47 protein-coding genes (1 of these 47 running past the window's edge) are annotated in these 57,671 nt (G+C 65.0%); 21 read left to right on the forward strand and 26 right to left on the reverse strand.

Features of this window, described 5'->3' with window-relative positions; genetic code table 11:
• Positions 1-348 precede the first annotated feature (348 nt).
• Complete coding sequence (locus tag GGD65_RS08590) at positions 349-1,038, reverse strand: aspartate/glutamate racemase family protein (protein ID WP_183235003.1); 690 nt, start codon at positions 1,036-1,038, stop codon at positions 349-351.
• Positions 1,039-2,181: 1,143 nt separating this feature from the next.
• Between GGD65_RS08590 and GGD65_RS08595 the strand changes: the two genes are divergently transcribed.
• Genes GGD65_RS08595 through GGD65_RS08610 form a run of 4 tightly spaced genes read left to right on the forward strand, consistent with a single transcriptional unit; the run spans position 2,182 to position 6,684 of the window.
• Positions 2,182-3,843 (forward strand): thiamine pyrophosphate-binding protein, encoded by a 1,662-nt coding sequence (locus GGD65_RS08595; RefSeq protein ID WP_183235004.1) that lies wholly within the window; start codon positions 2,182-2,184, stop codon positions 3,841-3,843.
• Positions 3,844-3,846: 3 nt separating this feature from the next.
• Positions 3,847-5,112 (forward strand): FAD-binding oxidoreductase, encoded by a 1,266-nt coding sequence (locus GGD65_RS08600; protein WP_183235005.1) that lies wholly within the window; start codon positions 3,847-3,849, stop codon positions 5,110-5,112.
• Positions 5,113-5,121: 9 nt separating this feature from the next.
• Complete coding sequence (locus GGD65_RS08605) at positions 5,122-5,865, forward strand: aspartate/glutamate racemase family protein (RefSeq protein WP_183235006.1); 744 nt, start codon at positions 5,122-5,124, stop codon at positions 5,863-5,865.
• A 39-nt stretch (positions 5,866-5,904) separates the two neighbouring features.
• Positions 5,905-6,684 (forward strand): SDR family NAD(P)-dependent oxidoreductase, encoded by a 780-nt coding sequence (locus GGD65_RS08610; protein ID WP_183235007.1) that lies wholly within the window; start codon positions 5,905-5,907, stop codon positions 6,682-6,684.
• Between the two features lie 4 nt (positions 6,685-6,688).
• Here GGD65_RS08610 and GGD65_RS08615 read toward each other — a convergent pair whose 3' ends face one another.
• From GGD65_RS08615 to GGD65_RS08625, 3 genes are read right to left on the reverse strand one after another with little or no spacing between them, the layout of a single operon-like run.
• Positions 6,689-7,483 (reverse strand): IclR family transcriptional regulator, encoded by a 795-nt coding sequence (locus GGD65_RS08615; RefSeq protein WP_018318488.1) that lies wholly within the window; start codon positions 7,481-7,483, stop codon positions 6,689-6,691.
• 20 nt (positions 7,484-7,503) lie between these two features.
• Positions 7,504-9,237 (reverse strand): FAD-dependent oxidoreductase, encoded by a 1,734-nt coding sequence (locus tag GGD65_RS08620; protein WP_183235008.1) that lies wholly within the window; start codon positions 9,235-9,237, stop codon positions 7,504-7,506.
• Between the two features lie 7 nt (positions 9,238-9,244).
• Positions 9,245-10,459, reverse strand: a complete 1,215-nt coding sequence (locus tag GGD65_RS08625; protein ID WP_018318490.1) for an ABC transporter substrate-binding protein — start codon at positions 10,457-10,459, stop codon at positions 9,245-9,247.
• A 393-nt stretch (positions 10,460-10,852) separates the two neighbouring features.
• Here GGD65_RS08625 and GGD65_RS08630 point away from each other — a divergent pair, with 393 nt between their 5' ends.
• From GGD65_RS08630 to GGD65_RS08640, 3 genes are all read left to right on the forward strand, one after another.
• Positions 10,853-12,154 carry an MFS transporter gene (locus GGD65_RS08630; RefSeq protein ID WP_092253712.1) on the forward strand — a complete coding sequence of 434 codons (1,302 nt, stop codon included), beginning with the start codon at positions 10,853-10,855 and terminating at the stop codon, positions 12,152-12,154.
• A 109-nt stretch (positions 12,155-12,263) separates the two neighbouring features.
• On the forward strand, positions 12,264-13,055 hold the full coding sequence (locus GGD65_RS08635; protein WP_179739166.1) for a fumarylacetoacetate hydrolase family protein: 792 nt from the start codon (positions 12,264-12,266) through the stop codon (positions 13,053-13,055).
• A gap of 147 nt (positions 13,056-13,202) precedes the next feature.
• The gene (locus GGD65_RS08640; protein WP_049814890.1) at positions 13,203-13,586 is read left to right on the forward strand and encodes a hypothetical protein; all 384 of its coding nucleotides are present in this window, start codon (positions 13,203-13,205) and stop codon (positions 13,584-13,586) included.
• 47 nt (positions 13,587-13,633) lie between these two features.
• Here the strand turns inward: GGD65_RS08640 and GGD65_RS08645 are convergent, their stop codons facing one another.
• Both GGD65_RS08645 and GGD65_RS08650 read right to left on the reverse strand, forming a co-directional pair.
• Entirely contained in the window at positions 13,634-14,485 is an 852-nt protein-coding gene (locus GGD65_RS08645; protein WP_183235009.1) for a CoA ester lyase, read from the reverse strand.
• Positions 14,485-14,988, reverse strand: a complete 504-nt coding sequence (locus GGD65_RS08650; protein ID WP_338313716.1) for a MaoC family dehydratase — start codon at positions 14,986-14,988, stop codon at positions 14,485-14,487. Before GGD65_RS08650 ends, GGD65_RS08645 begins: the two co-directional genes overlap by 1 nt.
• 181 nt (positions 14,989-15,169) lie before the next feature.
• Here GGD65_RS08650 and GGD65_RS08655 point away from each other — a divergent pair, with 181 nt between their 5' ends.
• Positions 15,170-16,336, forward strand: coding sequence for an acyl-CoA dehydrogenase family protein (locus tag GGD65_RS08655; protein WP_183235010.1), 1,167 nt, complete (start codon positions 15,170-15,172; stop codon positions 16,334-16,336).
• Between the two features lie 33 nt (positions 16,337-16,369).
• Here GGD65_RS08655 and GGD65_RS08660 read toward each other — a convergent pair whose 3' ends face one another.
• The 3 genes from GGD65_RS08660 to GGD65_RS08670 form a co-directional block, all read right to left on the reverse strand.
• The gene (locus GGD65_RS08660; protein WP_183235011.1) at positions 16,370-17,944 is read right to left on the reverse strand and encodes an AMP-binding protein; all 1,575 of its coding nucleotides are present in this window, start codon (positions 17,942-17,944) and stop codon (positions 16,370-16,372) included.
• Positions 17,945-17,977: 33 nt separating this feature from the next.
• Positions 17,978-18,613: a uracil phosphoribosyltransferase gene (gene upp / locus GGD65_RS08665; RefSeq protein WP_018318498.1), complete on the reverse strand. Its 636-nt coding sequence runs from the start codon at positions 18,611-18,613 to the stop codon at positions 17,978-17,980.
• 69 nt (positions 18,614-18,682) lie between these two features.
• The gene (locus GGD65_RS08670) at positions 18,683-19,417 is read right to left on the reverse strand and encodes a crotonase/enoyl-CoA hydratase family protein (protein WP_246783237.1); all 735 of its coding nucleotides are present in this window, start codon (positions 19,415-19,417) and stop codon (positions 18,683-18,685) included.
• Positions 19,418-19,508: 91 nt separating this feature from the next.
• Between GGD65_RS08670 and GGD65_RS40135 the strand changes: the two genes are divergently transcribed.
• Positions 19,509-19,640 carry a TetR/AcrR family transcriptional regulator gene (locus GGD65_RS40135; RefSeq protein WP_246783238.1) on the forward strand — a complete coding sequence of 44 codons (132 nt, stop codon included), beginning with the start codon at positions 19,509-19,511 and terminating at the stop codon, positions 19,638-19,640.
• 33 nt (positions 19,641-19,673) lie between these two features.
• The gene (locus tag GGD65_RS08675; protein ID WP_246783239.1) at positions 19,674-20,090 is read left to right on the forward strand and encodes a TetR/AcrR family transcriptional regulator; all 417 of its coding nucleotides are present in this window, start codon (positions 19,674-19,676) and stop codon (positions 20,088-20,090) included.
• Here GGD65_RS08675 and GGD65_RS40725 read toward each other — a convergent pair.
• From GGD65_RS40725 to GGD65_RS08685, 3 genes are read right to left on the reverse strand one after another with little or no spacing between them, the layout of a single operon-like run.
• The gene (locus tag GGD65_RS40725; protein ID WP_256375091.1) at positions 20,087-20,215 is read right to left on the reverse strand and encodes a hypothetical protein; all 129 of its coding nucleotides are present in this window, start codon (positions 20,213-20,215) and stop codon (positions 20,087-20,089) included. The two genes, GGD65_RS08675 and GGD65_RS40725, sit on opposite strands and share 4 nt — an antisense overlap.
• Before the next feature lie 5 nt (positions 20,216-20,220).
• A complete protein-coding gene (locus tag GGD65_RS08680; protein WP_018318502.1) occupies positions 20,221-20,412 on the reverse strand; it encodes a hypothetical protein in 192 nt (63 codons plus the stop codon).
• 27 nt (positions 20,413-20,439) lie between these two features.
• Positions 20,440-20,907 (reverse strand): hypothetical protein, encoded by a 468-nt coding sequence (locus GGD65_RS08685; RefSeq protein WP_183235013.1) that lies wholly within the window; start codon positions 20,905-20,907, stop codon positions 20,440-20,442.
• A gap of 327 nt (positions 20,908-21,234) precedes the next feature.
• Here GGD65_RS08685 and GGD65_RS08690 point away from each other — a divergent pair, with 327 nt between their 5' ends.
• From GGD65_RS08690 to GGD65_RS08720, 7 genes are all read left to right on the forward strand, one after another.
• Entirely contained in the window at positions 21,235-21,393 is a 159-nt protein-coding gene (locus tag GGD65_RS08690; protein WP_179739113.1) for a hypothetical protein, read from the forward strand.
• Positions 21,394-21,404: 11 nt separating this feature from the next.
• Positions 21,405-21,494 (forward strand): K(+)-transporting ATPase subunit F, encoded by a 90-nt coding sequence (locus GGD65_RS08695; RefSeq protein ID WP_049814895.1) that lies wholly within the window; start codon positions 21,405-21,407, stop codon positions 21,492-21,494.
• A gap of 112 nt (positions 21,495-21,606) precedes the next feature.
• A complete protein-coding gene (kdpA, locus tag GGD65_RS08700; protein ID WP_183235014.1) occupies positions 21,607-23,310 on the forward strand; it encodes a potassium-transporting ATPase subunit KdpA in 1,704 nt (567 codons plus the stop codon).
• 18 nt (positions 23,311-23,328) lie between these two features.
• Positions 23,329-25,443 (forward strand): potassium-transporting ATPase subunit KdpB, encoded by a 2,115-nt coding sequence (gene kdpB, locus GGD65_RS08705; protein WP_183235015.1) that lies wholly within the window; start codon positions 23,329-23,331, stop codon positions 25,441-25,443.
• A 56-nt stretch (positions 25,444-25,499) separates the two neighbouring features.
• A complete protein-coding gene (locus GGD65_RS08710) occupies positions 25,500-26,105 on the forward strand; it encodes a K(+)-transporting ATPase subunit C (RefSeq protein WP_183235016.1) in 606 nt (201 codons plus the stop codon).
• 40 nt (positions 26,106-26,145) lie between these two features.
• Positions 26,146-28,869 (forward strand): sensor histidine kinase KdpD, encoded by a 2,724-nt coding sequence (locus GGD65_RS08715; protein ID WP_183235017.1) that lies wholly within the window; start codon positions 26,146-26,148, stop codon positions 28,867-28,869.
• Positions 28,866-29,555 (forward strand): response regulator, encoded by a 690-nt coding sequence (locus GGD65_RS08720; protein WP_179739143.1) that lies wholly within the window; start codon positions 28,866-28,868, stop codon positions 29,553-29,555. Before GGD65_RS08715 ends, GGD65_RS08720 begins: the two co-directional genes overlap by 4 nt.
• A gap of 136 nt (positions 29,556-29,691) precedes the next feature.
• On the opposite strand, the gene GGD65_RS08725 is transcribed toward GGD65_RS08720, so the two are convergent.
• Positions 29,692-30,576, reverse strand: a complete 885-nt coding sequence (locus GGD65_RS08725; protein ID WP_179739141.1) for a Ku protein — start codon at positions 30,574-30,576, stop codon at positions 29,692-29,694.
• A 118-nt stretch (positions 30,577-30,694) separates the two neighbouring features.
• Between GGD65_RS08725 and ligD the strand changes: the two genes are divergently transcribed.
• Positions 30,695-33,382 carry a DNA ligase D gene (ligD, locus tag GGD65_RS08730; RefSeq protein ID WP_183235018.1) on the forward strand — a complete coding sequence of 896 codons (2,688 nt, stop codon included), beginning with the start codon at positions 30,695-30,697 and terminating at the stop codon, positions 33,380-33,382.
• Positions 33,383-33,520: 138 nt separating this feature from the next.
• Here ligD and GGD65_RS08735 read toward each other — a convergent pair whose 3' ends face one another.
• Positions 33,521-33,685 carry a DUF3309 family protein gene (locus tag GGD65_RS08735; RefSeq protein WP_018318514.1) on the reverse strand — a complete coding sequence of 55 codons (165 nt, stop codon included), beginning with the start codon at positions 33,683-33,685 and terminating at the stop codon, positions 33,521-33,523.
• A 180-nt stretch (positions 33,686-33,865) separates the two neighbouring features.
• Between GGD65_RS08735 and GGD65_RS08740 the strand changes: the two genes are divergently transcribed.
• Positions 33,866-34,183, forward strand: coding sequence for a polyhydroxyalkanoic acid system family protein (locus GGD65_RS08740; protein WP_018318515.1), 318 nt, complete (start codon positions 33,866-33,868; stop codon positions 34,181-34,183).
• Between the two features lie 2 nt (positions 34,184-34,185).
• Here the strand turns inward: GGD65_RS08740 and treY are convergent, their stop codons facing one another.
• Genes treY through GGD65_RS08770 form a run of 6 tightly spaced genes read right to left on the reverse strand, consistent with a single transcriptional unit; the run spans position 34,186 to position 48,195 of the window.
• Complete coding sequence (gene treY / locus GGD65_RS08745; protein ID WP_183235019.1) at positions 34,186-36,972, reverse strand: malto-oligosyltrehalose synthase; 2,787 nt, start codon at positions 36,970-36,972, stop codon at positions 34,186-34,188.
• A 1-nt stretch (position 36,973) separates the two neighbouring features.
• Positions 36,974-38,725, reverse strand: a complete 1,752-nt coding sequence (treZ, locus tag GGD65_RS08750) for a malto-oligosyltrehalose trehalohydrolase (RefSeq protein ID WP_183235020.1) — start codon at positions 38,723-38,725, stop codon at positions 36,974-36,976.
• The gene (glgX, locus tag GGD65_RS08755) at positions 38,722-40,800 is read right to left on the reverse strand and encodes a glycogen debranching protein GlgX (protein ID WP_183235021.1); all 2,079 of its coding nucleotides are present in this window, start codon (positions 40,798-40,800) and stop codon (positions 38,722-38,724) included. The genes treZ and glgX overlap by 4 nt, the downstream gene beginning before the upstream one ends.
• Positions 40,801-40,803: 3 nt before the next feature.
• Positions 40,804-42,951: a 1,4-alpha-glucan branching protein GlgB gene (gene glgB / locus GGD65_RS08760; protein ID WP_183235022.1), complete on the reverse strand. Its 2,148-nt coding sequence runs from the start codon at positions 42,949-42,951 to the stop codon at positions 40,804-40,806.
• On the reverse strand, positions 42,944-46,237 hold the full coding sequence (gene treS / locus GGD65_RS08765; protein ID WP_183235023.1) for a maltose alpha-D-glucosyltransferase: 3,294 nt from the start codon (positions 46,235-46,237) through the stop codon (positions 42,944-42,946). Before treS ends, glgB begins: the two co-directional genes overlap by 8 nt.
• 11 nt (positions 46,238-46,248) lie before the next feature.
• The gene (locus GGD65_RS08770) at positions 46,249-48,195 is read right to left on the reverse strand and encodes a maltotransferase domain-containing protein (RefSeq protein ID WP_183235024.1); all 1,947 of its coding nucleotides are present in this window, start codon (positions 48,193-48,195) and stop codon (positions 46,249-46,251) included.
• A gap of 204 nt (positions 48,196-48,399) precedes the next feature.
• On the opposite strand from GGD65_RS08770, the gene malQ reads away from it, so the two are divergent.
• Together malQ and GGD65_RS08780 are read left to right on the forward strand one after the other, a co-directional pair.
• Positions 48,400-50,361, forward strand: a complete 1,962-nt coding sequence (gene malQ, locus GGD65_RS08775; protein WP_183235025.1) for a 4-alpha-glucanotransferase — start codon at positions 48,400-48,402, stop codon at positions 50,359-50,361.
• A gap of 41 nt (positions 50,362-50,402) precedes the next feature.
• Positions 50,403-52,205, forward strand: a complete 1,803-nt coding sequence (locus tag GGD65_RS08780) for a glycoside hydrolase family 15 protein (RefSeq protein ID WP_183235026.1) — start codon at positions 50,403-50,405, stop codon at positions 52,203-52,205.
• 195 nt (positions 52,206-52,400) lie between these two features.
• Here GGD65_RS08780 and GGD65_RS08785 read toward each other — a convergent pair whose 3' ends face one another.
• The 6 genes in view from GGD65_RS08785 to GGD65_RS08810 are tightly spaced (at most 38 nt apart) and all read right to left on the reverse strand, a layout consistent with a single transcriptional unit that may run on beyond the window.
• Complete coding sequence (locus GGD65_RS08785) at positions 52,401-53,213, reverse strand: HAD family hydrolase (RefSeq protein WP_183235027.1); 813 nt, start codon at positions 53,211-53,213, stop codon at positions 52,401-52,403.
• A 22-nt stretch (positions 53,214-53,235) separates the two neighbouring features.
• The gene (locus GGD65_RS08790) at positions 53,236-53,766 is read right to left on the reverse strand and encodes a gluconokinase (RefSeq protein ID WP_092253665.1); all 531 of its coding nucleotides are present in this window, start codon (positions 53,764-53,766) and stop codon (positions 53,236-53,238) included.
• On the reverse strand, positions 53,753-54,502 hold the full coding sequence (pgl, locus tag GGD65_RS08795; protein ID WP_183235028.1) for a 6-phosphogluconolactonase: 750 nt from the start codon (positions 54,500-54,502) through the stop codon (positions 53,753-53,755). The genes GGD65_RS08790 and pgl overlap by 14 nt, the downstream gene beginning before the upstream one ends.
• Entirely contained in the window at positions 54,502-56,013 is a 1,512-nt protein-coding gene (gene zwf, locus GGD65_RS08800; protein WP_183235029.1) for a glucose-6-phosphate dehydrogenase, read from the reverse strand. The genes pgl and zwf overlap by 1 nt, the downstream gene beginning before the upstream one ends.
• Positions 56,014-56,051: 38 nt before the next feature.
• Positions 56,052-57,050 (reverse strand): phosphogluconate dehydrogenase (NAD(+)-dependent, decarboxylating), encoded by a 999-nt coding sequence (gnd, locus tag GGD65_RS08805; RefSeq protein ID WP_183235031.1) that lies wholly within the window; start codon positions 57,048-57,050, stop codon positions 56,052-56,054.
• A 13-nt stretch (positions 57,051-57,063) separates the two neighbouring features.
• A protein-coding gene (locus tag GGD65_RS08810) for a bifunctional transaldolase/phosoglucose isomerase (RefSeq protein WP_183235032.1) crosses the window boundary here: on the reverse strand, positions 57,064-57,671 show its 3' portion. Its footprint extends 2,242 nt past the window's final position; only the last 608 of its 2,850 coding nucleotides appear in the window; its start codon lies off the right edge, out of view; it ends in the stop codon at positions 57,064-57,066.

Genomic DNA, 57,671 nt, shown 5'->3' on the forward strand with positions numbered 1-57,671 from the left:
GCATTGTCCGCGCGCGGGTCCGGCAACCGCCGAAAGGCCTTTCTGAACTTCTGCATCCGACCCCCTCCGTCTTCCGGGAGTCGTCTTCAGAATCCATCTTGCCTTCCAATGCAATAGCTAGACAAAACCCATATGCGATTCCCCTGCCACGTGCGGGGAGAGGCCGCATTGCATCGCAGATGCAAATCCGGGTGAGGGGGACTCTCCGCGAGTCAGATGACTGCTATACGAAAGCCCCCTCCACACCGTCATTGCGAGCGCAGCGAAGCAATCCGGAAATCCCTCTGCGGAAAGACTCTGGATTGCTTCGCTGCGCTCGCAATGACGTGGCGAGAGGGGTGCTCAAGATCACCCAATCGCGAAATCTGCCGCCGTCTCCGCGTGAATGGCCGTGGTGTCGAACGTCTCGACCGATGTGTCGTCAGGGCCGACCAGCATCGTGATCTCGGTGCAGCCGAGGATGATGCACTCGGCGCCGGCGGCGACCAGCGCTGCCATCACCTCCTGATAGCGGCGGCGCGAGGGGTCGGCGACGATACCGAGGCACAGCTCGTCGTAGATGATGCGGTTCACGTCGGCGCGCGCCACAGGGTGAGGGACCAGCACGTCGAGATCATGCGCGCGCAGCCGGTCGATGTAGAAGTCCTCCTCCATCGTGAACTTGGTGCCGAGCAGCCCGACCCGCCGATATCCTCTCGCCCGGATCCGCTGCGCCGTCGCGTCGCCAAGGTGGATGAACGGAACGGTCACGCTGGAGATGATGTCGGGCGCCAGCTTGTGCATCGTGTTCGTGCACAGCACGATCGCCCGCGCGCCGGCGCCTTCAAGACGCCGCGCGACCTCCGCCAGGCTGGCCGCCGCCTCGCTCCAGCGACCCGCGTATTGCATCTGCTTGATCTCTTCGAAATCGTAGGAATACAGCAGGAGCGGCGCCGAATGCAGCTTGCCAATGCGGTCGCGGACCCGCTCATTGATGAGCTTGTAGTAGAGCGCCGTGCTCTCCCAGCTCATGCCCCCGATCAGACCGATGGTTTGCATTCCGGTGTCCTCGACGATTTGGTTTCGTCCGGATCGTAAACGAAGACGTCGAAGCGCGGTAGCCATCGCTTGATTGCGGCTTGATGCAGCGTCAGGCCTTATTATTTCAGCGCTCGTAGCCCGGATGGAGCGTTAGCGTAATCCGGGGCCTTCGCCCGGCATCTCACACCGTCCCGGATTACGCTGGCGCTCCATCCGGGCTACGCCATCGTCCTGTGTCGCCCTCTGTCAATTGCCGCGCACAAAAATATTCCACTTTACCGAAATTCGGTTTCGGCGTATGTGTCGGTCATCCTGATCCGGCGAAAGGGGCGGTCGTACGTCGTCACGAGCCGCGGATCGGGGAGCGGTGGACGCAGGCAGCGTCGTGCACGAGAGGCGGGAGCAGGGCGGGAGAACCCCGTGAGGTCCAGGCTTCGTGCGGACGAACGGCGCTTGAAGCGTACGGCCAAATCGCGTGGTCCTGGCTGTCGTTGCTACAGCCAAGCCTTGCGGAGGTGCGCCGAGCCCGACCGGGCGAAGCGCGCCGCCAATCCGCGGGGTGACGGAGGCAAGCAGGAACTCGTCTCCGGGGAGAGCGCGCCATAGGCCGTCAAACATCGCGCAGGGAAGGCCGGATGATCGGCTGCCCTGTGTCTCCCTCGTGCATTGCGTGTGCAATGTCTTCGCACGGGGGTCTTGCGGGTGCCAGCCGGCACCCGGCCTTCCCTGCGCCCTTTTTCTTCGGAGAGGGCGTGAAGCGGACAGCAAAACTCGGGCGGAAGCGCCGCGAGAAGGTGGAGGCATGTCTGCGAGTCACAACCGATATCGTAGGGTGGGCAAAGCGCAGCGTGCCCACGCTCTTGTTGCTGATGGAGGGAGATCGTGGGCGCGGCGCAAGTGCGCCTTTACCCACCCTACGGCACTGGATTGCTTCGTCGCACCAGCGCAAAATTGCTACGCAATTCTGTCGCGGGCTCCTCGCAATGACGTGCCAACCGCAATCCCTGCACCAAGCCCGACGAACAGGCGTCGTGCAAACGGCACCGACGGGCATGACGTCTGCGCAGGCTGCGAGAAGCCTTTCGATCTTGCGCGCCCTCTCGGCCTGTCCTACGCAGTCTCCGAATAATAGCGCATCGCCAGAGCCTTGAGGGAGCCGTCATGACCATCCGCAACACCCGTACCGGGGGCCAGATCCTGATCGACCAGCTGGTCGCGCAAGGGGTCGAGCGCGTCACCTGTGTGCCGGGCGAGAGCTATCTGGCCGCGCTCGATGCGCTGCATGACGGCCCGATCGACGTCATGATCTGCCGCGCCGAAGGCGGCGCGGCGATGATGGCGGAGGCCTACGGCAAGCTGACCGGGCGGCCCGGCATCTGCTTCGTCACGCGCGGCCCCGGCGCCACCAATGCCAGCCACGGCGTCCACATCGCGATGCAGGATTCGACGCCGATGATCCTGTTCGTCGGCCAGGTCGACACCGGCATGCGCGAGCGCGAGGCGTTCCAGGAGCTGGACTACAAGGCGGTGTTCGGCACCATGGCGAAGTGGGCGGTCGAGATCGATCGTCCCGATCGCATTCCGGAGCTGGTGGCGCGCGCCTTCCGCGTCGCCATGCAGGGCCGCCCCGGTCCCGTCGTGATCTCGCTTCCCGAGAACATGCTGACCGAGACCGCCGCCGTTGCGGATGCCATGCGCATCGAGCCGGCCGTGAGCTGGCCCGCGCCTGCGGATATCGAGAAGCTCGGCGCGATGCTGGCGAGCGCCAAGGCGCCGCTCGTCATCCTCGGCGGCTCGCGCTGGACGGATGAGGCGACCAGGAGCATCGCCCGCTTTGCCGAGCGCTTCGACCTGCCGGTCGCGACCTCGTTCCGCCGGGCCTCGCTGATCGATGCCGACCATTCGCATTACGCCGGCGATCTCGGCATCGGGCCGAGCCCGGGGCTGAAGGCGCGCATCGACAACGCCGATGTCGTGCTCCTCGTCGGCGGCCGCATGTCGGAGATGCCGTCCTCGTCCTACACGCTGCTCGATATTCCGACCCCGCAGCAGAAGCTGATCCATGTGCATCCCGGCTCCGAAGAGCTCGGCCGGGTCTATCAGCCGGCGCTCGCGATCCAGGCGACGCCCGCCGCGTTCGCCGCCGCCGTCGAGACGCTGAAGCCTTCAGGCGCGGTGGCCTGGAAGGGCGAGGCCGCCAAGGCGCATGCCGATTATCTCGCCTGGACCGAGAAGGCGCGCGAGCTGCCGGGCACGTTCCAGTACGGCCAGGTCATGACCTGGCTGCGCGACCGGCTGCCGAAGGACGCGATCGTCTGCAACGGCGCCGGCAATTATGCCGGCTGGATCCACCGCCATCACCGCTTCCACAGCTTTGCGGCGCAGCTGGCGCCGACCTCGGGCTCGATGGGCTACGGCGTCCCGGCGGCAGTTCTCGCCAAGCGGCAATATCCGGATCGCACCGTCGTCGCCTTTGCCGGCGACGGATGCTTTCTGATGAACGGTCAGGAATTCGCGACCGCCGTGCAGTATGACGCGCCGCTGGTCGTGATCGTCGTCGACAATTCGCAATACGGCACCATCCGCATGCATCAGGAACGTGACTATCCCGGCCGCGTCGTCGGCACCCAGCTCAAGAACCCTGATTTCGCGATGTACGCGAAGGCATTCGGCGGCCATGGCGAGCGCGTTGAGCGCACCGAAGAGTTCGCGCCGGCGTTCGAGCGTGCGCTGGCCTCCGGCAAGCCGTCGATCCTCCACTGCATCATCGACCCGCGCGCGATCTCGGTCGGCAAGGACTTTGCGCCCGCGGTGAAGGCGTAAGCGATGACGACGGGTCGCCACGTTGCGATCGTCGGAGCCGGCGCGGTCGGTGTCATCAGCGCCATCGAGGCCTTGCGCGAGGGCCATCGCGTCACGCTGATCGATCCGGGCGAGCCCGGCGGCGAACAGGCGGCGAGCTATGGCAATGCCGGCTGGCTGTCGTCGCATTCGGTGATCCCGCCGGCGGAGCCGGGCATCTGGAAGAAGGTGCCGGGCTATCTAATGGACCCGCTCGGGCCGCTCGCGATCCGCTGGTCGTATTTGCCGAAGGCGCTGCCCTGGCTGATCAAATATCTGCTCTCGGGCTGGACCGAGGCGCGGGTCGAGACAACGGCCTTTGCGCTGCGCGACCTGTTGAAGGACGCGCCGCTGCTGCACCGGAAGCTGGCGGAGGAGGCCGGCGTGCCCGAGCTGATCGAGCGCAATGGCGTGATGCATGTGTTTCCGTCGCGCGGCAATTTCGACAATGATCTCGGCTGGCGCCTGCGCAAGAAGGTCGGCGTCGAATGGCTGGAGCTCAACGCCGACGAGATGCGCCAGCGCGAGCCCGATCTGCATCCGCGCTACACCTTTGGCGTGGTGGTGGAGGAGGCCGGGCGCTGCCGCGATCCCGGTGCTTATGTCGCGGCGCTTGCCAATCATGCGATCGCCAGTGGCGTCACGCATATGCGGGCCAAGGCGACCGGCTTGAGGCTGAACGGCGACAAGCTCGTCGCTGTCCTCACCGAGACCGGCGAGATCGCCTGCGATGCTGCCGTCGTTGCGGCCGGCGCCCGATCAAAACAGCTCACCGCATCGGTCGGCGATCCCTTGCCGCTCGAGACCGAGCGCGGCTACCATGTCATGATAGAGAACCCGGAGTCAGGTCCGCGCAGCTCGATGATGGCATCCGACGCCAAGATGGTGGTGAACTGGACCGACAAGGGCCTGCGCGCCGCCGGCACGGTCGAGATCGCCGGCCTTCAGGCCGAGCCGAACTGGAAGCGCGCCGAAATCCTGCGCAACCACCTTGTCAGCATGTTTCCAAAACTGCCGAAAGACATTCCGGCCTCGCGCATCAAAACCTGGTTCGGCCATCGGCCGAGCATGCCGGATGGACGTCCCTGCATCGGCTATGCGCGCGCCTCGCGTGACATCGTCTATGCCTTCGGCCATGGCCATGTCGGGCTGGTCGGCTCGGCCCGTACCGGCCGGCTCGTCGCGCAGTTGCTCAGCGGCAAGCCGCCCGAGATTCCGCTGGCGCCGTTTGCGCCCGAACGTTTCCTCTGAGGTCGCGGCATGACCCTTTCAGCCAATTCGTTCTCCCGCATCGCCCGTGGCGGCAAGGCCATCTATGGCGCGCCGCTCGGCATCTTGATGCTGGAAGCGCGCTTCCCCCGCATTCCCGGCGACATGGGCAACGGCACGACCTGGCCATTCCCCGTGCTCTATCGCGTGGTGAGCGGGGCTTCGCCGGAGAAGGTGGTGCTGAAGGGCGCGGCCGGCCTGCTGCCCGACTTCATCGATGCCGCCAAGGATCTGGTGCGGCTCGGCGCCGAAGCCATCACCACCAATTGCGGCTTCCTCTCGCTGTTCCAGAAGGAGATCGCGGCCGCGGTCGGCGTTCCCGTTGCGACCTCGTCGCTGATGCAAGTGCCGTGGGTGCAGGCGACCTTGCCGCCGGGCAAGCGCGTCGGCCTCGTCACGGTGTCGGGCTCGACCTTGACGCCGGCTCATCTCGAGGGCGCCGGCGTGCCGCTCGACACGCCGCTGGTCGGCACCGAGAACGGCAAGGAATTCTTCCGCGTCCTGATCAAGGCCGAGAAGGACGATATGGACATCGCGCAGGCCGAGCGTGACGTGGTCGAGGCCGGCAAGGAGCTTGTCGCCAAAAATCCCGATGTCGGCGCGATCGTGCTCGAATGCACCAACATGCCGCCTTATGCGGCAGCGTTGCAGGCCGAGGTCGGGTTGCCGGTCTACGACATCTATTCCATGATCACCTGGTTTCACGCCGGACTGCGCCCGCGCGTCTTTGCGTGAACGCGTCCGTGAGATCGTCACAAGTCCTGGAGCGAGCCCATGAAGTTATCCGGCAAGGTCGCCGCCATCACCGGTGCGGCGCGCGGCATCGGCAAGGCCTGCGCGAAGAGATTTTTGGATGACGGCGTCAAGGTCGTGATCTCGGACGTCGATGCCGAGGGCCTCGCCGCGACGGCGGCCGAGCTCGGACGTCCGGAGGCCTTGCGCACCGTCGTCGGCAATGTCGCCAAGCGCGCCGACGTCGACCAGCTCGTCGCCACCGCCGTGAAGGAATTCGGCCGGCTCGACATCATGGTCAACAATGCCGGCGTCGCCCGCAACCGGGACATCCTGGAGATATCCGAAGAGGAATTCGACGAGATCATCGGCATCAATTTGAAGGGCGCGTTCTTCGGCGTCCAGGCGGCGGCGAAGCAGATGATCGCGCAAGGCGGCGGTGGGGTCATCATCAACATGTCCTCGGTGAACGCGCTGCTGGCGATCCCGGCGCTGGCGACCTACGCGATGTCCAAGGGCGGCATGAAGCAGCTGACCTCGGTCGCCGCCGTCGCGCTCGCCCCGCACAACATCCGCGTCGTCGCAGTCGGACCGGGCACGATTTTGACCGACATGGTGGCGTCGTCGATCTACACCTCGGAGGATGCCCGCAAAACCGTGATGTCACGCACGCCGGCCGGCCGCGGCGGCGAGCCGAGCGAGGTGGCGTCCGTCGTCGCGTTCCTGGCGAGCGACGATGCGTCCTACATTACCGGGCAGACGATCTATCCGGATGGTGGAAGGCTGATCCTGAATTACACGGTGCCGGTGAAGGAGAAGTAGGCCCTCACTCCGCCGCAACCGTCATCCCGTAGCCGAGCCGCTTCGAGATGCCGCCGGCACAATCCCGCAACGCATGCGCGATCGGGCTGTCCCAGCGCGCATCGAACGTGCCTTCCGGCCCCATCGCCGTGATGACCAGCGCGACATGGCCGGAATGATCGAACACGGGGGCCGAGAAGGCGTTGACGCCGGGCAGGGGATCGCCGAGCGCGCGGGCGAGGCCGTGCTTGCGGACCTCCGTCAGCATCTCGGCGACCTTGGCGCCCTTCACGGTGCGCTTCGGATTGTAACCGACGCCGTGACGATCGAGCCCGCTCTCCAGCGCGGCGTTGATGGTCTTCTCCGGCAGGAACGCCGCAAAGGCGCGGCCCGTGGCCGTCTCCAGCAGCGCCATCACCGAGCCCGCGCGCATCACGATGTGGACCGGCTGGGCCGGCTCTTCGAGCTGGACGACGGTCGGGCCGTACGTGCCCCAGACTGCCAGTGAGACCGCATGTCCGATCTGACTCGCGAGCGCGGCGATCTTCGGCCTTGCGATGCGCACGCCGGAGAGGCGGCGCAGGCTGATCAGGCCGAGCTCCAGCGCCAGCGCGCCGATCTCATAACGGCCGGTGGTCTCGTCCTGCTCGATCAGCCCGATGCGGGAGAAGCTGGCGAGATAAGGGTGCGCCTTGGCCGGCGACATGCCGGCCTCGCGCGCGAGATCGCGCAGCATCATCGGCTCGCCGCACCTTGCGAGCGCGCGGAGCAGCTCCCCGCCGACCTCGATGGACTGGATGCCGCGGCTTTCCCTCTTCATGCGCCTCCGATGCGCTTGGCTTACGCCGCGTCGCGCTTGGCGGCGCTGTCGGCGAGATGACGGCCGGCAATGTAGCCGAAGGTCAGCGCCGGCCCAAGCGTGATGCCGGCCCCGGGGTAATTGCCGCCCATGATGCTCGCCATGTCGTTGCCGGCGGCATAGAGCCCGGGAATGACCCGGCCCTCGGCATCGAGCGCCCGCGCGTTCGCGTCGGTGACGATGCCGGCATAGGTGCCGAGATCGCCGATCACCATCTTGATGGCGTAGAAAGGCCCGTTCTCGATCGGCGCGACGCAAGGGTTGGGGCCGTGCATCGCGTCACCCTGGTAGCGATTATAGGCCTTCGAGCCCTTGCCGAAGGCGGCGTCATGGCCTTGCGGCGCGGTGGCATTGAACTGCTTGACGGTCTCGGCGAATGCCTTGGCATCGATGCCGGCCTTCGCCGCCAGCGCCTCCAGCGTGTCGCCGCGCATGAGATAGCCGGTATTGAGGTGATGACCCAGCGGCATCGGGAACGGCGGCACGCAGCCGAGACCGTATTTGCGCAGCGTTGGGTGATCGCAGACCAGGAAGGCGGCGATCTCCTCGCCGGGCTTGGCGGCCTTGATCATGGCCTGGACGAAGTCGTGATAGGAATTGCCCTCATTGGCAAAGCGCTTGCCGTCGCGCATCACCGCGATCACGCCGGGCTTGGCGCGGTCGATGAAGTGCGGCATCACGCCCTTGGAACCGTCCTTGCGCGTGGTCAGCGACACCGGCACCCAGGCCGCCGCGTTCGGCAGCCGGTCCTCGATATGTCCGCCGGCGCGCTCCGCAAGACGCAGTCCGTCGCCGGTGTTGCCGGTCGGCCCCGGCGAGAAATGCTCGTTGCCGGTCGGGGCGTGCGGAAACATCTTCTTGCGCCGCTCCACATCATGCGGGAAGCCGCCGCAGGCCAGCACCACGCCTTGCCTTGCGCGGACGCGCACCTCGCGTCCCTCTCGCGAAACGATGGCACCCGTCACCGCGCCGTTCTCGACCGTCAGCTCGCGCACGGGCGAGGACAGCCACATCGGGATGTTCAGATCCTGGGCGGATTTCGCCAGCCGCCCTGCGAGCGCATTGCCGTTGGTCAACGTCATGCCGCGGCCGTAGCGCAGCACGTCCATCAGGTGACGCGACAAGCGCTTGGCGACGTAGACCGCGGAAGTCAGCGACTTCGTCACCCGCATGAAGTGGATGATCTCCTTGCCGCTTCCCAGCATCATGCCGAACACGGTGAGCTCGGGCAGCGGCATGCCCAGCGACTTGATGAGGTCGCCGAGCTCGCGGCCGTCGAACGGGCGCGTCACCATGGAGCGACCGCCTTGTGCGCCGCCGGGTGCTTCGGCGTGGTAGTCGGGAAACACCAGCGGCATGTCGAAGCGCAGCGCGGTCTTGGTGGTGAAGAAATCGACGGCCTCGGGACCGGCCGAGAGAAATGCATCGACGCGTGCCGCGTCGTAATTGTTGCCGGCCTCGTGCCGCAAATAGGTGCGGGCCTGCTCCGGCGTCTCGGCGATGCCGTAGGCCTTTGCCAGCGACGTGCCGGGAATCCAGAGCCAGCCGCCGGAGCGGGCGGTGGTGCCGCCAAAGCGCGGTTCCTTCTCGACGATCAGCACGTCGAGGCCGCGATGGCGCGCGGTGATCGCGGCCGACATGCCGGAGCAGCCTGATCCGGCCACGAGCACATCGCACTCGTAAGTCTCAATTGCGCTATGCTCGCTGCCGGTCATCTTGGCCTCACTTCTTCAGGAGCGGACATTTGGACTCGGAGACCGGGCGGAAGGCGTCCTCGCCCTTCACGGTCTTGACGATGTCCAGGTAATCCCACGGCTCCTTCGACTGCTCGGGCTTCTTCACCTTGGCGAGATACATGTCGCGGATGACGCGGCCGTCCTCGCGCAACTTGCCGCCATGGACGAATGTATCCTCGATCGGCAGCTCGCGCATCTTGGCCATCACCTTGGCGGAATCGTCGGTGCCGGCCGCCTTGATGGCCTTCAGATAGTGCAGCACCGAGCCGTAGACGCCGGTCTGGATCATGGTCGGCATCACCTTGGTGCGCTCGTAGAACTTCTTCGACCAGGCGCGCGTTGCTTCGTCCATGGCCCAGTACGAGGCCGTGGTCATGTAGGTGCCCTGCGCGGCCTTGAGGCCGATCGCGTGTACGTCGGTGTCGAACATCAGGAGGCCGACGAGCTTCTGGCCACCCTGGACGAGGCCGAACTCGCCGGACTGCTTGATCGCGTTGTCGGTGTCCTGGCCGGCATTGGCGAAGGCGACGACGTCGGATTTCGAGCTTTGCGCCTGGAGCGCGAAGGAGGAGAAGTCCGCGGTGTTGGTCGGATGCTTGACGCCGCCCAGGACCTTTCCGCCCATCTCGTTGACGAAGCGCGTGGCGTCCTTCTCGAGCTGCTGGCCGAAGGCGTAGTCCGCGGTGATGAAGTACCAGGACTTACCACCCTCCTTGATCACGGCGGAGGCCGTCACCTTCGACAGCGCGTAGGTATCGTAGGTGAAGTGCACGGTGTTCGGGCTGCACAGCTCGTCGGTCAGCGAGCTTGCGCCGGGGCCGGAAAGCAACGCGACCTTGCCCCGCTCGCGCACCATGTTGTGGACGGCGATCGCGATGCCGGAGTTGGGGATGTCGACGACGGCGTCGACCTTGCCGTTGTCGAACCAGCCGCGCACGATCTGCACGCCGACGTCGGTCTTCATCTGGTGATCGGCGCTGATGATCTCGATCGGCTTGCCGAGCACGGTCGGCCCGAATTCCTCCACCGCCATCTTCGCGGCCTCGACCGAGCCCGGCCCTGAGTTGTCGCGGCCCCAGCTCGACAGATCCGTCAGCACGCCGATCCGCACCGCGTCGTCGGAGACTTGCGCGGTGGCGACTGTGGTCATGGCTGCCGAAGTCATGGCCGCGAGCATGGCGCAGGCCAGAAGCCCTCTCATCGTTGTTTCCTCTCTCTTATTGACCGCATGGCGCGGCTGGCTGTCCTTGAGTGGAATTAGATATAAGCAAATAAGTTTGTCAATGGTGAATTCGGGGTCCGGAATGAGTTCCTCTCGGCGGATGAGACGACAGGGGGCACCGCTGCTTCAGCGCCCGTGATTGCGAACTCAGCGACTTGTCCGCCGAAGCCTTGGCGAAGGCGGAAACAATCCAGACTCTCTCCCGGAGCCAGCCTGGATTGCTTCGTCGCAAGAGCTCCTCGCAATGACGGATGTTGCGACACGGGCGCGCACAAAATCCCGCGTTGTTATCCTGTGAGAGCCATCACCCCTGCAGGTTGCAACCCTCGGCACGATTGGCCATGATGCTCGCGGGAATCTCTGGGGCAGGGCATGACGGCAGCAACGGGAGTCTCCGCGGCGGCGGAGAAATCGACGACGGCGCATGTGGTGTGGGCGAGCGCGCTCGGCACCGCCATCGAATGGTACGACTTCCTGATCTACGGCACGGCGGCGGCGCTGGTCTTCAACAAGCTGTTCTTCCCGAGCTTCGATCCCTTCGTCGGCACGCTGGCGGCGTTCTCGACCTATGCGGTCGGTTTCGTGGCGCGGCCGATCGGCGGCGCCATCATCGGCCACTACGGCGACCGGCTCGGCCGCAAGACCATGCTGGTCGCGACCATGATCGCGATGGGGCTCGGCACCTTCCTGATCGGCTGCCTGCCGACCTACAGCCAGATCGGCGTGTGGGCGCCGATCCTGCTCATCGTGCTGCGCTTCGTCCAGGGCATCGGCCTGGGCGGCGAATGGAGCGGCGCGGTCGTCATGGTGATCGAGCATGCCGGCAATCGCCGCGGCTTCTATGGCAGCCTGGTGCAGATCGGCTTTCCCGTCGGCGTTGCCGCATCGACCGGCATTTTCGGCCTGATGACCAAGCTGCCCGAAGCCGATTTCCTGAGCTGGGGCTGGCGCGTGCCGTTCCTGATCAGCATCCTGCTCGTCGGTGTCGGCTTCATCGTGCGGCTCAAGCTCGCGGAGACGCCGCACTTCAAGGAGGTGGTCGAGCGCAAGGAGGTGCTGGCGCAGCCGGTGCTGGAAGTGCTCCGCCGCGACTGGCGCAGCTTTCTGCTGGCGATCGGCATCACGGTGTCCGAGGTCGGGCTTGCTTATCTCCTCACCGTCTTCACCGTGGTCTATGCCACGACGAAGCTCGGGCTGCCGCGCCAGGTGATCCTGGATGCCGTGGTCTATGCCGCCCTCGTCGAGTTCGCGACGCTGCCGCTCGCCGGCTGGCTGTCCGACATCTTCGGACGCAAGGCTCTATACCTTGCCGGCGGCGTGTTCTCGGTGGCGCTGGCGTTTCCGTTGTTCTGGTTCCTCGATACGAAGGAGCCGGCGCTGATCACGCTGGCGCTCGTCGTCACGATGACGCTGACCCATGCGCTGCTATTCGGGCCGAAGGCCGCGTTCATGCCGGAGTTGTTCCGCACCCAGGTGCGCTACAGCGGAGCCTCGCTCGGGGCCAATGTCGCGGCGGCGCTGAGCGGCGGCTTCTCGCCGCTGATTGCGACTGCGCTGCTGGCGTGGGCCGGCTCGTACTGGGCCGTGTCCGTCTACATCATCGCCCTCTCCATCATCACGATCGTCGCGACGCTGATGGCGCCGGAGACGGCGCGGAGTTCGCTGAAATCCTGATGTCGATCGTCTCGCGACTCAAGATGCAGCAGCCGGGCCATTGGCCTGCGGACCGTTTGGTTCTAAGAACGCCCCTGAGGAAACCTCCCCCAAGCCAGGGAACAGAACCATGACGAAGACGTCTCGACGCGACGTGCTCACTGCCGCAGCCGCGATGACAGCGGCGGGCATCGCCGAAGCTGCGCCGGCCGCAGCGCAGGCCGGACCGAAGCCGATCTTTCCAGTGCCGATGGTGACGATCCCGATCGTCGGCGAGAGCCAGGTGTTTCAGGTCCGCCGCATCTACTGCATCGGGCGCAACTACGCAGCGCACGCGATCGAGCGCGGCTCGGACCCCAACCGCGAGCCGCCGTTCTTCTTCCAGAAGCCGACGGACGCGATCCAGAACGTCGCGGTCGGCGAGGTCGCCGATCATCCCTATCCGTCACTGACCAAGAACTATCATCACGAGGTCGAGCTTGTCGCCGCCCTGAAATCAGGCGGCACCAATATCCCGGTCGATAAGGCGCTCGACCACGTCTATGGCTACGCGCTCGGCCTCGACATGACCCGGCGCGACCTCCAGAATGGCATGGCCGCGGAGAAGAAGCCCTGGGAGATCGGCAAGAGTTTTGACCACGCCGCGGTGATCGGCCCGATTCATCCGGCCAGCAAGACCGGCCATTTCGAGAAGGGCGCCATCTCGCTGGCGATCAACGGCACGGTGAAGCAGAACTCGGATCTCAGCAAGATGATCTGGAACGTGGCCGAGCAGATCGCAAAGCTGTCGGAAGCCTTCGAATTGAAAGCCGGCGATATCATCTATTCCGGCACGCCGGAGAATGTCGGTCCCGTCGTGAAGGGCGACGTGCTGCTGTGCAAGCTCGAGGGCTTGCCTGATATGTCGATCAAGATCGTGTAGCTCCACGCCGCCGTCGCAACCGCCGGTTGGCGGCGGCAGCCCTGCGCCAAGGGAGTTCCACCCGCCGATTGCCATTTGTTGGCCGGCAAGCGAACCTCCTGTGGCCATATTTGGGAACGAGTGATTTTCCGCGAGGGAGGCGCTCCGATGACCAAGGCTCTAATTACTGCTGTCGCAATGCTGGCCTGTGTGCCCGTGAGCGCGGTTGCGCAGGAGCGCGCCGGCGATGCAGCACTCGGTGCCGTCTCCGGCGCGGTCGTGCTGGGCCCGGTCGGGGCGGTTGCCGGAGCCTTGATCGGCTACACTGCCGGACCTTCGATCGCTCGGTCCTGGGGTATGAGAGGTTCGCACTCGGCAGGACATCGGCCGCCGCCGCGCCGCGCGGCCGCGACCAGGAGCCCGACGCGCACCCGCGAGGCGATGGCAGCCAACGGTCAGATGCGAGCTGCTGGCAATCCGGCTCCGCCGGTTCAGGCCGCTCCCGCCGCTCCGGCGCAAGCCTCGGCGCCGCCGGTTCAGGGGTTCGACTAAGGCCGCAGCTTCAAGCCGACGTCTTCGGCCGCAGCCCCCGGCCTGCCCTAGGGCTGGCCGAGGATCTTCTTGGCGGCGCGAAGGTGCGGCTTGTCGATCATCTGGCCGTCGAGCCGCAGCGTTCCGGAATTGGGATTGCTGGCAAACGCCGCGATCACTTTCTCCGCCCAGGTGCGTTCGGCTTCGGTCGGCGCGAAGGCGGCGTTGACGACGTCGACATGCTTGGGATGGATCAGCGCCTTGGCGGAAAACCCGTCGCGGCGTGCCGCGCGTGTTTCGGCTTCCAGGCCCGCGAGGTTATCGATGTCGGTATAGACGGTATCGATCGGCGCGACCTCGGCCGCGGCCGCCGCCATCAGGCAGAGATCGCGCGCGAGACGATAGGGGCTGTGGAACACGCCGCCGGACGCCTTTTCGGTGGCTCCGAGCGAAGCCGAGAGATCTTCCGCGCCCCACATCAAGCCGGCGAGGCGAGGGGAGCAGCCCTTGTAGCTGCCGAGGCCAAAGATCGAACCTGCGGTTTCAGTCGCCACGCAAACGATGCGGGTTGAGCCAACCTCCGTGCCGGCCGCGGCTTCCAAGGCTTCGAGCCAGGTTGCGACCTGCCTTACGTCATCACCGCCCTGCGATTTCGGCAGCACGATGCCGTCGGGCTTGCCCGGCATCACCGCGGCGAGATCGGCGAGCGTCATGCCGGTGTCGAGCGCGTTGACGCGAACATAGAGCTGGTGCGGGCCGGGGCGGCCCTTCAGCATCGTCAGCGTCAACCCGCGCGCCTCCGCCTTCTTCTCGGTGACGACGGAATCCTCGAGGTCGATGATCAGCGCGTCGACCTTGCCTTCGCTCGCCTTCTCGAATTTGCGCGGGGAATCGCCCGGCACGAACAGCATCGAACGCATCAGACCGGCCTCTTGTGCATCATCGCCATGCGGCGGCATTTGCCGACGATCTCGTCGTTCTGGTTCAAGGCATGGTGCTCGAACTCGACGATGCCGGCCTTGGGCCGCGATTTGGATTCCCGCACCGAGAGCACCTTTGTCGTAGCCCGCAACGTGTCGCCATGGAAGACCGGTTTTGGAAAGGTCACGTCGGTCATGCCGAGATTGGCAACGGTGGTCCCCATGGTCGTATCATAGACCGTCATGCCGATCATGATGCCGAGGGTGTAAAGGCTGTTGAAAATGCGCTGGCCGAATTCGGTCTTTTCGGCGAAATGCGCATCGATATGCAGCGGCTGCGGATTGAGGGTCAGCAGGCTGAACATGGTGTTGTCCATCTCCGTGACGGTCCGGGTCAGCGGATGCCTGAACTCCTGGCCTACGGAAAAGTCTTCGAAATAAAGTCCGGCCATCGCGGTTTCCTCCCTGCGAAATAACGGCGCGCTCATAGCTTTACGTCGCATGACCCTATGCATGGTAGACACAGTTGATAGACAAATTCACGTATCTGTACGCGGTTTTTCGAGCTAAGAACCCAGGCAAGGACACGTCAGGGCGCGACGCAAGCGGCCACGGCCTTTGAGCGGGGAACGCGAAGAGAAGGGAGATGGCGCGGTCGCGGCTCCCAAGACGGAGATCAAGATCATGGATTTCGCGCTCACCGATCAGCAGGAAGCCATTCGCGATGCCATCGCCAAGATCTGCGAAGGCTTTCCGGATGCCTACTGGCTGAAGAAGGACCATGACGGCGGCTTCCCGCACGATTTTCATAAAGCACTTGCCGACGCCGGCTGGCTTGGCATCTGCGTGCCGGAGGAATATGGCGGCTCGGGGCTCGGCATCACCGAAGCTGCGATCATGATGCGCACCATCGCCGAGTGCGGCGCCGGCATGTCTGGCGCATCCGCCGTGCACATCAACGTGTTCGGCCTCAATCCGGTGGTCGTGTTCGGCACCGAGGAGCAGCGAAGGCGCATGCTGCCGCCGATGGTGGAGGGCCGCGAGAAGGCGTGCTTTGCCGTCACCGAGCCCAACACCGGCCTCAACACCACGCAGCTGAAGACCCGTGCGGTCGCCAAGAACGACCGTTACATCGTCAACGGCCAGAAGGTGTGGATCTCGACCGCGCAGGTCGCGCACAAGATCCTGTTGCTGGCCCGCACCACGCCGCTGGAAGAGGTGCGCTCGCCGACCCACGGCCTCAGCCTGTTCTACACCGATTTCGACCGCACCAGAATCAAGGTCCACGAGATCGAGAAGATGGGGCGCAAGATCGTCGATTCCAACGAGCTGTTCTTCGAAGATTTTGAGATCCCGATGGAGGATCGCATCGGCGAGGAGGGCAAGGGTTTTCAGTACATCCTCGAAGGCATGAACCCCGAGCGCATCCTGATCGCGGCGGAGGCGGTTGGCCTCGGCAAGCTGGCGCTGGCGCGCGCCACTGAATATGCCAAGACGCGCGTGGTGTTCAACCGTCCGATCGGCAAGAACCAGGGCATCCAGCATCCGCTCGCGGTGAACTGGGTCGAACTCGAGGCGGCCTGGCTGATGGTGATGTCGGCGGCCTGGCAATATGACAAGGGCATGCCCTGTGGCGCCGCGGCCAATGCCGCAAAATACCTTGCGGGCGAAGCGGGCTTCTCGGCCTGCGAGCAGGCCGTGATGACCCACGGCGGCTTCGGCTACGCCAAGGAATTCCACGTCGAGCGCTACTTGCGAGAAGTGCTGATCCCGCGCATCGCGCCGGTCAGCCCGCAGCTCGCGCTCAGCTTCATCGCGGAGAAGGTGCTGGGGCTCGCGAAGTCGTACTGAACGAGCCTTGTGGCGCAAACCAAATGGGCTCGCCTATTCGGCGGCGATCCGCTCCATCGCCATGGCGCGAAGCCTGGCGCGCTGGATCTTCACGCCATTGGCGCTGTCGGTGACGGGGAAGGCCTCCACCACATAGATCCGGGCCGGGACCTTGTAGCCGGCGAGCCGCTCGCGCAGGCGCGCGACCAGCGTCTCCTGCATTGGCGGCTCCTTCGCCGGGATCACGAAGGCGACGCAGCGCGCCTGACCCTTGAGATCGACTGCAACCACCTGGGCGTCGGCCACGCCGTTGCATGATTTGAGCTCGTCCTCGATCTCGCCGGGCGCGACGAGGAAGCCGCCGAGCCGCATGGCATCGCCCGCGCGGGTCTCGTAGACGAAGGAGCCGTCGCCCCGCAGCCGGCCGATGTCGCCGGTGCGGAAGAACCCGTCCGCGGTGAGCGCATCGCGCGTCGCATCCGGATTGTTGAAATAGCCGAGGAAACTTGACGGCGCGTTGATCTCGATCTCGCCGGAAATGCCGCTAGCCGCAAGCTCGCCGGTCTCGGTGTCGCGCACGCGCACCTTTGCGTCGGCCGACATCGGCCAGCCGCCGCCCTCGATGCGGTCGGCGAAGGCATCGACGGGGCGGGCGATCGAGAATAGGGCCTGAACCTCGCTCGACCCGTAGAGGCCGAACAGCGGCAGGCCGCGCGCCTCGGCCTCCGCGGCAAGCTCGCGCCGGCCAGGCTGGAACGCGGCGAAGCCGCAGACTTCCAGATGCGGAAATGGCCGGGGTGCATCGGTGAGGGCGAGGATGCGCCGGAACATCTCGTCCGATCCGAACGAGTGCGTGATCCTGTGCTCGCCGAGGATCTTCAGCGCCGGCGCCGCCTCGAAGGCATCGAGCACGTGGACGGTCGCACCCGCCGCGACAAAGCCGAGCAGGCTCGTCATGCCGAAGGTGCCACAGAACGGCAGCATGGCCAGCAGCGAATGACGCTGCGGATCGAGCCGAAGCGCCTTGGCCACGGAGATGGCATGGCCCGCCAGCGTCCGCTGCGAATGCGCCACGAGCTTCGGCCCCTTGGTGGTGCCTGACGTGGTGTAGAGCAGGACCGGCTGATCCACGTCGTCCTGCGCGGGTGGCGCCGGCGGATAGCGTCTGTCGAAAGCATCGAACCGCACGCAGGGCCAGTGCGCCGGGATCGCATCCGCACCGATCACCGCGAGCCGTTGCAGCGCCGGCACCTCGTCCTTGGCGATGTCGGCGAGGATCGCGGCAAAATCCACCGAGCGGAATGCGGCCTCGACCACCATCAGCCTGGCACCGGATAGCTTGAGCAAATGCGCGACCTCCGCGCTCCGGTAGCGTGTATTGACGGCCGCGACGATCGCGCCACATCTTGCGGCGGCGAACAGCAGCGCGACCCATTCGATCCGGTTGACCAGCCAGACTGCGACCACGTCGCCCTTGCCGATGCCTTGTGCCGCAAGCCAGGCCGCGGTCTGCTCGATCCTTTCGGAGAACTCAGCGCGCGAGACCCGCGTGCCGTCGCATACGAAGGCGGGATCGGCGGCGGCCTCGGTCCGGATCAGCGATTGCAGCGAAGACGCGTTGGCACTCATGGCAAGGGGAGTAACCCGATCGCGCCAACCTGTCTACTTGGTGCCGAACATCCGGTCGCCGGCATCGCCCAGGCCCGGCACGATGTAGCCGTGGTCGTTGAGCCGCTCGTCGATCGCGGCGGTCCAGATCGGCACGTCCGGGTGTTCGCTCTGGAACTGGGCGATGCCCTCGGGCGCGGCCAGAAGGCACACGAAGCGGATGTCGCGGGCGCCGCGGGCCTTGAGCAGGGAGGCACCGGCGCAGGCCGAGTTGCCGGTCGCCAGCATCGGATCCATCAGGATCACGGCCCGGTCGGACAGGTCCTGCGGCGCCTTGAAGTAATATTCCACGGCTTGCAACGTCTCGGGGTCGCGGTAGAGCCCGATATGGGCGATGCGCGCCGAGGGCATCAGCGCCAGCATGCCGTCGAGGAAGCCGACGCCGGCGCGCAGGATCGGCGCCAGCGTGAGCTTCTTGCCGGCAATCTTGGGCGCCTGCATCGGTGCGATCGGCGTTTCAATATCGACCAGCTCCAGCGGCAAATCACGCGTCACCTCGTAGCCGAGCAGCATCCCGATCTCGTTCAGGATCTCGCGAAAGCTCTTGGTCGAGCGATCCTTCTCCCGCATCAGCGAGAGCTTGTGCTGGACCAGGGGGTGGGCGACGACGTTGACGGTGCTGGTGCTCATGAAACCGCTCTACACGTTTCCCTGGAATTGCGCCAGATCGGCCGGGTCTTTTCCGTCGGACAGGCGGCGTCAACCGGGCATCGCCACCGCGCTGCGCGCCCGGCTGCTCGCCTCATAGGCAGCCTTGGTCAGTTCACGGTCGATCGCCATCCGCATCGCGTCCATCGCGGGCTGACGCAGGCGCTGCTTCGCGGTCGCATGCGACGGCTTGTGGATCGCGCGCAACGCCGTGACGGCCTCCTCAAGGGCTTTGTCGACGGCTTCGGGCGCAACCACCCGATCGAGGAAGCCGGCGGTCAACGCCTCCTCGGGCTCGTACATCTCGCCGAGCGTGACGGTGCGGCTGAGCCAGGCCGGATGCAGGCGGCTGCGCGCGAGCTCGATGGCAAAGCTCGGCGGCGCGATGCCGATCGCGACCTCGTTCAATCCCATGCGATGCGGTCCGCGCGCGCCCAGCCTGACGTCGCAGGCGAGCAGCAGGAACGTCCCCATCGGAAAGGCGTGACCTTCCATCACGCCGACGATCGGATGCGGAAACGACATCAGCCGCAGCGCAAGCTCGGCGCCGGCGCGGACCATCTCGAGGCTCTTGGCGGCATCACCCGACGCGAACACCTTGAGATCGAAGCCGGCCGAGAAGATGCCGGGCCGCGCCGAGCGCAGCACCACGATCTCAGCTTCCTTTTCGGCCCGGTCGAAGGCCGCGCCGATCTCGCCCAGCATCGTGGTCGACATCACATTGACCTTGCCGTCGTCGAGCCCGATCCGCGCGACGCCGTCGCTCACCTCAAGACTCACTCCCATTGGCATTTGCCTCTCCTGTCATGAACCAGGCTTGACTGTCGGAGGCTGATGTAGACCAATCAATATAATCTCGTGCGAGGGGGAGAGCGCCATGCCGGCCGTGCCAAAACACCGCCAGCCCATCATCAATGCCGCGGTGACACTGTTCCGCCGCCAGGGTTACGCCCGGACCGGGCTGAACGACATCGTCGACGTCAGCGGTGCGCCGAAAGGCTCGCTCTAACATTACTTTCCGGATGGAAAGTCCTCGATCGCGGTGGCGGCCGTGGAGGAGGCGGGCCGCCGCGTCGCGGCGACGGTCGCCAGGCTCGCGGAAGAGTGCGGCTCGACCGCCGACCTCTTGCGAGCGCATGCAAGACTATTAGCGGGCTGGATGCGGGGCTCCGGCTTTCGCAACGGCTGCCCGATCACGACCGTGCTGCTCGAGCTTGCGCCGCGCGAGCGCGCCGTGTCCGATGCCGGCCGCAAGGCCTATGCGGCGCGATTGTCCATCCTGCGCGACAAGCTTGTCTCCGACGGCTTCGTCAGATCTCGCGCGGAAACGCTTGCGGTGCTCTGCACGTCGGCGCTCCAGGGCGCGTTGATCCAGGCCCGGGTTGAGCGCAGCGGCCGGCCGATCGAGGTCACCGCGGCGGAATTGGCGCGGCTGATCGAGCGGGCAGCGAGGAACTAGACGCCGAGACCGCGCGCGACAAGCGTGATCACGAGCGTCAGGATCGCGCCCCAGATCAGGCTCAGCGTCATGGTCAGGATGGTGATTGTGACCACATGCTCGAGATTTCCCTTGAGGAGCGGCATGGTGGTCAATCTCCGAGATGCCAGAAATAGATGGCGGCTCTCAGCGCGATCAGGGCGGTGAGAACGCTGCCCATCGAGAGTACGGTCAGCGCATGCAGCGCGAGGCGCTCGAGCCGGGCCCTGCGCATCTTCGAGAGCCCTGACTGGCGTTGGGCCCAGTGCAGCGGTTGTTCAAAGCGATGTGTCAGCATCGGCATTTTGCGGGATCCTTCTGTCAGGCGGCTTCAGCTGAAATTGTCGCAGGCGGCTGGCTCGCACAGCGGATCCAGCAGGGGGCGAACGGAAGGAACGCTTGGCCGCGGCACGTCCGCAGCCGATGTCCGGACCTCGATGAAGGCCGACAGCAGAGCAAGCGCGAGGTCGGAATGGCGCGCCTCGACAGCGGCATCCAGCCAGTCCGGCAGCTCGCGTTCGCGCGACAGCGCACAATGCCACTCGCCCTCGTCATAGGCGAGGCGGCGGACCTGCCACATCGGCAGCTCGAGCTCGATCAGCGCCAGCGCCGCATCGGCCCAGGCCTCAACGTCGATCAGGCGCATGATGCGTGCGGCGCGTTCGCCTTGGCCGAGCGAGGGGACGCGCCGGCAGGCGTGCGCAATGATGTCGAGCATCAACGGCCGGGTCATCGCCGGTGCCGCGCGAAGCTGCTGGTCGAGGGAAGGTGGGGCGAGGCGTCGGAGAGGGGCGGTCATGTGAGGCCTCCTGGAATTGGTGTCGGTCAGTCGGCCGGCATTGCCAGGATGGGCCCCAAAGGCATTTGAAAACGAGATGGGGATCGGGCGTGAGATATAGGGATTTCATAAATGCGGGAGGGGCGGGGTGGCGCGCCATTCTCCATCATCGTCCCGGATCTGCGCTTCGCTTGTCCGGGACGACAGTGAGGTTTGCCTCGCGAGCAGCACCGCCGCTTTTATGAGATTCCTATATCTTCGCCATAGGCCTCATCTCGAAAACCTATGCCTGCGCTGGCATTTCAGCACGGTCAAAAGTCCCGGCTGTCATGCGTGGACGTGCCTTCCATGTCCTTCGCGAGCCAGCCGGGTCACCGAGAGAAGGTTGCGCCGGACTTAAGCGACGCAACGAGGAGCGATCCGATGATGGACATTCTGATGCTGGCGCTGGGCTTCGTCTTCTTCGCCCTCGCCATCGGCTACACCTACGCCTGCGAACGGCTGTGACGGAGCAAACCATGATCTTCGATTATGCGCTCGCCGGTGCCGTCTCGTTCGGTCTGCTGCTCTACCTCACTTATGCGCTGCTGCGGCCCGAGCGGTTCTGACCCGTGCTGCTGCTCGTCGAATTGCTGCTGGCGGACGCTGTGCTCGTCGCCTGCCTGCTGACGGTGCTCCTGCCCCTGTTGCGCCGGACACCAAGCCTGAAGGGTTGATTCCATGACTGTGATCGGTTGGCTCCAGATCATTCTGTTCTGCGCCATTATTGTTGCGCTGACCAAGCCGCTCGGCTGGTACATGACGCGCGTATTCAACGGCGAGCGGACGTTCCTGTCGCCGGTGCTGCGCCCGATCGAGGCCGGCGTGTACTGGATCTCCGGCGTCGACGAGAAGCGCGAGCAGCATTGGCTGACCTACACGGTCTCCATGCTGCTGTTCCATGTTGGCGGCTTCCTCGTCATCTACGGTGTGATGCGGCTCCAGGCCGTATTGCCCTTCAATCCGGCCGGGCAGGGCGCGGTCGCCGAGGATCTTTCCTTCAACACCGCGGTCTCCTTCATCACCAACACCAACTGGCAGAACTACGGCGGCGAGAGCACGCTGTCCTATCTCGTCCAGATGCTCGGCCTGACGCACCAGAACTTCCTCTCGGCCGCAACCGGCATCGCGCTGGCGATGGCCCTGATCCGCGGCTTCTCGCGCGCCTCGATGCGCACGGTCGGCAATTTCTGGGTCGACGTCACCCGCTGTACGCTCTACGTGTTGCTGCCGATCTGCGTCGCCTACACGCTGTTCCTGGTCTGGCAGGGCATCCCGCAGACGCTCGGCCCGTATATCGAGGCGACCACGCTCGAAGGCGCCAAGCAGACCATTGCGGTCGGCCCGGTCGCTTCCCAGGTGGCGATCAAGATGCTCGGCACCAATGGCGGCGGCTTCTTCAACGCCAATGCGGCGCACCCGTTCGAAAATCCGACCGCGCTGTCGAATTTTGTGCAGATGCTGTCGATCTTCGCCCTCGGCGCCGCGATGACCAACGTGTTCGGCCGTATGGTCGGCAACCAGCGCCAGGGCTGGGCGATCCTGTCCGTGATGGGCGTGCTGTTCGTCGCAGGCGTCGCCATCACCTATTGGGCGGAAGCGAACGGAACCTCGATGCTGCATGCGCTGGGCCTGACCGGCGGCAACATGGAGGGCAAGGAGGTCCGCTTCGGCATCGTCGCGTCCTCGCTGTTCGCGGTCGTCACCACCGCCGCTTCGTGCGGTGCCGTCAACGCCATGCATGACAGCTTCACCGCGCTCGGCGGCATGATCCCGCTGATCAATATCGAGCTCGGCGAGATCATCGTCGGCGGCGTCGGCGCCGGCATGTACGGCATGCTGCTGTTCGTCATCCTCGCGATCTTCGTCGCCGGACTGATGGTCGGCCGCACCCCGGAATATGTCGGCAAGAAGATCGAGGCGCGCGAGGTCAAGATGGCGATGCTGGCCATCCTGGTGCTGCCGCTGATGATCCTCGGCTGGACCGCCGTCGGCGTGGTCTATCCGGCGGCCGTCGCCTCGATGGCGAATGCCGGGCCGCATGGCTTCACCGAAGTGCTCTATGCCTTCACCTCGGCGGCCGGAAACAACGGCTCGGCTTTCGCAGGCCTCACCGGCAACACCTTCTTCTACAACCTCACGCTCGCAAGCGCGATGTTCGTCGGCCGCTTCTTCATGATCGTCCCGGCCATGGCGATCGCGGGCTCGCTCGCGGAGAAGAAGTCGATCCCGCCGTCGACGGGCACGTTCCCGACCACCGGCGGCCTGTTCGTCGGCCTCGTCGTCGGCGTCATCCTGATTATGGGCGGCCTGACCTTCTTCCCGGCGCTCGCGCTCGGCCCGATCGTCGAACATCTGGCGATGAACGCCGGCAACCTCTTCTGATTGTCTGGAGTGACCTCCATGGATACGATGAAATTGCAAAAACGTGCTGCCGTTTCGGCAATGCTCGATCCCAAGATCGTGATGCCTGCGATCCGCGCCTCCTTCACCAAGCTCAACCCGCGGCTGATGATGAAGAACCCCGTGATGTTCGTGGTCGAAATCGTGGCCGCGCTGACGACGGTGATCTTCCTGCGCGACGTCGTCACCGGCGGCTCAGGCCTCGGCTTCACCTTCCAGATCATCGTCTGGCTCTGGTTCACGGTGTTGTTCGCCAATTTCGCCGAAGCGGTGGCCGAAGGCCGCGGCAAGGCGCAGGCCGACTCGCTGCGCAAGACCCGCACCGAGAGCCAGGCCAAGCTCCTGACGGGTGTCGGCCGGGCCTTCGAGCTGGTACCGGGTACGAGCCTGAAGGTCGGCGACATCGTGCTGGTCGAGGCCGGCGACACCATTCCCTCCGACGGCGAGGTGATCGAGGGCGTCGCCTCCGTCAACGAGGCCGCCATCACCGGCGAGTCCGCGCCCGTCATTCGCGAATCCGGCGGCGATCGTTCCGCGGTGACCGGCGGCACGCAGGTGCTGTCCGACTGGATCCGAGTCCGCATCACGGCGGCCCAGGGCTCGACCTTCATCGACCGCATGATCAAGCTGGTCGAGGGTGCCGAGCGGCAGAAGACGCCGAACGAGATCGCGCTCAACATCCTGCTCGCCGGCCTCACCATCATCTTCGTGTTCGCCACCGTCACCATTCCGAGCTACGCGGCCTATGCCGGCGGCTCGATCTCGGTGATCGTGCTGGTCGCGCTGTTCGTGACGCTGATCCCGACCACGATCGGTGCGCTGTTGTCGGCGATCGGCATCGCCGGCATGGACCGCCTGGTGCGCTTCAACGTGTTGGCGATGTCCGGCCGCGCCGTCGAGGCTGCCGGCGACGTCGACACGCTGCTGCTCGACAAGACCGGAACCATCACGCTCGGCAACCGCCAGGCGACCGCCTTCCGCCCAGTGCGCGGCGTGACCGAGCAAGAGCTCGCCGACGCAGCTCAGCTCGCCTCGCTTGCCGACGAGACGCCGGAAGGCCGTTCCATCGTGGTGTTGGCAAAGGAGAAATACGGCATCCGCGGCCGCGACATGGCGGAGCTTGGCGCGACTTTCATCCCGTTCACGGCGAAGACCCGCATGAGCGGCGTCGATGCCGGCGGCTCGTCGGTGCGCAAGGGCGCGGTCGATGCGATGCTGAACTATGTCGGCGGCGGCGCACCGATGGCGGTCGCCTCCGGCAACACCGCGCGGGCGATCCAGCCGGCGGCATTGTCGGACCTCGGTCGCGAGATCCAGGCCATTGCCGATGAAGTATCGAAGTCCGGCGGCACGCCGCTGGCGGTCGCGAGGGACGGCAAGCTGCTCGGCGTCATCCAGCTCAAGGACATCGTCAAGGGCGGTATCCGCGAGCGTTTTGCCGAGCTGCGCCGCATGGGCATTCGCACCATCATGATCACCGGCGACAACCCGATGACGGCGGCTGCCATCGCAGCGGAGGCAGGGGTCGACGACTTCCTGGCGCAAGCCGCCCCCGAAGACAAGCTCAAGCTGATCCGCGACGAGCAGGCCAAGGGCAAGCTGGTTGCGATGTGCGGCGACGGCACCAATGACGCGCCGGCGCTTGCGCAGGCCGACGTCGGTGTCGCCATGAACACCGGCACCCAGGCGGCCCGCGAGGCCGGCAACATGGTCGATCTCGATTCCAACCCGACCAAGCTGATCGAGGTCGTCGAGATCGGCAAGCAGCTTCTGATGACGCGCGGCGCGCTGACGACGTTCTCGATCGCCAATGACGTCGCAAAGTATTTTGCGATCATTCCGGCGATGTTTTTGGCGTTTTACCCCCAGCTCAACGTACTCAACGTCATGAACCTGTCGAGCCCGCAGAGCGCCATCCTGTCGGCGATCATCTTCAACGCATTGATCATCATCGCGCTGATTCCGCTGGCGCTGAAGGGCGTTGCCTACCGCGCGGTCGGTGCCGGCGCGCTGCTCCGGCGCAACCTCCTGATCTACGGCCTCGGCGGCATCGTCATTCCCTTCATCGGTATCAAGGCAATCGACCTCGTCGTCACCGCCTTGCACCTGGCTTAACCGTCCTGGCGCGGCGCAAGGCGCCGCGCGCCATGACGACGACTTAGGAGACCAACATGCTCAGAGAAATCCGCCCCGCCATCGTCCTCTTGCTGGCGCTCACGGCCATCACAGGCCTTGCCTATCCGCTGGCGATGACGGCCATCGCCGGCGCGCTCTTCCCTGCGCAGGCCCAAGGCAGCCTGATCGAGAAGGACGGCAAGGTGATCGGCTCCGCCCTTATCGGGCAGGAGTTCAGGGACGACAAATACTTCCACGGCCGTCCCTCGGCGACGGTTGCGCCGGACCCCAATGATTCGACCAAGACGGTGCCCGCGCCCTACAACGCCGCCAATTCGGGCGGCGCCAATCTCGGCCCGACCAGCAAGGCGCTGGCCGACCGGCTCAGAGAAGATGTAGACAAGCTCAAGGCCGAGAATCCGAGCGCTACCGTGCCGGTCGACCTGGTGACGACGTCGGCGAGCGGCCTCGATCCTGATATCTCGCCGGAAGCGGCGCAATTCCAGGTGCCGCGCGTGGCCAAGGCGCGGAATATGCCGGAGGATCAGGTCAAGCTGATCGTGACCGCCAATACCGAAGGCCGCTTGCTCGGCCTGATTGGCGAACCCAGGGTTAACGTTCTGGCACTGAATCTCTCGCTGGATCGCGCCGCCGCCAAGTAGCGGTCTAGGCTCGCGTCACGCAGATGATTATATTGGAAAAATGGTCCGAGAGCGCCGCGATCCCGAACAACGTCCGTCGCCCGAGGCGCTGCTGGAAGCGGCGCGGCGGGAAGGGAGCGCGAGCGGCAAGCTGAAGATCTTTGTCGGCGCCGCCCCCGGCGTCGGCAAGACGTACGAGATGCTGCAAAGCGCCCACGCCAAGCGCAAGTCCGGCATCGACGTCGTGGTCGGCTTCGTCGAGACCCACGGCCGCGCTGAGACCGAGGCGCTGGTGCGCGGTCTCGAGATGGTCCCACGCAAGCGGCTGGACTATCGCGGGCAGATCGTCGAGGAGATGGATCTCGATGCGGTGATCGCGCGCCGGCCGCAGATTGCTCTGGTCGACGAGCTCGCCCACACCAACGCGGCCGGCAGCCGCCATCCCAAGCGCTATCTCGACGTCGAGGAGTTGCTGTCCCACGGCATCGACGTCTACACCGCCGTCAACATCCAGCACATCGAGAGCCTGAACGACGTCGTGGCGCAGATCACCCATGTCAGGGTGCGCGAGACCGTGCCGGACTCGGTTTTCGATCGCGCCGACGCGATCGAGCTGATCGACCTCACGCCCGACGATTTGATCCAGCGCCTGAAGGAGGGCAAGGTCTATGTGCCCAAGCAGGCCGAGCGGGCACTGGAGCACTATTTCTCGCCGGGGAACCTGACGGCATTGCGCGAGCTCGCTTTGCGACGTACGGCCGAGCGGGTCGACGAGCAGCTCCTCAATCACATGCAGGCCAACGCGATTCCCGGGCCCTGGGCCGTCGGCGAGCGCATTCTCGTCTGCGTCAGCGAGGATCCGCGCGCGGCCGGTCTCGTGCGCTACACCAAACGGCTGGCGGACCGGCTGCATGCGCCATTTACTGCGGTTTCGATCGAGACGCGGCGATCGCTGCAATTGTCCGATGAGCAGCGCGACCGGCTGGCCGATACGCTTCGGCTCGCGGAATCGCTCGGCGGCGAGGCGTTGACGATTCCGGCTGTCGGCCGCCGTATTGCCGACGACGTCGTCAATTTCGCGCAAGGCAACAATGTCACCCAGATCGTGATCGGCAAGTCGACGCGCTCGCGCTGGTTCGAGATGACGCGCGGCTCGGTGGTGCATGATCTGGTGCGCCGCGCCGGCAATATCAGCGTTCACGTCATTCCAGGTGACGAGCTGACGAGTGAGCCGGCGCCGAAGACGGCGGTGCAGACCGCGGCACGATCCGAGCCGTTCGATGCAATTCCTTATCTGAAGGCGCTCGGGATCACCGCGCTCGGCCTTGCCGCAGCGGTGGCCATCAAGCCGTATTTCGGCATCGAGAACGTTGATCTCATGTTCCTGACCGCGGTGGTTGCCGTGGCCGTCCGCTATGGGTTGTGGCCGTCGCTGCTGGCGAGCGTTGCTGCGTCACTGGCGTATAACTTCTTCTTCCTGCCGCCGGTCTACACCTTCACCATCACCGATCCGACCAACGTCGCGGCGTTCTTCTTCTTCATGCTGATCGCATTCGTGGTGTCGAATGTCGCAGCGCGCGTGCGCACCCAGGCCGATGCCGCCATCGGCCGGATCAGAATGAGCGAGCAGCTCTACGCCTTCAGCCGCAAGCTCGCCGGCACCGCGACGCTCGACGACGTGCTGTGGGCGACGGCCTACCAGATCGCATTGATGCTGAAAGTCCGGGTGGTGCTGCTGCTGCCGGACGAGGGCCTGCTCACGGTGAAATCCGGCTATCCGCCCGAGGACGAGCTCGATCAGGCCGATCTTGCCGCCGCCAACTGGGCCTGGAGCAATGACCGCCCCGCCGGCCGGGGCTCGGACACGCTGCCGGGGGCAAAACGGCTGTTCCTGCCGATGCGCACCGGGCGCGGCCCGATCGGCGTCATCGGCATCGACGACGACCGTACCGGTCCGCTGCTGACACCGGACCAGCGCCGCCTGCTCGACGCGCTGGTCGATCAGGGCGCGCTGGCGGTCGAGCGCGTGCTGCTGGTCGAGGACATGGACCGCGTCAAGCGCACCGTCGAGTCCGAGCGGCTGCGCTCGGCGCTGTTGACCTCGATCTCCCATGATCTGAAGACGCCGCTCGCCTCGGTGCTGGGGGCGGCCTCCACCATGCGCGATCTTGCCGGCGCCCTCTCCGACACCGAGAAGCGCGACCTGCTCGCGACCGTGATCGACGAATCCGAGCGGCTCAACCGCTTCATCGCCAACCTGCTCGACATGACCAAGCTCGAATCGGGCGCCATCGTGCCCAACGCGGCGCTACATGATCTCAGCGAGATCGTGGGTAGCGCGCTGCGGCGTGCAGCCAAGATTCTCACCGCGCACGAGGTCGAGCTGGTGCTGGCCGCCGACCTGCCGATGCTGCAGCTCGATGCGGTGCTGTTCGAGCAGGTGCTGTTCAACCTGCTCGACAACGCCGCGAAATATTCGCCACCCGAGACCACCATCTCGATCCGCAGCCGGCGCGACAGCGATCATGTCGTGCTCGAGATCGCGGACGAGGGGGCCGGCATCCCGATTGATGAGCTCGATAGCGTGTTCGACAAGTTCTATCGCGTGCAGAAAGGCGATCATGTCCGTCCCGGCACGGGGCTCGGGCTCGCCATCTCGCGCGGCTTCGTCGAGGCGATGCGGGGCACGATCTCGGCCGCCAACCGCAGCGACCGCAGTGGCGCCGTCCTCACCATCCGTCTTCCCGTTCCGGCAGACAGCCGCGCATTGGATACCGCCGCATGAGTGCTGCGCCGATCAAGGTCCTGGTTATCGACGACGAGCCGCCGATCCGCAAATTGCTGCGGATGGGGCTGACGACGCAAGGCTATGAGATCCTGGAAGCGTCGAACGGCAAGATCGCGCTGGAGAAGCTCGTTGAGGAGCCCGCGCTGATCATCCTCGATCTCGGCCTGCCCGACGTGCAGGGACACGAACTGCTGCGCACCATCCGTGCCCGCAACGAAGGCGTGCCGATCGTGGTGCTGTCGAGCCGCGGCGACGAAGCCGGCAAGGTGCAGGCACTCGATCTCGGCGCCGACGATTATCTGACCAAGCCGTTCGGCATGGACGAGCTTCTGGCCCGCCTGCGCGCCGCGCTGCGGCACCAGCTCCAGGTGCAGGGAGAGCGCCCGGTGTTTCGCAGCGGCGATCTCTCGGTCGATCTCGTCCGCCGCATCGTCAAAACCGGCGAGCGTGAGATAAAACTGTCGCCGAAGGAATACGACCTGCTGCGCGTGCTGGTGCAGCACGCCGGCAAGGTGCTCACCCACCGCTTTCTGCTGAAGGAGCTGTGGGACGAATTGACCGACGCGCAGTATTTGCGCGTCTATGTCCGCCAGCTCCGCCAGAAGATCGAAGCTGATCCCGAGCGGCCGCAATATGTGCTGACCGAGACGGGGATCGGATACCGGTTGAAGGCGGGGGATTAGGCTCCGACTTCGACAGCCCGTAGGGTGGGCAAAGGCGCAAAGCGCCGTGCCCACCATTCTCGCGATTTTGATAAAGGTGGTGGGCACGCTTCGCTTTGCCCACCCTACGATATCGAGTGTTGGGCGAGCAGTTTCCTCAACCCGCCTTCCGATGTCGCGCCGTGGACCGATGCGCCTTCTTCGCGGTTCGCTGCCGTCCGGTCGCGCGGCGGGCATGCGACTTCGCCGCCGTCTTCTTGCCGCCACGCCCCTTCAGGCTCTGCTTCAGCGCATCCATCAGGCTGACAACGTTGCTGGGGCGTTCCTCGGGTTCCGGCAGCTCGATCTTCTTGCCGCTGGCCTTGCGTTTCACCAGCGCCTTCAGTGCGTTCTCGTACTCGTCCTTGAACTTGCCGGGGTCGAAATGGGCGGCCTTGGTCTGGAGGATGTGGCCGGCAAGCTCGACCATGTCCTTGGTGATCTTCGGGCTCTTGATGTCGTCGAAGAACTGGTCCTCGTCGCGCAGCTCGTAAGGAAAGCGCAGCGTGGTGCCGAGCAGGCCCTTACCGAGCGGCTCGATCGCCATGATGTGTTCGCGGTTGGTGAGCACGATCTTGGCGAGCGCCACGCGCTCCTGGTCCTTCATGGCGTCGCGGATCACCGCAAAGGCATCGACGGCGGCCTTGCCGTCGGGTGCAAGATAATAGGGATGGTTGAGGTAACGCTGGTCGATCTCCTCGCTCGGCACGAAGCTCTCGATGTCGATGGTATGGTTGCTCTCGATCTGGACCGCCTCGAGCTCCTCCGGCTCGATCTCGACATATTTGCCCTTGCGCAGCTCGTAGCCGCGGCCCTTCTGGTCGCTCTCGACGACATCGCCGGTCTCGGCATCGATCATCTGCTGCTTGAGTCGGTTGCCGGTCTCGCGGTTGATCAGGTGAAACCGCGTCTTCTCGGCCGCAGTGGTCGCCGGATAAAGCACGACCGGACAGCTGACAAGCGAGAGCTTCAACGTTCCCTTCCAATAGGCGCGCGGGGCCATTCCATTCTCCAGCGTTTTCAAGGCGTTTTGGAACCCCAACCGCCCCGCGGGGTTTTGGTTCCGGATGGGACTTTGGCCGTGATAGGCTTGAAGCCCCGAAAGAGAAGCGGGACCGGTCGTGCTGCAAAAACTCTCCACCTATCGACAGAAACGTGATTTCGAGAAGACGCCGGAGCCGTCGGGCAAAACGGCGGTGACGCCGTCGAAGCAGCGCCGCTTCGTGATTCAGAAGCATGACGCGAGCCGGCTGCATTACGATCTCAGGCTCGAATTCGATGGCGTGTTCAAGTCCTGGGCGGTGACCAAGGGTCCCTCGCTCGATCCGCACGACAAGCGGCTGGCGGTCGAGGTCGAGGACCATCCGCTCGACTATGGCGATTTCGAAGGCACGATACCGGAAGGGCAGTACGGCGGCGGCACGGTGATGCTGTGGGATCGCGGCACCTGGGAGTCGGAAGATCCCGAACGCGGCTTCAAGAAGGGCGATTTGAAGTTCACCCTGCATGGGGACAAGTTGCACGGAAGCTGGGTCCTGGTCCGCATGCGCAACGACCGTACCGGCGGCAAGCGCACCAACTGGCTGTTGATCAAGCACCGCGACGAATTTGTCCGTGAAGGGGCCAAGAACGACATTCTCGATGAGGACAAGTCCGTCGCATCCGGCCGTGCGATGGAGCAGATCGCCGAGGGTAAGGGGCGCGCGCCAAAGCCGTTCATGCTGGCCAAGGGTGCGAAGACCAAGGCCGACGCGGTCTGGCAATCCAACCGGGCCGAGGAAGCGAAAGGGCAGACGGTCAAGCCGGCGCCACGTACGGCATTGAAGGGCGGCAAGATCGTCAAGACCAGGACGGCGAGGAAGAAGGCCACAACTGCGACCAATGGCAAGAAGATCGCCGAGATACCGGACTTCGTGCCGCCGCAGCTCTGCACGTCGGTCGAGCGTCCGCCGGCCGGCGAAGGCTGGTGCCACGAGATCAAGTTCGACGGCTACCGCGTGCAGCTCCGCGTCGAGGACGGCAAGGCGACGCTGAAGACGCGCAAGGGCCTCGACTGGACCGACAAGTTCGCCTCGATCGCGAAGGAGGCGGCTGCGCTGCCGGACGTGATGATCGACGGAGAGATCGTGGCGCTCGATCACGACGGTGCGCCGAATTTCTCCTCGCTCCAGGCCGCGCTGTCGGACGGCAAGACCGAAGAGCTGATCTTCTTTGCCTTTGACTTCCTGTTCGCGGAGGATCTCGATTTTCGGCGTCTGCCGCTCGGCGAGCGCAAGGCGCGGCTGAAGCAGCTGCTGGGAGCGCGCAAGCGGAAATCGGCTCAGATCCGCTATGTCGAGCATTTCGAAAGCGGCGGCGATGCGGTGCTGCAATCGGCCTGCAAGCTGGAGCTGGAAGGCGTGGTGTCGAAGAAGCTGGACGCGCCCTATCGCTCCGGCCGCACCGAGAGCTGGACCAAGGCAAAGTGCCGCGCCGGCCACGAGGTCGTGATCGGCGGCTACAAGACCACCAACGGCAAATTCCGCTCGCTGATGGCGGGCGTGCATCGCGGCGATCATCTCGTCTTTGTCGGCATGGTCGGCACCGGCTTTGGCGCCGACAAGGTCAAGCGCATCATGCCGTCCCTGAAGGCCATGGAGGCCAAGGAGAGCCCCTTCGGTGGCAAGAACGCGCCGAAGAAGAGCCGCGAGGTACACTGGCTGAAGCCGGAGCTCGTCGCCGAGATCGAGTTCGCCGGCTTCACCGCCGACGGCAATATCCGCCAGGCCGCGTTCAAGGGCTTGCGGCACGACAAGCCGGCCGAGGAGGTCGAGGCCGAGACGCCTGTCGACACCGAGCTCGCCGAGCCCACCCCCAGCAAGCGCGCGGCGAAGACGGCCAAGCGATCGAAGGACACCGGCACCGCCGAGGTGATGGGCGTCGTCATCTCCAAGCCGGACAAGGAGCTGTGGCCGGACGGCGGTGACGGCGAGGGCGCGACGAAGCTCGATCTCGCGCGTTACTTCGAGGCGGTCGGCGACTGGATGATCGAACATCTGAAAGGGCGCCCGTGCTCGATCGTGCGTGCGCCCGACGGCATCGGCGGCGAGACGTTCTTCCAGCGTCACGCCATGCAGGGCACCTCGAATTTGCTCGAGCTGGCCAAGGTCTCAGGCGATCGCAAACCGTATCTGCAGATCGATCGCGTCGAAGGGCTAGCCGCCGTCGCGCAGATCGGCGGCGTCGAACTGCATCCCTGGAATTGCGCACCTGATGCCTACGATACGCCGGGCCGGCTGGTGTTCGATCTCGATCCGGCGCCGGATGTGGAGTTCGCCGATGTCGTCGAGGCCGCCAAGGAGATGCGGCAGCGGCTGGCCGATGTCGGCATGGAGAGCTTCTGCAAGACCACGGGCGGCAAGGGCCTGCATGTGGTGGTACCGCTGCTTCACGGCGCGCGCGACAAGGTGAGCTGGAAGGAAGCCAAAGCCTTCGCGCAAGGCGTCTGCCAGTGGATGGCCGACGACGATCCAGAGCGCTATCTGCTCAACATGTCGAAGAAGCTGCGCAAGGGGAAGATCTTCCTCGACTATCTCCGTAACGACCGGATGTCGACGGCGGTGGCCCCGTTGTCGCCGCGGGCGCGCGCCGGGGCAACGGTCTCGATGCCCGTCACCTGGGCGCAGGTGAAAAGCGATCTCGATCCGAAGCGCTATACGCTCCGGACCGTGCCGGGCCTGCTGCCGCGGTCGAAGGCGTGGGAGGACTATGACGACGCGGCCGCCTCGATCAAGGCGGCGATCAAGAAGCTTGCGGGGAAAAAGAAGTAGGTCGCGCTCCGGGCACCGCGCCTGTAGGGTGGGCAAAGCGAAGCGTGCCCACTTTTTTCGTTGTAACGAATCTTTTTCATTACGACGAATAGGTGGGCACGGCGCAAGAGCGCCTTTGCCCACCTACGAGTTCTCGTCCTAGATCCGTCCCATCAGCAGCAGGATCAACAGGATGACGATGACCAGCCCGAGGCCGCCGCCGCCGTAATAGCCGGTGCCGTAGAACGGGCCGCCGCCGATGCCGCTGAAACCGCCGAGCAGGGCGATGACCAGAATGATCAGAATGATCGTACCGATTGACATGCGAATCTCCTCAGCCCTTTGTTGAAAGGGTCGTTTGCACCTGTCCCCTTGTGCGAGGGCAACTTGCCGCAGGTTTTTAAGTTCCGGGTTTGAAACAGGGCCACAGGTCCAAGTTGCATGGAACCTTTGCCGCTTCATCCGGCATGACTATGTGAGGATTGATCATCACGGGGCAGGGCCATGTCAGCACCGCTTGTCGTTTCTATTCCGCACCGTCTCGGCCGCGAGGAGGCGGTGCGCCGGCTCAAGGCCGGGCTCGGCCGGGCGGCAGCCAGCATTCCCGTGATGCAGGTCGAGGAGGAGCGCTGGACCGGCGACAGCATGGCGTTTCGCATTCGCGCGCTCGGGCAGATCGCGACGGGGCAGGTCGACGTCGCTGAAGACCATGTCAAGGTCCAGGTGGTGCTGCCCTGGCTGTTGCAGCGCTTTGCCGAGATGGCGCAGGCCACGATCAGGAAGCGCGGGCAGTTGCTGCTGACCAAGGATGACGGAAAGTAGCTTCAGGCGCGCATGCGCGGCCGCGCGGGCCTGATGGCGCTTGCCGTGCGGGCCTCGATGACAGCGGCGGGAAAATCACCGAAAGCCTGGGTGACCGGCAGTTCGTGGCCCTCAAGGCCCGTCGCGGCATAGCCTGTGATATCGACGGTCGCGTCAAATCCCTCCAGCGCGGGCCATTCCCGGCCGGCTTGGGTGAACGGCGCGAACTGACGCCCGACCACGACGATCGCCGCAGCGCGGCCATGGCGGCGGGCGAAGGCAATGACATGGTCGGCATGTGCGCCGCGCACCGCCAGCGGCTGATAGTCGCCTTGAGCGAAGACGTCGGCGAGTTCATTGCGCAGTTTGAGAAGACGCCGTGTCCAGGCCAGCTTGAGCAGGCCGTCGGGCCAGCTCTTGATCAGGCCACGCCAATCCGGATCGTCCAACGAATCCAGCGCCGCGTGCCGCGCGCCAAAATCGACCGGGCGACGGTTGTCGGGGTCGACCAGCGACAGGTCCCAGAACTCGGTGCCCTGGTAGAAGTCGGGCACGCCGGGCAGCGTCGCCTTGAGGGTGAGCTGGCTTAGAGAGTTCAGGGCGCCGAGCAGCGCCACGCGTCGGGCCAGCGTTTGCAGCAAATCCAGGAATTCCCCTGATAGTTCAGGATCGAGGATCTTGTCGATGAAGCTCTTGATGCCGTTCTCATAGGCTTCATGCGGGTTGAGCCAGCTCGTCTCTTCCTTGCCCTCGCGCGCGGCCTTCAGCGCATAGGCCTGGATGCGCTCGACGAAGCCGGCATCGACCGGCCCGTGCAGCGGCCAGGCTCCGAGCAGGGTCTGGTAGAGCATGTATTCGAACGTCGCCGACGGCGCGCGGTAATTGCCGTGGAGCGTGAGGTGCGGCGCGTTCAGCACCTTCCAGCGCGCCACCGCGCTGGTCCATTCGCCGGGGATCTCGCTGATCGCCGCGTTGCGCGCCCGGGCGTCCTCGCCGCGCTTGGTGTCGTGGGTGGCGGTCGCCGTCATTCCCAGCGGCCATTCCCTGGCGCGGGCCTGCATGGTCTCGTGGAAGGCGGAAATCGTGAGCCCGGTGCTGGCGGGATCGCCGCCGACCTCGTTCAGCGCGAGCAAGCGGTGGAATTGATAGAACGCGGTGTCTTCCAGCGACTTCGCCATCACCGGCCCGGTGAATTGCTGCACTTTCAGCGCAAAACGGCGCACGCGCGGGGCGCTGTGCGGGGGGCGGCCGGGCTTGAGCAGGTCCATGGTCAAGGCGTCGCGCAGGAAATCGAAGATGCCTTCGTCCGCGGCGAACCATTCGGCGCGGGCGCGCGCGATGGTGTCGTCGATCAGCTTGCGGTCGGGCGCGGTCGGGCCGCTGTTGGTCAGATAGGTGCGGTACACCGGGAAATGCAGCACATAGAGCTCGAGCGCCTGCCGCAGGCTGTCGGCGGAGAAATCGCGCGTCGAGTAATGCCCGTTGGCGATGCGCGCGAGCAGGCGCGTCAGCACGGTGAATTCGCTGGTGAGCAGCGTCTCCAGCACGCGCCGCTTGGCGTCCTTGACGTAAGGCGCAAGCCGCGGCGGCCGGTTGCTGACCTGCCGCCAGGTCTCGTCCAGCGCCCCCAGTCCCCCGGCCTCGACCAGCGCATGGGTGATGACGTTCATCCATTCATAGCCGGTGGTGCCCTGAACCCCGGCGAAGTGCGGCAGGCGTTCGTGCTCGCACAGGATCTTCTCGATCACCGTGTAAAAGGGCTTTGTATTTCCTTGCGCGTCGCGCACCAGCCGGCGCAGCCGCTGGCAATATTGCGCGGGATCTCGCAGGCCGTCGATGTGATCGAGCCGGATGCCCTGCAGCTTGCCGCTGGCGATGAGCTGCTTCACCAGCCGGTGCGTGGCGGCGAAGGTGCTCGCGTCCTCGACGCGCAGACCCGCGAGCCCGTTGACGTCGAAGAAGCGGCGATAGTTGATATCGCTGGAGGCAAGCCGCCAGTGCCCGAGCTTGTAGTGCTGGCGCTCCAGCAGATGATGCAGCGCCAGCGTCGGTGCGGGACGATCCTTGGCGGCACGATAGGCGGCGAGGCCGCGTGCGATGACTTCGGCAGCACCAGGGATCTCCCTGAGCTCGGCCTTGAACGCGGGGGCTTCCTTGCGGTTGGGGCGACGTAATCCGGTATAGCGCGCAGCGAGCGACAGCAGGCGCTTGCCGGCCTCCGTCTCGGCGGCATCCGCTTCCTTGACGATCATGCGCAGCATCTCGCCATAGCGCTCCGGCGCGACGGGCAGGCGATGTTCGAAATACCAGGCGGAAAAGCTTCCCTGGTCCGGATCGTAGCGCAGCTCGATGTCGCCGCGCTCGAGCGCCTCGCCATAGGACGCCCCCAGGATCGGCAGCAGCACGCCGCCGCGGGCCCGATAGGCGAGCTGATCCCAGTCGATGTCGAAGGAGACCGCGTGGGGCGAAGCCTGGCCCCATTCCAGCACGTCGAGCCACCAGGGATTGTCGGCAAAATGCACGCCGACATGGTTGGGTACGAAGTCGATGATGAGGCCGAGGTCGTGCTTGGTCAGTGCCTCGCTCAGCCGGGCGAAGCCGGCCTCGCCGCCAAGCTCCGGACTGAACTGGCTGTGATCGACGGTGTCGTAGCCGTGGGTCGAGCCCTTGCGCGCCTTCATCACCGGCGAGGCATAGAGATGCGTGATCCCCAGCGCTTTCAGATAGGGCACCACCGCGGCGGCCTTGTCGAAATCGAAATCCGCGGTGAGCTGAAGCCGGTAGGTCGCGAGCGGAATGGCGGGAGGCATCCTAACCTCCGAGGCGCCAGACCACCGACCAGGGGGCAAGCCGGTCGCCGATCTCGCCGCCCCAGATCGGCGTACCCGCGCTGATATTGGAGATGATTTCTTGGTCCGACAGGTTGGCGGACAGGCGAAGCACGGTGCCGTCGCCCATGCGCCAATGCGCGGTGAGCAGGCCGCTGTCGGCCGCCTCGGCCTCGCCGAAGCTCGCGCCCCTCAGCCGCGGCATGATCTCCTTGCGGCGAAGCGCGAGCAGCTCCCGGACCAGCGCGAGCCGCGCGTCCTGCTGCGGCGTGCGGCCGGTCCAGTCGAGCACGGCTGATTGCAGCGTTGCCGGATCGAGCGGGTCGGGCACCTCGTCGCCGTACTTCTCGTAAGCCCAGGCATATTCCTGCTTGCGCCCCTTGCGGACGGCATCGGCCAGTTCGCCGTGGAAATCGCAGAAGAACGGGAAAGGCACCGTGGAGCCCCATTCCTCGCCCTGAAACAGCATCGGCACCATCGGCGCGAGCAGGGACACCGCGAGCGCCGCTTCGATCTGCTGCGATGATGCCAGGCTCTCGAGCCGGTCGCCGAGCGGACGGTTGCCGATCTGGTCGTGGTTTTGCAGGAAATTGACGAAGGTCGCCGGCGGCAGCTTGCCGCTCGGCTCGCCGCGCGGCTTCTTGCCCCAGAACTCCGAAACTTCGCCCTGGTAGACGAAGCCGGAGGCCAGCGCGCGGGCGAGATCGAGCCGCGGCGTTTGATAATCCGCGTAGTATCCGGCGAGCTCGCCGGTCAGCATCACGTGCCAGACGTGGTGATAGTCGTCGTTCCACTGTCCCCGATATTTCCCGTTCGGCGGCTCCTGCGCCGCGTCGAGCAGGCTGGCGCGATTGTCGCCGTTCTCCAGCACGAGATGGATGTGCCGCCCCGTGGCCTTGGCAAGCTCGCCTGCGGCGACGCTGAGGTCCTGCAGCATCGATTGCTCGCCGGGGATCGCCATGATGTGATTGGCGGCATCCAGCCTCAGGCCGTCGAAACGGTAGTCGCTGAGCCAGGACAGCGCATTCTCGACCGCGAATGCGCGCACCTGCGGCACGCGATAGTCGATCGCACTGCCCCAGGGCGTGTGGGCGTCGGTGAAGAAGGCCGGCGCATAGCGGCCGAGATAATTCCCCTCGGGCCCAAAATGATTGTAGACGACGTCGAGGAACACCATCAGACCGCGCAGATGCGCTTCGTCGATCAGCGTCTTCAGGTCTTCGGGCCGGCCATAGGCGCTGTCGGGCGCATACCAAAGCACGCCGTCATAGCCCCAGCCGCGGCGCCCGGCGAAATCGGCCAGCGGCATCAATTCCAGCGCGGTGATGCCCGTTGCGACGAGATGATCGAGCTTGTCGATCATGGCGCGGTAAGTGCCTTCGGAGGTGAAGGTGCCGACATGGGTCTCGGTCAGCACCGTCTCTTCCCAGGGGCGGCCGCGCCAATCGCGCGCACGCCACGAAAAGGCGTCGTGATCGATCACCTCGCTCGGCCCGAACACATCCTCGGGCTGAAAGGCCGAGGCGGGATCGGGTACCTCGATCTCGTCGTCGATCCTGAACTTGTAGGGGCTGCCGGCGGTGAGGCCGGAAATCTCGGCCACGTACCAGCCATCCTGCCGGCGCTGCATCGCGTGTCTTCGGTCGAGCAGGAGGTCGACACGCCGCGCGCCAGGCGCCCACAGGCGGAACGACACGCCGTCCTTTGTCGGCCTCGCCCCGAAGGATGGCCTCATAGCGCCCCCGCGAAGGCGAGCACCGAGCGCGGCGGCGCCTTGCTGTCGCTCCCGGGCGGGAACTCGACCGTATTCAGCTTGGCATCGGTCGTGTTCAAGATCTGCTGCCAGCTCTTGTATTCGGTCATTTTGGGCAATTTGAATGCGATCTCTTCGGGGGCGGCGTTCAGTACGATAAAGATCGCGGCCCCACCCGGTTCCACCGGGCCCATCACATAGGAGAGGAATCTTCCCTCCGGGAATTTCCAGTCGTTCTCCGTCATTTCGTCGCCCGCAGGTGTCAGCCACAATGCGCCGTACGACACGCCGTCTGCGGGGCGGCCGTCGAGCCAGCGATGGCTGCGAAGCTGCGAGAACCGGCGGCGGATGTCGGCGAGATGGCCAACGAAATCGACCATGTCGTCGCCCTCTTTGCCGAGATTGTCCCAGCCGACCCAGCCGATCTCGTTGTCCTGGCAATAGGCGTTGTTGTTGCCGGATTGCGAGTTGCCGACCTCGTCGCCGGCGAGGATCAGCGGAACGCCCTGCGCGAGCATCAGGCAAGCCAGCACGTTCTTGCGAAGCTGTCGGCGCAGGGCGAGGATCTGAGGATCGTCGGTCGGCCCCTCGACACCGCAATTGTTGCTGTGGTTGTCGTTGGAGCCGTCGCGATTGTCCTCGCCGTTGGCCTCGTTGTGCTTCTCGTTGTAGCTGAAGAGGTCGGCGAGCGTGAAGCCGTCATGGACGGTGATGTGATTGATGCTGGCGCGCGGCCGCCGTCCGTCATGGTTGAACAGGTCGGACGATGCCGTCATCCGGCTGGAGATGTCGCCGATCAGGCTGCCTTCGCCGCTCCAGTAGCGGCGCATGGCGCTGCGATAGCGATCATTCCATTCCGACCATTGCGAGGGGAATGCGCCGACCTGGTAACCGCCGAGGCCGAGGTCCCAGGGTTCGGCGACGAGCTTGACGGTCGCAAGCACCGGATCCTGCCGGATCGCGGTCAGGAACGAGATGCCGCGATCATAACCGTTCGGTCCGCGCGCGAGCGTGGTGGCGAGGTCGAAGCGGAAGCCGTCGACGTGGCAGACCTCGACCCAGTAGCGCAGGGAATCCATCACCATCTGCAGAACGCGCGGATGGGTGAGATTCACCGACGAGCCGCAGCCGGTGAAGTCGTCGTAATAGCGCGGGTTCTCGCGGTTGAGCCAGTAATAGGAGGCGTTGTCGATGCCGCGGTAGCACAGCGTCGGGCCGAGATGGTTGCCCTCGGCGGTGTGGTTGTAGACGACGTCGAGCATCACCTCGATGCCGGCATCGTGCAGGCGCGCCACCGTGGTGCGGAAGGAGTCGAGCGCATTGTCCTGGGCGTAGCGCAGCTCCGGCGCGAAGAAGGAGAGTGAGTTGTAGCCCCAGTAGTTGGCGAGCTTCTTCTCGACCAGGATGCGGTCGTCGACGAAGCTGTGCACCGGCAGCAGCTCCACCGTGGTGACGCCGAGCTTCTTCAGGTGCTCGATCATCGCCGGCGAAGACAGCCCGCCATAGGTGCCCCGCAGGTTCGGCGGCACGTCGTCGCGCTTCTGGGTCAAACCCTTGACGTGAGCCTCGTAGATGACGGTGTCTTCCCAGGGGATATTGGGACGGATCTCGCGGCGGCCCCAGTTGAAAGTCTCGTCGACCACGACGGCCTTGGGCATGCCGCGGGCATTGTCGCGCCGATCGAAGGACAGATCCTCGCGCGGGCTCCCGGTGCGGTAGGCAAAATGCGCATCGCTCCAGACCAGGCGTCCCGCGAGCCGCTTGGCATAGGGATCGAGCAGCAACTTGTTCGCGTTGAAGCGGTGGCCGTGCTCGGGCTCGTAGGGGCCGTGCACGCGATAGCCGTAGAGCTGACCCGGAGAGACGTCGTTGAGATAGCCGTGCCAGACATCCTCGGTTTTTTCCGGCAGCTCGATGCGCTCGAGCTCGCGGCGGCCTTGCGTGTCGAACAGGCAGAGCTCGACCTTCTGTGCGTTGGCGGAGAACAGCGCGAAATTGGTGCCGCGTCCGTCCCAGCTTGCGCCGAGGCGTGCAGGCGATCCAGCAGTCAGGCGCATGTGTCAGCTTTCCGGAACAAGAAAGATCGCGGCGAGCGGCGGAATGGTGAGGCGGAGCTCGGGCGCCTTGCCTTCAACGGCATGAACCTCGCCGATGTTCCCGACATTGCTGCCGCCATAATGGGCGGAGTCCGAATTAAACACTTCCTTCCACTTGCCGGCAAAGGGCACACGAACGCGATAGTTGCGATAGACATTGGGTGAGAAGTTGATGATGACGAGACACCGCGCCTGCTCGTCAAATCCCTTGCGCAGCCAGGCGAACACGTTGCGGTTGGCGTCATCCGTGATCAGCCATTCGAAGCCGGCCTGGTCGCAGTCCATCTGGTGCAGCGCCGGCACCGCGCGATAGAGCCGGTTGAGGTCCCGGATCAGTGACTGAATGCCGGAATGATACTTGTATTCGAGCAGGTGCCAGTCGAGCGACTGGTCGTGATTCCATTCGCGGCTTTGGGCGATTTCCGCGCCCATGAACAACAGCTTCTTGCCGGGATGGCCGAACATGAAACTGTAATAGGCGCGCAAATTCGCAAAGCGCTGCCACTCGTCGCCGGGCATGCGGCCGAGGATCGAGCGCTTGCCGTGCACGACCTCGTCGTGGGACAGCGGCAGGATGAAGTTTTCCGAGAACGCGTAGTGCAGGCCGAACAGGATCTCGCCGTGATGGTGCTTGCGGTGAACAGGGTCCTTGCTGATGTAGTTCAGCGTGTCGTGCATCCAGCCCATGTTCCACTTGTAGCCGAAGCCGAGCCCGCCGAACTCGACGGGGCGCGAGACCTGCGGCCATGCGGTGGACTCCTCGGCCGCCGTGGTCGCCTGCGGGAAGCGCGCGAAGACCTCGGTGTTGAAGCGGCGCAGGAAGTTGATCGCCTCGATGTTTTCGCGGCCGCCATACTGGTTCGGGATCCAGGCGCCGGGCGGCCGGCTGTAGTCGAGATAGAGCATGGACGCGACGGCATCGACGCGTAAGCCGTCGATCGCATAGCGCTCCATCCAGAACAGTGCGTTCGACACCAGGAAGTTCGTCACTTCGGTGCGGCCGTAATTGTAGATCAAGGTGCCCCAGTCGAGGTGGCGGCCCTGGAGCGGGTTGGCGTGCTCGTAGAGCGCGGTGCCGTCGAAACTGCCGAGCCCGTGCGGATCGTCGGGGAAGTGACCGGGCACCCAATCGAGCAGCACGCCGACACCCTCGCGGTGGCAGGCATCGACGAGGGCGGCAAAATCCTCCGGCGTGCCGAAGCGGCTGGTCGGCGCATAGAGGCCGGTCGGCTGATAGCCCCAGGAGCCATCGAAGGGATGCTCGCTCACGGGCAGGAATTCGAGATGGGTGAAGCCCATGTCGCGGGCATAGGCCGGCAACTGTTCGGCCAGCTCGCGATAGGTCAGCCATTCATCGCCGTTCTTGCGACGCCACGAGCCGAGATGCACCTCATAGATCGACATCGGCGCCGACAGCGCGTTGATGCCGTCGGGCGCCGGGCGTGGCCGTGGCAAATGCGTTTCGTCGAACACGATGGAGGCCGTCTTCGGACGGACTTCGCTGGCAAAGGCCATCGGGTCTGATTTCAGCGGAAGCAGATGGCCGTGCGGCCCGATGATCTCGAACTTGTAGTGATCGCCGGCTTTGGCATGCGGAATGAACAATTCCCAATACCCGGCGCCGCGCACCCGCATCGGATGGCGCCGTCCGTCCCAGAAATTGAAATCGCCGACCACGGAAACGCGGCGTGCGTTCGGGGCCAGTACCACGAAGCCGATGCCGTCGATGCCCTCGAGCCGCATCGGATGCGCCCCGAGCTTGTCGTAGAGGCGCTGATCGGTGCCTTCGCCGAGCAAATAGAGGTCGAAATCGGTCAGGATCGGCGGAAAGCGGTAGGCGTCCTCGAACTCGACGACGTTGCCGCCGAATTTTGCGCGCAGCTGATAGTGCTTCGAGCCATTGGGCAGGGCGCCGATGAACAGGCCGGAATCATGCACGCGGTCGAGCGGAGCGACTTCGCCATGCTCGCCAACTGCCTCGACATTTGAGGCCTCGGGGAGAAAAGCGCGCACCACGCTTTTATCGCCTTCGGGGTGCAGCCCGAGATAGTGGAAGGGGTCGGAGTGGCGGCCCTCGATGATCGCATAGGCCTCGGCTGGCAGTTTAGGCATGGGCTTCGCTCCCGGCACTGGACAGAATGCGAAGCAGTCCGGTCAGCGGCGCATGGAGCCCCTCAGGCCGGTTGGACAGCTCGTACTCTACTTCATCGAAGGCTTGATCAAGCAGGAAAAACCTTAACAGGCCTTCCGCGGATTGCCGATCCTCCGGCCACAGCCGTCGATCGGTCATGGCTTCGCGATAGGCGGACAGGAAGGTTGCGGCGGCTCGCTCGCGCCATTCGTCGAGCGCGGCGGTGATCCGGCCCTGCTCGTCGGAAGCACCCGTGAGCGCACGGCTCAGCGCCGCGTTAACCGAGAGATCGATCGAGCGGATCAGGCCGGCGACGTCGCGCGCGGCCGGCGCCTTGCGCCGCTTGTCGGCCAGCGGCAGACGCGGATCGCCGTCGAAGTCGATGATGAAGATATCGTCCTTCACGATCAGAGTTTGCCCGAGGCGGAAGTCGCCATGATGACGGATGCTCAGCCCGCCGATCCCGGAAGGCAATAGCGCATTCAGGTGGTCGGGCAGGGACGTGCGCACGGCGGCGAGCCGGTCGATCAACGGTCGGTCCGCCTCCCGCAGGCCGTCGCGGCTGTCGGCCAGCCGCTCGAAAACCCGCTCGGCCCGTGCCTTGAGGTCGGACACAAATCGTTTGGCGTGCGCAGAGCCGATCGGCTCTGGAGCAAGATCGTGCGGCTCTGCCGCCGCCAAGGCGACATGCAACTCGCCGAGCCGCCGGCCGATCTGCGCGATGAAGTGCAGATAAGGCGCTTGCTCCTGGGTCTCGCGCGGCGCTTCGCCTGCCGATAGCACGCGCTGCTCGTCGATATAGCGATCGAGATAGCCCGTGGTCACGGTCCAGCCGTCACCCTGGTTCTCGACATAAGCATGGAGCACGCCGAGCGTGCTGCGCTGATCGCCTTCGACCAGCTCGACGCTGCCGAGCAGCGCCGGCGTATTGGCAAAGCGCGCGACCTCGGTGAGGTAATGGCCGATCTCGATCTCGGGGTTGATGCCGCCTTCGAGCTGGCGATAGAGCTTGGCGACGTACTGGTTGTCGACCAGCGCGGTGCTGTTCGATTGCTCGATCGCGCGGATGCGTTCGGGCTCCTTGATGGTGTAATCGGCGAAGCGGCTGGTCGCCTTGAACTCCAGCCGCAGATTGTTTTCTTCCACCACCAAATTCTGCGACAAGTTGCGCAGGAACAGGCCGATGAAGATCTGATCGGTCGCCACGTCGAGCAGCGTGCCTTCGCGCGCGCCCTGGCGCACGGCGGCGAGCGCCTTCGGGTTGAAGCGCTCACGGTCGAAGCGCACCCACTCGATCTGCATCGGCAGCACGTAGCGCGACGCGGCGCCCTGGTCGGCCTTCTGGAAAAAAGCGATCCAGGGCCTGTTGTCGCCGATGTCGCAGAACGGCACCGCCGAGGTCAGCGTGGTCTTGATCTGCTTGGGATTGTGCTCGGGATACCACCGCGTCCGTGACAAGAATCCCGGCAGCACGTCGCGCTCGAACACGCCGCGCTCGCGGGCGAGCGACACCCAGTTCGAGTTTACCGGCACCACCAGCGTCTCGAACTCCGGCACCGCGCGCGGCGTCACCGGCTCGGACTTGTCGCGTTCCTGAAGCTGGAACCAGTAGAAGCCGTAAGGCCCCAGTGTGATCATGTAGGGCAGTTCGCCGATCGCGGGGAAGCGGGTGCGGCCGAGCATCTCCTGCGGGATGCGGTCCTTCCAGGGCGACAGGTCGAGCTCGGTCGCTTGCGCTGCGCGCGACAAATTGGCGACGCAGAGGATCACCTCGTCGCGATATTGCCGGACATAGGCCAGCACGGCGCGGTTGGCGGGGCGGATGAAGGTCATGGTGCCGCGGCCGAAAGCGAGCGTCGACTTGCGCACCGAGATCAGCCGCTTGGTGGCGCTGAGCAGCGACGACAGGCTGCGCGACTGGGCTTCGACGTTCACGGATTCGTAGCCGTAGACGGGGTCCATGATCAGCGGCGCATAGAGGCGGGCGGGGTCACAGCGCGAGAAGCCGCCGTTGCGGTCCGGGCTCCACTGCATCGGCGTGCGCACGCCGTTGCGGTCGCCGAGATAGATGTTGTCGCCCATCCCGATCTCGTCGCCGTAATAGATGATCGGCGTGCCGGGGAAGGATAGCAGCAGGGAGTTCATCAGCTCGATCTTGCGCCGGTCGTTGTCCATCAGCGGCGCAAGGCGCCTGCGGATGCCGACATTGATGCGGGCGCGGGGATCGTTGGCGTAGGTGGTCCAGAGATAGTCGCGCTCGACGTCGGTGACCATCTCAAGCGTGAGTTCGTCATGGTTGCGCAGGAACAGCGCCCATTGGCAGCTCGCCGGAATATCAGGTGTCTGGCGCAGAATGTCCGTGATCGGAAAGCGGTCCTCCTGCGCGATCGCCATGTAGATGCGCGGCATCAGCGGGAAGTGGTAGGCCATGTGGCACTCGTCGCCACGGCCGAAATATTCCTGCACGTCCTCCGGCCATTGATTGGCCTCGGCCAGCAGCAGCTTGCCCTTGGAGTAGGAATCCAGCTCGTGGCGCAGGCGCTTGATGATCGCATGCGTCTCGGGAAGGTTCTCGTTCGAGGTGCCCTCGCGCTCACACAGATAGGGAATGGCATCGAGCCGGAAGCCGTCGACGCCGGCGTCCAGCCAGCGCTTCATCACCTGGATCAGCGCGCTGACCACGCGCGGATTGTCGAAATTGAGATCCGGCTGGTGCGAGAAGAAGCGGTGCCAGTAGAACGCACCGGCCTCGTGATCCCAGGTCCAGTTCGACTTCTCGGTGTCGGTGAAGATGATCCGCGTGCCCTGGTATTTCTGGTCGGTGTCGCTCCAGACATACCAGTTGCGGGCGCTGGAGCCGGGATGGCTGCGGCGCGCGCGTTTGAACCATTTGTGCTGGTCCGAGGTGTGGTTGACGACCAGCTCGGTGATGACGCGCAGGCCGCGCTTCTGCGCTTCCTGGATGAAGCGCTTGAAATCCTTCATGGTCCCGAAATCGGGATTGACCGAGCCGTAGTCGGCGATGTCGTAGCCGTCGTCGCGCCCCGGCGAGGGATAGAACGGCAAAAGCCACAGCGCGGTGACGCCGAGCTCCTGCAGATAGGGCAACTTCTCGGTCAGACCGGCGAAATCGCCGATGCCGTCATTGTTGCTGTCGGCGAAGGCCTTGACGTGGAGCTGATAGATAATGGCGTCCTTGTACCAGAGCTCATCCACGATCTCGGCAGCCTCAAGCTTCTTGGTGTCGACGGAAGACAGAACATTCATGGCGTGACCCCTTACGCCAGGCAGCGGAACAAGAGCGCCGGATCGCGGTCGGGATCGATACGCAACCTGATCCCGCCCCATTCGATGCGGGACTGTTCGCCGGTGAGAAGGTTTTCGAGTTTCGTCACATGGTGCCGCTGCCCGCCGGCGTCAACGGTGACGTCGCCCAGCGGCAGCCAGCACTCGCGCAAATGGCCCGAAAGCGCGATCACGACGAGGACGGTATTGGCAGGCTCGGCCGCTTCCTTGACGAAGGCGATCGTCTCGCCGTCTTCAACGCCGAGAAACCGCAAGTTCGCCGTTTGCTGGAGCGCGGCATTATCATTGCGGATTCGGTTTAGACCCGCAATGTAGGACTTGATGTTGCCGGGCCGATCCCAGTCGCGTTGCCGGATCTGGTATTTCTCGGAATCCAGATATTCCTCGCGGCCGGGCATCGCCTCGTGTTCGAGCAGCTCGAACCCGCTGTAGACGCCGTAACTGCCCGACAATGTTGCCGCCAGCGCAACGCGCGACTTGAACACCCAGGCTTCGCCGCTCTGGAGATGATAGGGCAGCAGGTCGGGCGTGTTGACGAACAGGTTCGGGCGATAGAAGTCGCGCTCGGGATAGCGAGTCAGCTCGCCGAGATATTGCTCCAGCTCCCACCTTGTCGTGCGCCAGGGGAAATAGGTGAAGGACTGCGCAAAGCCGAGCTTGGCGAGGCCCTTCATCAGCTTCGGCCGGGCAAACGTCTTGGAGAACAGGATCACCTCGGGATGCCGGCGGCGGATGTCGCGGATCAGCCAGTCCCAGAACGCAAGCGGCGCGGTGTCGTGGTTGTCGATGGCGAAGATGGTGACGCCTTGGTCGATCCAGAACAGCATGGCGTCGCGAAACCCATTCCATAGCCCGGCCCGGTCGACGGAATTGAAATCGGGGATCACGATGTCCGAATAGGGTCCATCGGCCGTCCGCACCGAGCGGTCCGGCCGCCATTTGAACCATTCCGGATGCTGCGTCAGCCAGGGATGGTCGGGCGAGCATTGCACGGCGAAATCAAGCGCGAGCTCGAGACCATATTCCAGGCAGGTCGCGACCAGTGCGCGGAAATCCTCGATGGTGCCGAGCTCGGGATGCAGCGCATCGTGGCCGCCCTCGGCGGCTCCGATCGCGTAGGGCGAGCCGGGCTCGCCTTCGGTTGCCACCGGCGCATTGTTGCGGCCCTTGCGGCGGCGACGGCCGATCGGGTGGATCGGCGTGAAATAGAGCACGTCAAAACCCATCGCGGCGATATCAGGCACGCGGGCGATGCAGTCTCGCAGCGTGCCGTGCTGGCCGGCGACCTGGCTCTGGCTGCGCGGCATCATCTGATACCAGGCGCCGAAGCGCGCCTTGTCGCGATCGACGGTCAGCGGGAAGGGCTGCGAGCGGGTCAGGTCTGGCCTGGACTGGCTCTCTGCCATGGCATTGCCGAGTTCGGCGGCAAGCAGCGAGGCGACATCGCCAGTCTGAAGATAATCCTCGCACTGTTTGACGATGACGGCCGCCGCGTCCTGTCGCGCGCCATGCGCCTTGGTCAGGAGCCCGGCCCCCTCGATCGCATCGAGGCTGACATCGGCACCCATTCGCTGCTTGCGCGCGACCCCGTGCGACCAGGTGGCGAACTCGTCGGTCCAGGCTTCGACGGCATAGACGTATTGCCCGGGCTCAACAGGTGTGAATCCGCCGGACCAACGGTCGTTGCCCCGATGGTCCATCGGCTCGTGCTTCCAGTCGCGGTCCTGCTCGCGGCGCCAGATCAGCGCGGCCCCGACCACGGCATCGCCATCGCGGTAGACATCGGCCCACACCTCCATGCGCTCACCCGCGATCCGCTTCACGGCGAAGCGGCCGGCGTCGATTGCGGGATAGACGTCCTCGATCAGGAAAGCGCTGCCGGCTGCGGCACTTTCGACAGTTTGAATTGTCTTGTTCACGGTGATGCCATTGACAAGAAAGCAGGAGCCCGTTTCCCTTGTCGGGAACCTACGCTTGATACCTATATAGAAAGCCGGTTGTGTGTCATTAGTTCCCTCGGGAACGGGTAGCGCGGTCTGCGAGTTAGGGCTGACTAACGTCTTCCACCGTCTCGTTAAAATTGATGCCCCCGGCAAAAGGGTGGCCTGCAAGCTGCGTGCCGAATGGATCTTTTAGCTCAAGCCCGCATCAAGGGCGTTCAATCCGAATTCATCGACGCCCTCGGAAAGCTGCGGGTCACCGATCCCGTGGCCCTCAAATCCATCCTCGATGCCCTGCCGGAGAAGCGGGTTTACCGCTTCGTCAGCGGGCCGGTCGTGGTCCGCGCCTTAGGGCATCCGCGCACCGAATTGGCGACGATCGGCGCGCCGCCGCTGAAGTGGAAATTGACCGCAAAGGCGGAGGTGATCGCCGAGGGCGAGGCCCGCGAGCCCGTGATCGCCTGGCCTGCCCGCCTGCCGCTCGGCTATCACCGGTTGACACTGACTGATGCGGAAGGTGTGACGGAAGAGGTGCCGATGATCGTGGCGCCCGAGCGCGCCTTCGGCGGCGATTTCGACCGCGGCTGGCTGCTTGCCGTGCAGCTCTACAGCGTCCGTTCGGACCGCAATTGGGGCATTGGCGATTTCACCGATCTCGCCGATCTGGTCCGGCTCGCAAAGCAGCTCGGGGCCGACGGCGTCGGGCTCAATCCGCTGCATGTCCTGTTCGACGACCACCCGGCCGATTGCAGCCCTTATTCGCCGAACAGCCGGCTGTTCCTCAATCCGCTCTATATCGACGTCGAGGCCATTCCCGAATTCTCCCCAGACCTCGTCCCCGACGCAGCCGCGACCGCGGCGCGTCTGCGCCAAGGCGACCGCGTCCCCTATGCCGATATGGCGGCTTTGAAATGGCTGGGGCTGCGCGCCGCCTTTGACAGCTTCGTGACGACGGCAAGCGCGGCGCGCCGCAAGGCGTTCGACGCCTTCCGCGCCGCCCGCGCGCCCCTATTGTCCCGCTTCGCCTGCTTCGAGGTGCTGCGCCATCGTTTCACCGCGCCATGGTGGGAATGGCCGGTTGAATGGCAGCAACCTGATGAGGCAAAATGCGCCAGCTTGCGCAATGGGCCTGACAAGCGCGAGGTCGAGTTCGTCGAATTCGTCCAATGGACCGCAGATAGCCAGCTGCATGCTGCCAAGGAGCTTGCCAGCCAGCTCGGCATGCGCGTCGGGCTCTATCTCGATGTCGCCGTCGGCGTGCAGTCCAACGGCTTCGATGCCTGGAACGAGCAGATGGCGATCTCCCGTCATCTCGCCGTCGGCGCGCCGCCCGACGTGCTCAACACCATCGGCCAGGACTGGGGCCTTGCCGGCTTCAACGCCGGCGGCCTGGAAGCGCAATCCTTCGTGCCGTTCGCCGACATGCTCGCCGCTTCAATGCGCCATGCCGGCGCGATCAGGCTCGATCACGTGCTCGGGCTGAAGCGGCTTTATCTGGTGCCGCGCGGCTTCAAGCCGGACAACGGTGCCTATGTGCAGATGCCGTTCGAGGCGCTGCTTGGCGCGGTGGCGCGCGAGAGCGCGGCCCACAAATGCATCGTGATCGGCGAGGACCTCGGCACTGTGCCGGAAGGTTTTCGCGAGACGATGCAGGATTTCGGTATCTGGTCCTATCTCGTCATGATGTTCGAGCGCGACGATGCCGGCCATTTCCGCAACGTCGACCATTACCGGCCCAACGCGCTAGTCACGCTGAACACGCATGATTTGTCGACCTATGCCGGCTGGCGCTCCTTCAGCGACCTCAAGATGAAGCGCTCGCTCGGGCTCGATCCCGGCGAGAACGACCAGGCGCGCTGGGATGCGCTCGGCAGGCTCGACGAGATCCTGCGCCAGAACGGCATTCGTGCCAACGACCTCTATTCCGTGCTGGCCTTCCTGTCGCGCACGCCGTCGCGGCTGCTCGCGGTCTCAATGGAGGATCTGCTCGGCGTGATCGACCAGCCCAACATTCCCGGCACGATCGACGAACATCCGAACTGGCGTCAGCGCTTGCCGGTCGCGCTCGACAAGATCGCCGCGAAGGTCGACCTCACGGCCTTGCGAGCCGCGACGCGGGAACGTTCGCTGAATGGCGGGAGTTGACGCGCGAGGGTTACAAGGGCTCTTTCAAGGCTCGCACGACATTGTCTCAGAGGATCGAGGACTATGCGCTGATCGGTGATTGCGAGACCGCGGCGCTGGTCGGGCGCAACGGCTCGATCGACTGGCTGTGCTGGCCGGCCTTCGATTCCGATGCCTGCTTTGCCGCCATCCTCGGCACCCACAAGAATGGCCGCTGGCTGATCGCACCGGGCGAGGACGTCACGAAGATCTCGCGCCGCTATCTCGGCAACACTCTCATCCTCGAAACGAGTTTCGAGACGAAGAGCGGCACCGTCGCGCTGATCGATTTCATGCCGCCGCGCGGCAAGGCGTCCGACATCGTGCGGCTGGTCCGCGGCGTCAGCGGCGCGGTGAAGATGCGGATGGAGCTCGTCATCCGCTTCGGCTTCGGTACCGATATCCCCTGGGTGCGGCGGATCGACCATTCGCTGATGGCAATCGCCGGCCAGGACATGACGGTGCTGCGCACGCCGGTCGAGACCCGCGGCGAGGATCTGACCACGGTGTCCGATTTCGAGGTGAAGGCCGGCGAGACGGTACCCTTCGTGCTGACCTACGGCCCCTCGCATCTGGAGCCGCCCGCGCCGATCGATCCGGAGATCGCGCTTCAGGACACCGAAAAGTTTTGGCAGGATTGGTGCGGCCACTGCACCCGCGACGGCGACTATCAAGACCTCGTCATGCGCTCGCTGATCACGCTGAAGGCGCTGACCTTCGCGCCGACCGGCGGCATCGTCGCGGCACCCACCACCTCGCTGCCGGAAAAGCTCGGGGGCAGCAGGAACTGGGATTATCGTTTCTGCTGGCTGCGCGACGCCACCTTCACGCTGCTGGCGCTGATGAACTCGGGCTATACCGAGGAAGCGCTGGCCTGGCACAATTGGCTGCTGCGCGCGGCGGCTGGCTCGCCGGCGAACATGCAGATCATGTACGGCATCTGGGGCCAGCGGCGGCTCTTGGAATGGGAGGCGGGCTGGCTCGACGGCTATGAGGGCGCGAGGCCGGTGCGCGTCGGCAACGCCGCGCATGCGCAGCTCCAGCTCGACGTCTACGGCGAGCTGATCGACGCCTTCCACCAGTCGCGCATGGCCAAGCTCAAGCTCGATGATGAAACGACATGGGCGCTGGAATGTGCCGTGCTCAATCATCTGGCCGAAGTCTGGGACCGGCCCGATCACGGCATCTGGGAGCGGCGCGGCCAGCCCAGGCACTACGTCTTCTCCAAGGTGATGACCTGGGTCGCCTTCGACCGCGGCATCAAGAGCGCCGAGACCTTCGGCTTCAAGGCGCCGCTGCTGCACTGGCGTACCTTGCGCGAGGCCATTCATCGCGACGTCTGCAACCGGGGGTTCGACGTGGAGGAAAATGCCTTCGTCGAATCCTACGGCTCGAAGCTGCTCGACGCCAGCGTGCTGCTCCTGCCGGCCGTGGGCTTCCTGCCGCCGTCGGACCCGCGCATCCGTGGCACCATCGCCGCGGTCGAGACATGCCTGATGCGCGACGGCTTCGTGCTGCGGCACGATCCGCGCGAGCTGCCTGCGGGGCAGCCGCCGCTCGAAGGCGCGTTTCTGGCCTGCAGCCTGTGGCTCGCCGATGCCCACGTGCTCGCCGGCGATCTCGACAAGGCGCAGATCTTGCTCGATCGCGTCGTGGGCATCGCGAACGATGTCGGCTTGCTGGCGGAGGAATACGATTCAGTCGCCCGGCGCCAGACCGGGAATTTCCCGCAGGCGCTGACGCACATCGCGCTGATCAACACCGCGCATAATCTGTCGGCGGCAAGACAGGAGAGCGAGAAGCCGGCGGTGCAGCGGTCGAAGTAAGGGAGAGTTGCGTCCGCGAGGGAGGTGCGCTCCCTCTCCCGCTTGCGGGGGAGGGCTGGGGTGGGGGTGCCTCCGCTGGGCGAGAGCCCCCGAGAGGAGAGAGCCCTCACCCGCCGCTACGCGGCGACCTCTCCCGCAAGCGGGAGAGGTAAGAGAGCTCGCGGCTCGATCCATCAAGTCACAGCAAACTCGGCCTCACCCCACCCCATTCCGCTTCAAGATCATCTCCATCGCTTCGGCAAAACCATCCTGCTCATTGGTCGCGGTGACGTGCGTCGCCTGGTCCTTGACGTTGTCGGTGGCGTTGCCCATGGCGATCGAGATGCCGCTGACGGCGAACATCGCAAGGTCGTTCTGCATGTCGCCGATGGTGGCGACGGCACCGGTCGCAATGCCCAGGCGCCTGGCCATCGCCTCGACGAACGTGCCCTTGTTGAAGCCGGGCGGGGTGATGTCGAGATAATAGGTCTGCGAGCGCACTGCCGTTGCCTCGTTGCCTAGCGCCTCCTGCATCGCCTTCTCGCAAGCCTCGAGCCTGGCGGCGTCGGCGCTGGCGCCGACGATCTTGCAGGTGCTCGAAAGGTAAGGCGAAAAGTCCGTCACGATGGTGGGATCGGAGCGGATCGTATGCTGCTCGTGCGCGACGTATTTACCGCTGGGGTTGTCGATCAGCCACTTGTCGGTGGTGAACAGCCAGATGTCGGCGCCGAACTTGCGGAGGATCTGCAAGGACCGCTCGGCCGCGCTGGCCGGGATTAGGTGCTGCTCGACCGGCCGCATCTCCGGATCGACGATCGAGGAGCCGTTGAACGGGCCGACCGGCAGCCAGAGTGCCAGCGGCTCGATCAGGAAGCGCATGCCGATGGCGGGACGGCTGGAGGTGATGGTGAAGCCGATGCCGGCCTTGTGCAGCCGCTGCACCGCACTCCTCGCGCGTTCCGTCAGCGTCTTGTCCTTGGTCAGCAGCGTGCCGTCGACGTCGGACACTACGAGTGAGATTTGCGTCATGACAGGACCTAACGGTTTTGCCTCAGCGTTTCGCAGTACCCAGTTTCAGCTGCCGCACCACGCCGTCCACGATCGCTTCGACGGTTTCGTCGATTGAGACGGTGATGACGTGCTCGCCCGCCTCCGGCGGCTCCAGCGTGTCGAACTGGCTCGTCAGTAGCCCAGGCGGCATGAAATGCCCCTTGCGCTGCGCCAGCCGTTCGGCGATCAGCTCCTTGGTTCCCTTCAGGAACACGAAGCGGACGTCGTCGCGTCCACGCAGCAGCACGTCACGATAGGTGTGCTTCAGCGCCGAGCAGGCGATGATGATATGCCCGCCCTTGTCGCAAACCTGTGCGATTTCGTCGGCGATGGCGTTGAGCCAGGGCCAGCGGTCCTCGTCGGTGAGGGGATGGCCGGCCCGCATCTTCTCGACATTGCTGGCGGGATGAAAGCCGTCGCCGTCCTCGAAGCGCCAACCGAGCCGCTCGCCGAGTGCTTCCGCAACCGTGCTCTTGCCCGAACCCGACACGCCCATCACGATCAATGCACAAGGTGCTTCAACGCCCGCCACGAATTCCCTCCGGAAGCGCGGCCCTGTCGACCAGCCAGACGGTCTCACCATTCGAGCGCGCGCGTAAGGCCGGCAGAGTCTCGCCATTGACGAGGCGCGTCAAGATCGGCTGCTTGTCATGCCCGGCAATCTCGAACAGCATTTCGTGGCAGGACGCCAAAGCGGGCAAAGTGAGCGAGACCCGTGGCACGAAAGGCGCGACATTGGCCTTGGGCACCCCGACGACCCAGCGTTCGGTCTCCTCGATTTCGGGGAAGCCCGGGAAGAGCGAGGCGGTGTGGCCGTCGGGGCCGGCGCCCATCAGGACCAGGTCGAACAACGGCCGCGCCGGATCGAGACTTTCAGAACCGTAGAAGGCCTGCAGCTCGCGCGCATAGGCCTCAGCGCTTCGGTCCGGATTGTCAGCCGTGGTCGGGATCGGGTGGATATGGCCGGAGGGCGCATTGCGGTCGAGAAAGGCCGCGCGCGCGACCGCCATGTTGTTGAGCGGATCGCTCTCAGGCACGAAACGTTCGTCCCCGATGAACCAGTGTACGCGGTCCCACGGGATCTTGCCGCGGCAGGGGTCGCTGCCGAGCAATTGATAGAGCTGCTTCGGGCTGGAGCCGCCGGTGAGGCAGATCGCGATGCGCGAGGGGTTGGCCGTGATCCGCGCCATCACCCGTTCGGCCGCGGCTTGCGCCAGCGCCCCGGCGTCGGCCGCGACGATCAGCTCCGGCAGTCCGGCCGCCGCCATCACGAAAATTTCCGCCAGCTTCGTCCGTCGCGCCGGAGCAGCTCGTCGGCGCAGGCCGGGCCGTCGCTGCCGGCTTCATAGGTCTCGATGCCGTTGGTGCCCGCGCTTTTCCAGGCGTCCAGGAACGGCTGCACTGCCTGCCATCCGGCCTCGATGCCGTCGGCGCGCTGGAACAGGATGTTGTCGCCGATCATGCAGTCGTAGATCAGCGTCTCGTAGCCGGTCGAGGGATCGGCGCGGAAATAGTCGCCGTAGCGGAATTTCATCTCGACGCCGTCGATGGTGACGCTCGGCCCCGGGATCTTGGCGTTGAACTGCAGCTCGATGGTCTCGGTCGGCGCGATGCCGATGGTGAGAAAATTCTGCGACAGGCGATCGACGGTCGTGCCTGAGAACATCGACAGCGGCGCCTGCTTGAACTTGATCGCGACTTCGGTGCGCTTGTGGCCCAGCGCCTTGCCGGTGCGCAAATAGAACGGCACGCCGGCCCAGCGCCAATTGTCGATCATCAGTTTCAGCGCAACAAAGGTCTCGGTGCTGCTGCCGGGCTTGACGTCCTGGGTCTTGTGGTAGTCCGGGATATCGTCGTCGCCGACGCGGCCCGCGAGATATTGCGCGCGGACCGAGTTTTTCAGCGCATCCTCCCGGCTCGGCTGCTGGATCGAAGTGAGCACCTCGGCCTTCTCGGAGCGCACGGAATGGGCGTCGAAGCGCGCCGGCGGCTCCATCGCCACCAGCGACATCAGCTGGAACAGATGGTTCGGCACCATGTCGCGCAGCGCGCCGGTGGCGTCGTAGAAGCCGCCGCGATGGCCGACGCCGAGCTTCTCCTCCACCGTGATCTGGATGTGGTCGATGTGGTTGCGATTCCAGATCGGCTCGAACATGCCGTTGGCAAAGCGCAGCACCAGGATGTTCTGCACGGTCTCCTTGCCGAGGTAATGATCGATCCGGTAGATCTGGTGCTCGTCCATAATCTTCAGCAACTCGGCGTTCAGCGCCTTGGCCGAGGCGAGGTCGGTCCCGAACGGCTTTTCGATCACCAGCCGCCGCCAGGCGCCGTTCTCCTTCATCATGCCGGTGCGGCCGAGCTCGCGCGCCGTCGGTGCGAACGCAGTGGGCGGCGTTGCCAGATAGAACAGCCGGTTGCCGCCGGTATCCTGCGCGCATTCCAGCGAATCCAGGTGCTCGCGCAGGCGATCGAACGACGGCGGGTCCTTCGGATCGGCCTCGACGAAGGTCACGCATTCCAGCAGCTTCTTTGCGATGTCGTCGTCCACGGGACGGGTCGCGAACTGGCGCAGTCCCTTCAACAGGCTGTTGCGCAGTTCGTCATCCGACTGCCCGCTGCGGGCCACGCCGACGACGCAGAACTTTTCCGGCAACAGATGCTCGGCCGCCAGATTGTAGAGCGACGGCATCACCAGCCGATGAGTGAGGTCGCCGGTCACGCCAAAGATGACGAAGGCGCAATTTTCCGGCTTGCGCTTTACTTGCGGGTCTTTTGTCACGAATTGTCGGCCTTCGCTTAGTTACGCTTACTGAGCTCTTATTTGGGCTTCGCGGCGCCCGGCTGCTTCGGCTCCTTGTGACCGCCAAAACCTGCGCGCATCGCGGAGAGAATTTTTTCGGCGAAGGTGTGTTCCTGGCGGGAACGGAAACGTGTGTAGAGCGCCGCGGTCAAAACTTCGGCCGGCACGGCCTCGTCGATCGCCGCATTCACGGTCCAGCGTCCTTCGCCGGAATCTTCGACGAAGCCGGAATATTCCGTCAGCTGCGGACTGTCGGCGAGCGCCGTCGAGGTGAGATCGAGCAGCCAGGACGGGATCACGCTGCCGCGCCGCCACACTTCGGCGATGTCGGCGAGATCGAAATCGTAGCGGTGATCTGCCGGGAGAGCCGCGATGTTGGCGTTCTTGAGGATGTCGAAACCTTCGGCATAGGCCTGCATCAGGCCGTATTCGATGCCGTTGTGGATCATCTTGACGAAGTGGCCGGCGCCGACCGGGCCGGCATGGATGTAACCCTGCTCGATGCGGGGATCGCGGCCCTCGCGTCCTTCCGTGCGTGGAATGTCGCCGGTGCCGGGCGCCAGCGCGGCGAAGATCGGATCGAGCCGGTCGACCACCTGCTTCTCGCCGCCGATCATCATGCAATAGCCGCGGTCGAGGCCCCAGACGCCGCCCGACGTGCCGACGTCGACATAGTGGATGCCGCGTTCCTTCAGCGCCTTGCCGCGGCGGACATCGTCCTGCCAGAAGGTGTTGCCGCCATCGATGATGACGTCGCCTGCCTGCATCACGCCCGCGATCGTGTCGATCGTGGTCTCGGTGATGTGCCCCGCAGGCAGCATCACCCAGGCCGTGCGCGGCCGCTCAAGCTTCGAGATGAAGTCTTCGAGCGTCGAGGAGCCGACCGCGCCGTCCGCGGCAAGGCCCGCTACGGCCTTGGCGTCCTTGTCATAGACCACGGTCGAGTGTCCCTGGCGCATCAGGCGGCGAACGATGTTGCCGCCCATTCGGCCGAGGCCGATCATGCCGAGTTGCATCTGCGATATTCCCTTAGTTCAGCGCGTCGTTGAGTGCCGCATTGAGTGCCGCGAGACCCTTCTTGAGTCCGCCCTTGAGGTGCACGCGCAGCGCGCGCCGGCCGCGTTCGGTGAGCACGTCGAAATCGCCGCGTGCCTGCGCCGCCTTGATCACGCCGAAGCTGGCCTTCTGGCCCGGCACCGCCAGGTCCTTGGCATCATCGGCGGTAATCTGGAGGAACACGCCAGTGTCGGGCCCGCCCTTGTAGGCTTGCCCCGTGGAGTGCAGGAAGCGCGGTCCGAATTCGGCACAGGTTGCAACTTGCCGCTTCTCGCGGACCTCTAGCCGCATGGCCTGAAGCGCGTCGATGGTCACCTTGTCCCGGGCGATGTAGCCGAGCAGGGCGACATAGTCGCCGTGGTTGGAGCGCTCGAGATGCGCCTTGAGCCACGAGGTGAGGTCGCCGTTGGCGCCGGCGGCGCGCAGGGCGGTGGCGTTGGCCTCGTCGGTGTAGAGATCGGCCTCATCGGTGCTGACCACCGGCTGCTCTTCCGGCAAGGCGCCGGTCTTCTCGAACGACGCCGTGAGCTCGCGGGTCCTGATCTTGGCGGCTTCCACGTCCGGCTGGTCGAACGGGTTGA

Origin of the sequence: Bradyrhizobium sp. CIR18, assembly GCF_014198295.1 — a bacterium.
Taxonomy (GTDB): domain Bacteria; phylum Pseudomonadota; class Alphaproteobacteria; order Rhizobiales; family Xanthobacteraceae; genus Bradyrhizobium.

Bases quoted from the DNA above. Each gene is read 5' to 3' on its own strand.
- GGD65_RS08590 (WP_183235003.1), bottom strand. From the start codon at position 1,038: ATGCAAACCATCGGTCTGATCGGGGGCATGAGCTGGGAGAGCACGGCG.
- GGD65_RS08595 (WP_183235004.1), top strand. From the start codon at position 2,182: ATGACCATCCGCAACACCCGTACCGGGGGCCAGATCCTGATCGACCAG.
- GGD65_RS08600 (WP_183235005.1), top strand. From the start codon at position 3,847: ATGACGACGGGTCGCCACGTTGCGATCGTCGGAGCCGGCGCGGTCGGT.
- GGD65_RS08605 (WP_183235006.1), top strand. From the start codon at position 5,122: ATGACCCTTTCAGCCAATTCGTTCTCCCGCATCGCCCGTGGCGGCAAG.
- GGD65_RS08610 (WP_183235007.1), top strand. From the start codon at position 5,905: ATGAAGTTATCCGGCAAGGTCGCCGCCATCACCGGTGCGGCGCGCGGC.
- GGD65_RS08615 (WP_018318488.1), bottom strand. From the start codon at position 7,483: ATGAAGAGGGAAAGCCGCGGCATCCAGTCCATCGAGGTCGGCGGGGAG.
- GGD65_RS08620 (WP_183235008.1), bottom strand. From the start codon at position 9,237: ATGACCGGCAGCGAGCATAGCGCAATTGAGACTTACGAGTGCGATGTG.
- GGD65_RS08625 (WP_018318490.1), bottom strand. From the start codon at position 10,459: ATGAGAGGGCTTCTGGCCTGCGCCATGCTCGCGGCCATGACTTCGGCA.
- GGD65_RS08630 (WP_092253712.1), top strand. From the start codon at position 10,853: ATGACGGCAGCAACGGGAGTCTCCGCGGCGGCGGAGAAATCGACGACG.
- GGD65_RS08635 (WP_179739166.1), top strand. From the start codon at position 12,264: ATGACGAAGACGTCTCGACGCGACGTGCTCACTGCCGCAGCCGCGATG.
- GGD65_RS08640 (WP_049814890.1), top strand. From the start codon at position 13,203: ATGACCAAGGCTCTAATTACTGCTGTCGCAATGCTGGCCTGTGTGCCC.
- GGD65_RS08645 (WP_183235009.1), bottom strand. From the start codon at position 14,485: ATGCGTTCGATGCTGTTCGTGCCGGGCGATTCCCCGCGCAAATTCGAG.
- GGD65_RS08650 (WP_338313716.1), bottom strand. From the start codon at position 14,988: ATGCGACGTAAAGCTATGAGCGCGCCGTTATTTCGCAGGGAGGAAACC.
- GGD65_RS08655 (WP_183235010.1), top strand. From the start codon at position 15,170: ATGGATTTCGCGCTCACCGATCAGCAGGAAGCCATTCGCGATGCCATC.
- GGD65_RS08660 (WP_183235011.1), bottom strand. From the start codon at position 17,944: ATGAGTGCCAACGCGTCTTCGCTGCAATCGCTGATCCGGACCGAGGCC.
- upp (WP_018318498.1), bottom strand. From the start codon at position 18,613: ATGAGCACCAGCACCGTCAACGTCGTCGCCCACCCCCTGGTCCAGCAC.
- GGD65_RS08670 (WP_246783237.1), bottom strand. From the start codon at position 19,417: ATGGGAGTGAGTCTTGAGGTGAGCGACGGCGTCGCGCGGATCGGGCTC.
- GGD65_RS40135 (WP_246783238.1), top strand. From the start codon at position 19,509: ATGCCGGCCGTGCCAAAACACCGCCAGCCCATCATCAATGCCGCGGTG.
- GGD65_RS40725 (WP_256375091.1), bottom strand. From the start codon at position 20,215: ATGCCGCTCCTCAAGGGAAATCTCGAGCATGTGGTCACAATCACCATC.
- GGD65_RS08680 (WP_018318502.1), bottom strand. From the start codon at position 20,412: ATGCCGATGCTGACACATCGCTTTGAACAACCGCTGCACTGGGCCCAA.
- GGD65_RS08685 (WP_183235013.1), bottom strand. From the start codon at position 20,907: ATGACCGCCCCTCTCCGACGCCTCGCCCCACCTTCCCTCGACCAGCAG.
- GGD65_RS08690 (WP_179739113.1), top strand. From the start codon at position 21,235: ATGTCCTTCGCGAGCCAGCCGGGTCACCGAGAGAAGGTTGCGCCGGAC.
- GGD65_RS08695 (WP_049814895.1), top strand. From the start codon at position 21,405: ATGATCTTCGATTATGCGCTCGCCGGTGCCGTCTCGTTCGGTCTGCTG.
- kdpA (WP_183235014.1), top strand. From the start codon at position 21,607: ATGACTGTGATCGGTTGGCTCCAGATCATTCTGTTCTGCGCCATTATT.
- kdpB (WP_183235015.1), top strand. From the start codon at position 23,329: ATGGATACGATGAAATTGCAAAAACGTGCTGCCGTTTCGGCAATGCTC.
- GGD65_RS08710 (WP_183235016.1), top strand. From the start codon at position 25,500: ATGCTCAGAGAAATCCGCCCCGCCATCGTCCTCTTGCTGGCGCTCACG.
- GGD65_RS08715 (WP_183235017.1), top strand. From the start codon at position 26,146: ATGGTCCGAGAGCGCCGCGATCCCGAACAACGTCCGTCGCCCGAGGCG.
- GGD65_RS08720 (WP_179739143.1), top strand. From the start codon at position 28,866: ATGAGTGCTGCGCCGATCAAGGTCCTGGTTATCGACGACGAGCCGCCG.
- GGD65_RS08725 (WP_179739141.1), bottom strand. From the start codon at position 30,576: ATGGCCCCGCGCGCCTATTGGAAGGGAACGTTGAAGCTCTCGCTTGTC.
- GGD65_RS08735 (WP_018318514.1), bottom strand. From the start codon at position 33,685: ATGTCAATCGGTACGATCATTCTGATCATTCTGGTCATCGCCCTGCTC.
- GGD65_RS08740 (WP_018318515.1), top strand. From the start codon at position 33,866: ATGTCAGCACCGCTTGTCGTTTCTATTCCGCACCGTCTCGGCCGCGAG.
- treY (WP_183235019.1), bottom strand. From the start codon at position 36,972: ATGCCTCCCGCCATTCCGCTCGCGACCTACCGGCTTCAGCTCACCGCG.
- treZ (WP_183235020.1), bottom strand. From the start codon at position 38,725: ATGAGGCCATCCTTCGGGGCGAGGCCGACAAAGGACGGCGTGTCGTTC.
- glgX (WP_183235021.1), bottom strand. From the start codon at position 40,800: ATGCGCCTGACTGCTGGATCGCCTGCACGCCTCGGCGCAAGCTGGGAC.
- glgB (WP_183235022.1), bottom strand. From the start codon at position 42,951: ATGCCTAAACTGCCAGCCGAGGCCTATGCGATCATCGAGGGCCGCCAC.
- treS (WP_183235023.1), bottom strand. From the start codon at position 46,237: ATGAATGTTCTGTCTTCCGTCGACACCAAGAAGCTTGAGGCTGCCGAG.
- malQ (WP_183235025.1), top strand. From the start codon at position 48,400: ATGGATCTTTTAGCTCAAGCCCGCATCAAGGGCGTTCAATCCGAATTC.
- GGD65_RS08785 (WP_183235027.1), bottom strand. From the start codon at position 53,213: ATGACGCAAATCTCACTCGTAGTGTCCGACGTCGACGGCACGCTGCTG.
- pgl (WP_183235028.1), bottom strand. From the start codon at position 54,502: ATGGCGGCGGCCGGACTGCCGGAGCTGATCGTCGCGGCCGACGCCGGG.
- gnd (WP_183235031.1), bottom strand. From the start codon at position 57,050: ATGCAACTCGGCATGATCGGCCTCGGCCGAATGGGCGGCAACATCGTT.